Source organism: Nostoc sp., assembly GCF_036919595.1.
Taxonomy (GTDB): Bacteria; Cyanobacteriota; Cyanobacteriia; order Cyanobacteriales; family Nostocaceae; genus Nostoc.
Genome location: NZ_JBALCO010000170.1, coordinates 1 through 57,671 on the forward strand (window position 1 = coordinate 1; position 57,671 = coordinate 57,671).

Below are 57,671 nucleotides of genomic sequence, written 5' to 3' on the forward strand. Positions count from 1 at the left end.
TCTCAGTTGCACTCGGCTTAATAAATCCTCAACATTTAAGAAACTGGTTTGCTAGTTGCTGCTACTGTACCTCATAACACCCGTAAATGCTGTAACGATCGACACCATGAAAATTGGGCATTCATCAGTTTACAAGAGAAGATTTATCTAGCACCAACTTATGACCACGCCTCTTGTCTCGGTAGGATAGAGTCTGATTTTAATAGGAAAACCAGGTTAACCACAAAGGATGCTGGCTTTTCTGTCCAAGCCTATGTGCAAAAATGCAATTCTGCGTTGTATGCTAGAGTTGGTGATCAAAAAACCCTCAAGACTTTTAATGCATTTTGTAAAGCGCAACAACGGTGTCCAGATGCAGCGAAGGTATGGTTAAATAATCTAGCAAGGGTGTCAAGCAATGATACGTTAGAGCTTTTTGAGCGTATTCCATCTAATCGCATATCGCAAACAGCAATTGAATTTGCACAAAAGATATTGGAGTTAAATCAAAGTAAGCTGCTGGACACCCTACTATGAAAACACTTTTTTTAGCTTGGCAAGATCCTAAAAGTCGGGCTTGGCTTCCCATTGGTCGCTTAACATTTGACGGGAAAAAATATCAATTTGTATATACGCAAGGTGCTGTAAAGGCTCAAACCGAACATAATTTTCAGCTATTGTATTCCTTCCCATACTTAAACAAAGAATACACATCAGTTGAACTTTTTCCCTTGTTTTCTAATCGATTAATGCGACGCTCTCGCCCTGACTACAAAGCTTATATTGAATCACTAAATATTCTGGAAGGTGAAGACGATCCAGTTAGTATTCTTTCTCGGAGTGGTGGACGCAAGGTAACAGATTATTTTGAGGTTTTCCCCTGTCCAGAACCAGATGAAAATAATTTATACCATATCCATTTTTTTGCACATGGACTGCGGCATCTTCCTGCTTGTGCAACTGAGCGAATTAATCAATTACAAACGGGTGAAGTATTATATTTAGCTAACGAATTTCAAAATCCCTATGACCCGCGTGCATTACTCTTATGCACTGAGGATCATTACATCGTAGGTTATTGCCCTCGGTATATTGTAGATGATGTTTTTAAACTCAAGAACAAAAATCCCGAACTTGTAAAAGTACATGTTGAGCGCGTTAACCCAGTACCGACACCTCTCCAACTACGTTTATTGTGCAATATGACCGCAGAATGGCATGAGAATTTTCGTCCATTTTCTAGTTGGGAGTATCAGCCTTTGGTAGCTGATATCCCAGTGGCTTATGCTAGTTCCTAGAGCTGATTTGCGGCTAGAAAAGCTTCGACTTGAGCATTTGTAGGTTGGGAAGCGATCGCACCTGCTTTAATGGTAGTCAGCGCTCCAACAGCACTGGCATATGTGACAATGCGTTTTGCTGTTTCTGCATCTCGTAAGCTGTGGATGCCGTGCTGACTCAGTTGGTGGATGAATCCTGCCAAAAAGCTATCACCTGCACCAGTTGTATCAACTACGGGGATGGAAAACGCAGATAATTTGCCTTCGTTCTCACCCAGACAGTAGGTGCAACCGTTTTCACCATCTGTCACTAATACTCCTTCAATTGAACCCAGACGGTAAGTGATGGCTCCGGGATCTACGCTTTCAAATAGCCATTCAGCTTCTTCTTTGGAGAGTTTGAGGAAATCGACTCGCTTAAATAATTCTGGAATTTTTTGATGAGCAATGTTTGGCTCGTCCCAAAATACAGGACGCCAGTTGACATCTAGCACAATCTTTAAGTCGTAATGTTCTGCTAACTCTAGAGCGTGGTAAATTGCCTGTTCACTTTCAGGATAGGCTAATTCCAAAGTACCCAAAACCAGAAAATCTGCCTCTTGAAACAACGAATTTGGCAATTGTTTAGCTTGCAAACAAGTATCAGCAAATTCTGCGGTATCATACTGACCAAATCCAGCGAAGGTGCGATCGCCAGCCAGATCCCGTGTAACATAAACTTGCCGCGTTGGTGCTGTGGGATGGCGTTGTACTCCCGTCGTCCCTACACCTACATCTTGTAATAACTTGACCAGTGCATTCCCTGGTTCATCTTCGCCAATGGCTCCGATAAAGCCGGCTGATGTCCCCAGCTTGACTAAAGCACAGGCTACGTTAGCTGGTGCCCCTCCTGGGTAGGGAGTCCAAGATTTCACTTCTTCCAGCTTTAGCCCCAATTGATCGGCTAAACAATCAAACAAAATTTCACCAAGGCACAAAACACGGGGATTGCTCATCTCATTTTTAATTTTAGATTTCGATTTGGGATTAGGAATTTACAGTATAAAATCTACAATAATTTTTGCTAATCTGTCGCCAGTCCTTCATAGAATTAAATAGCAATTTTTACTACTCCATAACATCTATATGCTTCTGAGCATCGCCTAAATATCTAAATATTTTCACTAGCTTTTTAAAATAAATAAGTGTTATATAGTACTTATCTATTGTCATGATTTATATTTTTGCCAACTTGAAATCCAAAGAAAATATTGACAATGGTATTACTGCTAACACTTGAAACCCCTACCAACAAAAGAATCTTCTAGAATTAGAAAGAGCGATTAAGTACATATACCAAGCGAGGATAGAAATAGTCATGGCTGGTGGCAAGTCTGAGACCCCCGTTAGTCTGTCAGACAGAGAACTGCAAATTATCGACTTAGTGGCCACTGGCTTAACTAACCAAGAGATTGCAGGAAAACTGGAGATTAGCAAGCGTACAGTTGATAACCATATCAGTAATATTCTCACTAAGACCCAGACAGAAAATCGAGTAGCTCTTGTCCGCTGGGCTTTACAGTGGGGAAAAGTCTGTTTGAATGATGTTAATTGCTGTCTTCTGCCTAACCAGATCGAATAAACAATTTATTTAGTAGCAACGTAATTGCTCTGGTCTGGTCTGGTATACTGACAAGCCAATTTTCAGGTTTACTGATTTTTCCCCTCCTCACGCCTAAGTTTTCAGTGTGAATACTCTACCAAAAGTTCCGAGTCCTTCATTCAGCCGGAGTTTATGTTAGTGGAGCCAGCTGACCCTCGGACTCGGAAACTATAAAGATCAGAATTCCTTTCCAAATTCAGCAGAACAGATTTAGAACTTACGCACAGGGGCACAGGAGAATAATTATAGGACTTAGGCATTGACAGGAAAGACCAAATATGGATTATTTGAAAATTACATCTGTATTAGGGGCGCAGCATTGCTCATGCGTGTCAATGCCCAAACTCAACAATCACCCACAAAAATTAGCAACAATTCAGTGGTGCAAGCGTTACATTTGAAAGAAATCTATGTTGCTCCATCGGCTTGGAGAGCAGTGTTCCAATGAATACTTCTGCTTCTTTTCAGAGTGGCTCGTCTCCCTTTGAATTTTTTAAGTTTGATCTTACGACATTTGTATCTGAGAAAGTTTCGACCCCAGAATACCGATCCTTAGACTTTCCACAACCCACACAAGATGCCGACTTACTGAGGCAGCTATCGTTTATTCCAGGGTTGAAAGAAATTTTGATTATCCGGCAGGTTCACGCCTTAGAACACGCTACTGTTTGGGTTCTTAGCGAATCAAAAAGTGCCTATCCTGGCAAAAGAGAACCTAGTGACGTTCAACTAGATAACGAACTATTAGGCGGTTTATCTACTGAGCAGGGATTCTACCTCTATGGTGAAGTAAATATTAGTGATTTGCGGCGTGCGGTTACAATTGCTCGACATCGCCTCACCAGTGGAGAATGGGATTTGGCTGTACATCCCCGTTGCGGCACAAATTTATCAGTAGCAATGTTCTTAACAGCTGGACTAGCTGTCGGTGTACATCTGTTGCTACCATTTCGACCAATCGAGCAAATTATAGGTTTGGGGTTAGCAGCGACGACAGCCGCTGAACTCGCACCTGATTTAGGTTCTATAGCACAGCGTTACCTAACAACTGCCATTCCTTTTAACCTAGCAATTGAAAATATTACCCGTACACGCGACGTTTTGGGGCGTGAGGCACATTTTGTTAAAGTGGGCTGGCAAGACTGAAGAGAGCAAGAGGCAGAGGGGCAGTTCTTGCTGGGAGCAGAGAGGAAAGAAGTAATTTTTCTTCTTCCCCTTGCCCAATGCCCAATACAACTCTACCAGAGGCTGCGCCCTAAGCGTAGCTATGCCGTAGGCTTTACGGCAACGTCTCACAGTGAGCCTGTAGATCTGCTCAGTACAAGTACCCACTCCCCTAATAAAATTATGAGAAAACTTTACTTCTTGCTCCCCGGTACAGATGGCAAATTTGCTTGTGGTGGCCTTTGGGCTGAGTTAAAAGCACTTAATCTAGTTCAGCAGTTCTGTAGTGCTGATGTTGTAACTTACCGTCAACGGGAAAAAGGTAAGCTTTTTATTGATGATTTGCTAAAAGAGAAAAATTTAAGTAATGTAATTTTTGTCATCAGTTGGGGATTTGATATAGCTCAACTCGTGGCTAAACTCAAGCAATACAATGTAGTTTACCATGCACATAGTGCAGGTTATCCATTTAGACTACCTGCAAGTATTCCGATCATTACTGTTAGCCGTTATACAATGGGATATTGGGGAGAAAAATCACCCAATTCTCTCATTTATTATTTGCCCAATCAAATTTCTGATGAGTTTCAAAATTTAGGTATTGAACGGGATATTGATGTTTTAGTTCAGGCTCGGAAATCTTCTGAGTATTTAATCAAAGAATTAATTCCAGCTTTGCAAAAACGTTGTAAAGTATTGGTTGTTGACTCTTATGTAGAGGATTTACCTGGACTATTCAACCGAGTTAAGGTTTACCTTTATGATTCCGCTGAGTACTGGGCACAACAGCGTGTTAGTGAAGGATTTGGTCTGCAACCAATGGAAGCTCTTGCCTGTGGTTGTCAAGTATTTTCTAGTGTCAATGGTGGACTGGCAGATTATTTAGATCCTGGATTTAATTGCTATAAAATTGCTGGATATTCACAAGAATATGATGTCCAGCGGATTCTAGAGGTGATTGATACTTCAGTAGCTTTTAGTTTATCTGAAGAGTTTTTGGCTGAGTATCGAACTGAAAATATTATTAATCGTTTCCGAGTTATTCTAAATGAGTTAAATGAATTCTTTGATCATACTATGCAGCAGCCATCTAATATTAAGAGTTTGACGAGAATACGTATAGTAAAGTTATTTGCACAGAGGATATACGGTAAGCTGAGGAAGAAATATTTTAAGTAATAGAAACGTAGACGCGTAGCGGCTTGCCGCAGGTTACTGCTCCAGACGCTGAGAATACAGAGACCAGAGAGGCAATTGGATGAATCGGCGGTTATTAGTTACTGGGGGTGCGGGGTTTATTGGGGCGAATTTTGTGCATCACTGGTGTCGAGTTTATCCAGATGACCGGGTGGTGGTGTTGGATGCTCTTACCTATGCGGGAAATCGTCTGAATTTAGCGCTGGTTGAGGGAAGAGAGAATTTTCGGTTTGTGCAGGGGGATATTTGCGATCGCACCATTGTAGATCAGTTACTAGCATCTGAAAATATAGATACCATCGCCCATTTTGCCGCTGAATCTCATGTTGATCGTTCAATTCTGGGGCCAGCAGCTTTTGTGCAAACTAATGTGGTGGGAACTTTCACGCTACTGGAAGCTTTTCGGCAACATTGGGAGGCAAAAGCAGAGCCATCTGATTATCGTTTCCTGCACGTTTCTACGGATGAAGTCTACGGTAGTCTAGGTGCAGATGATGCGGCTTTTTGTGAAACTACACCTTACGCTCCCAATAGTCCCTATTCAGCCTCGAAAGCTGGTAGTGACCATTTAGTGCGTGCTTATTATCATACTTATAAATTTCCAACCATTATCACAAATTGCTCTAATAATTACGGTTCTTATCAATTTCCCGAAAAACTAATTCCCCTGATGTGCATCAACACTTTGATAGGGAAACAATTACCTGTTTATGGTGATGGTAAAAATGTGCGGGATTGGCTTTATGTGGGCGATCATTGTTTGGCTCTGGATGCGGTAATTAATCATGGTAAACCAGGGGAAACATATAATATTGGTGGCAATAATGAGGTAGAAAATATTAACCTCGTGCAACTTTTGTGTCAGATGATGGATGAATTAGCACCTGATTTACCAGTACGTCCAGCAGAGCAATTGATTACTTTTGTCAAAGATAGACAGGGACATGACAGAAGATATGCAATTAATGCCAACAAAATTAAAACTCAGCTTGGTTGGACACCTTCAGTAACGATTGTTGAGGGTTTACGTTTAACTGTTGAATGGTATCTCAATCATCGTAATTGGTGGGAACCTCTGCTATCTGCGGAATATCAAGCCTACTATCGCAAAAATTATCTGTAGAATAATCTAAAATTGGGCTAACTCTAACGAGTTACTTCCTCAAATTTTTATAGTGAACTAATTCATCATAATGTAAGCGACCAAGAATTATGCCTGGATATCTATTTTAATTTTGAGCAAATTCTTCAATCGCTTTCCCAGAAAAGGCTTTTCTACTACTTATTGATTAACAGGCATTATCGATGGAGTTTGTGCGATCGCAGAACTTTTTGGTGTACTAATAATGTTGAATTAAAATTTTTGCATAAAAACTTTAATTCAACATTTGAGACAGTGCTGCTTGCTTTTTTCAAAGCCTGTGCCTTACACAGTCGTATTCGATATTGGGCATGATGACCTCTTACTTAGAGGGGATAACGTAACCTGCAATACCTTCAAATACATACCCATTCTTACCACCACCTAGCTCACTAAAATTAGTAGTGTAGAAGTGGTCTGTAGCTGCGGAGCTGTAATATCGATAGACAGGAAGAGTATTTGTAATAGGTCTAGGATAAATATAACCTGCAATACCTTCAAACACATACCCATTCTTACCACCACCTAGCTCACTAAAATTAGTAGTGTAGAAGTGGTCTGTAGCTGCGGAGCTGTAATATCTATATAGAGGAAGAGTTCCAGCGGATGGTAGTTTAGAAATATAGGCGGCAATTCCTTCTGAGATATATCCGCCCTTACCATTTCCTAGTTCACCAAAATTAACCGTATAAAAGTGGTCAGCAATTGATGGATTATAGTAACGGTAAAGTGGATATGCCGTAACTACTGCACCATTAATTGTTCGAGTAATAGAAGGAACCTGAGCAATTAGTAGATTTTCTGAGCTACTTTTGCCTTTGCTAATAGTTAACTGATTGCTGTTCTGGAGTTTAGAAGAATTTGATGTCGCTAAAGCTACATGGTCACTGTTTAAGTAGTTAACTGTACTAATACTTGCAATGCCAACAGCCAAACCACCAAAAGTTTTTAAGACTTTACCCCAAGGCTCATTACTAAACATTAAGTATCTCCTTAGCTTGATATTAAACAAATGTACTTTATCATACTAGTTTTAGTAAAACAAGAGAGCAAGACCAAAAGACTGTAATGCCTATCAATTCAAGTTTTTTGGGAAACCACTAGATGAAATTGATACTTTGCTTCAAGATTTGTCTAAAACTTAAAAGAAGTACCCAAGGCTTGGGAGAGTTCGATAGCTGTTTCAGGTGTAATTTGCTTGCTTCCCTGAATAATTTCATTGATGGTTTGAACTGGACGCCCCATAATTTCTGCTAAATCTTTCTGTGTCCAGCCACGGGCTTCTATTTTTCGACTTAAAATTTTTCCTGGTGTTGGTATTATTGCTGGTACTAGCTTCTGGCTCATATTGCTGTCTCCTCTACTGACACTTTTTGGAACCCCCTTCGTGTCGTCATACTTATTTGCTCTGCTACTTGATTAATTTGCTGTACACGGACAATAATGCGCCAGAATCGTTATTTTCTGAATATTCCTGAAAAATTCTCGGTCAAATAATTGTGGATTTCTTCCGGGTGCTTGCGGAAATACTCTTCTTCAAATTCATCGAGTGTTCTAATTTTCTCACGGCTTAGGTATTCCTTTTTCAATAAATTATCTGGCTCACACAGTTTTCTTAAATAATGACTATCCTTAAATAATAAGGAAATCAGATCAGCGTAAATTGCCAGCAGGTGTCAGATGCTGCAACCAGAACAGATATTACAAGACCGTTATCAAATCCAGCGCCAACTCGGCAACAATGGAATTCGTCAAACTTGGCAAGCATTGGATTTACAAGCCTCGGATGGCGAAAATTCGACAGTTGTGGTCAAACTTTTGGCCTTTGGCGGTACTGTACAGTGGGATGACCTGAAACTTTTTGAGAGGGAAGCACAAATTCTTAAACAGCTAAATCATCCCCAGATTCCTCGATATATAGATTATTTTTGTATCGACGATCGCACACTCTGGTTTGGCTTAATCCAAGAATATATTCCTGGTGAGTCGCTTAAGGAAAAACTTGCTCTTGGCAAAAGGTTTACTGAAAAGCGAGCTAGAAAAATCGCCGATGAGATTTTAAATATTCTCATGTATCTACATGAGTTGAATCCAGGGGTTTTACATAGAGATATTAAACCGAGTAATTTAATTTGGGGTGAAGATAATCGGATTTATTTAGTTGATTTTGGCGCAGTTCAGGATAAAGCGGCAAGAGAGGGCGTTACTTTTACCGTTGTGGGTACCTATGGTTATGCCCCAATGGAACAATTTGGTGGTCGGGCGGTTCCAGCTTCAGACCTTTATGCACTGGGTGCAACTTTAATTCATTTGTTAACTGGGACTTCCCCCTCTGATTTACCCCAGCAAGATTTACGACTGCAATTTACAGACCGAGTTAACCTCAGTCCTAGTTTTGTCAGTTGGCTACAAAAGTTGATAGAACCCGCTCCCGAACAACGATTTACTAGTGCTAGTCAAGCGCTAAGTACTCTCAAATCTGGTTTAGCTGTCAAATCTGCAAATAAGAATCAGCTTTTACCGCTAAAAGAAATAATCAATAATTCTGGGTGCGGGATAAATAATCACAATGAAACAGTCCCAGAGGAAATTCTTGGTTGGAACTGGGGCGCGTTTCTCATGCCTTGGTTGTGGATGTGGCCGAATCAAGTATGGTATGGGCTATTCTGTTTTATACCCCAGATTTCGGGGTTCATGGCGATCGCACTCGGTGCCAAAGGCAATGAATGGGCTTGGAAAAGTAGACGGTGGCACAGTATTGAACAATTCAAAGCCCATCAAAGAGGGTGGGCGATCGCTGGTATACTAATTGGAGCGCCTATTAGTATTGTATTGTGGGTCGCAGCGATCGCTTTGCTCAAAGCTGCACTTTAATCAACTTAGTGAAATCAGCGGTTATAAACCGCGTTGTCTGGTAGTCTCGTTCCCAGTCTCTGACTGGGAATGCCTATTGTGAGGCTCCGCCTCCCTTACTAGCGGCAGAGCCGCAATTGAAAAGCATTTCCAGCCTTTGGCTGGAAACGAGGTTTTAAAAGGGTTTTGATTCTAGATTGACACAAATACACATCTGTAATTTACTAGTACATTTCTATCCACTCACTTGCGATTCAACTACGCCCACGGGACAAGATACGTTTGTCCCTCCTAAACCACAATACCCGTTGGGATTTTTAGCAAGGTATTGCTGATGGTAAGCTTCTGCGTAGTAGAATTCAGGTGCATCCAGGATTTCTGTAGTAATCTTGCCATAACCTGCACCGTTGAGAGCTTGTTGATAAGCTGACCGCGATGCTTCTGCTAGCTGCTTTTGACTTTCAGAATATACATAAATTCCCGAACGATACTGAGTGCCAGCATCATTACCTTGGCGCATCCCTTGGGTAGGATTGTGGCTTTCCCAGAATACTTTGAGCAGTTCAGAATAACTAATCACTTTGGGATCAAACACAACCAACACCACTTCATTGTGACCGGTTCGCCCACTACATACCTCTTCATAGGTGGGGTTGGGTGTTAACCCAGCAGCGTAACCCACTGCGGTGGTGTAAACTCCTTTAAGTTGCCAGAATTTACGTTCTGCACCCCAAAAACAACCCAAGCCAAAGATTGCTTTCTCTAATCCATCGGGAAAAGGAGGTTTCAGGGGATTCTTGTTGACATAATGAGCAGCGGGTACTGACATAGACTGTGCCCTTCCTGACAAAGCTTCCTCAGGCGTGGGCATAACTTGCTTTTTGCCAAATCCAAATAACGCCATTGATTTTGACTCTGATATACATCTTTACCTTATTTACTATTGTAAAGATTCTAGCGATCGCTTGGGGTTTTCTCAAAGTCCTCGCTGGATTGTGTTGACCCTTACAGATGCGTCTGGGTGTTTGTTTCACTAATTAATGCTATATCAAGGGGAACTTGGCGTCACAAGATGGATAAAATACCGAAAATTGACCGTCAAAGGGAGCATCAAGCGAACGAACGGACCTTTCTTGCTTGGCTACGCACTTCTATTGCATTGATTAGCTTTGGTTTTGCGATTGCGCGATTTGGCATATTTTTGCGCCAGCTTAATATTGCTCTTACTCAACAAGAACCTCCGGTAAATCCATTGTCCAACTCAGAAAATTTGGGTCTGGCTTTGGTAATTTTTGGAATTTTGGTTATTGCGTTAGCCGCGTGGCGATACAACCAAGTTTTCTGGCAAATTGAACGAGCAGATTATAGACCAAGTAGGTTAATGGTTTGGATAATGACTGGAGTAGTAATAATTTTGGGGTTTCTTAGTATTCCTTTGCTCTTAAGGCGTGATCAAGTCCCTTATCATTCTCCTGTTCCAATTCAACCACAGTCCCGAAAGTTGCAAAGATCAGCCCCAAATCTCAATATTAAAAAGGGGACAATTACTACTATATACAAACAAATATTTTTGTCTTTTAAATAGGTTATTATGCTCACTATTAGCAAATTATAGTAAATTTAGTAAAGATAATATTCAAAAAGTTTATTTATCTAATAAGGCAGTTTTTATGAAAATAGCATATGTAATTTTGGCACATAAATATCCGGAACAATTAGTACGTCTTATCTATAAACTAAACACAGATGATGTTTCATTTTTTATACATATAGATAAAAAAGCTGATGATAAATTTTATCATCAGGTACTGACTCAACTCAAGAATTTTCCAAATGTCTCTTTCATAAAGAGATACCATTTAACATGGGGAAGTTTTGATATTGTCAGAGCTAGTCTTGAAGGAATAAAATCAATAGTTGAAACAGGTACTTACTTCGATTATGTTATACACTTATCGGGTCAAGACTATTTAATTAAGTCAAATGAATAGATTAAAAAGTTTTTTAAAGAGAATAAAGGTAAAGAATTTATAACGTATTTTCCACTACCTTATGCTCTATGGTATGGGGGTTTAACAAGATTAGAATGTTGGTATATCCGTTGGAACAATAAGATTTATCGTATCCCTGAAAAGCGTGAGTTTAAATCTCGTATTAACTCTTTCTTGTATTCATTGTTGCTTTTGCTTGTACCGAAAAGACGTAAATTTCCTGAAGGTTTTGCTCTTTATGGAGGTTCAGCATTTTGGTGTTTAACAGGAGAATGCATAAAATGGATAAATGATTTTGTGAAGCAAAACCCTAAGTTTGTTAACCGTTTTAATTACACTTTTTGTCCAGATGAATTGTTTTACCAGATTCTAATTGTAAATTCACCTTTTCAGGAAAAAATTATTAACACTTCTTTAACATATTTAGAGTGGACTATTGATTATTCCGGTCACCCCAAAACTTTAGAAAAAAATGATTTTGAGAAAATTAGAGAATCCGAAAAATTATTTGCCAGGAAGTTTGATATGACTATAGACCCGGATATATTAGATATGATTGATAAAATGATATTGAGTCAATCTTAATTTGCAAATAAATTTTGAATTTTGGTCGTAGAGAAGAAATAATAAATGTTCTCGACTATTGAACTTTGGACAAAAAAGAGTGGTTCGTGTTAAATATCCGCGAACCAAAGGTTATTTAAAGAACACTCAGATGATTGCTCAACGTTGACGTTGAGCCAGCCGCCATTCTTCGGCGAACGGACAGTCCAGCAGCATCCGTGATAGGTAAAGATAAAGTGCCTTTTGTCAATCATTTGAAATACTCAAAAAAATGATAATCCCTACTTTGGAGGAGGATAGAGGGCGAGAGTCGCTCGCCCTCTATCCTCATTTTTTATTATCATTATTCAAGAATTGGACACCTAAAATAATAGTGATATTACTTATAACAATTGAGACGAAACTGCTAAAATAGCGGATGAATTATTATGCGAATTTAGAAAACTTTGGATAAGCTTTATATAACGGAATGCGTTACACAGGCATTCACTAAAGGTAACAACGGCCCTAGTTGTTCTTGTCCATTTACTGCTAAATCGCTGTGACACAAATAAACTCTCTCGGATACACGAGACAGTAAATCTGTCAAAATCTTTTGCAATCTTTGTTCTTCTGCCAATTTCTCATCTTCTGCTGTCCAAGGTTCGCCTAACCTGTCTCGCAGGAAAAACGGCGCACCAAACAAAGTCGCCGCGCCACCTTTGGCCCACAGGGGTGAACCAGCATCAAGCCAAAAATGCCAGCGGTGCGATCGCCTACTAGATCGATATTGAAATATAGTTGCTAAGGTGACAGCCCTTCTGGCTCCACCGATGGGGCGTACAGGGTAAGGATTGGCGGTAATTGTACCACGTCGCAGTAGTTGAATGAATTCGATAATAGTTGTGTGAGGCGTTGTTTCATCTGGGGCAACTTGCCGTAACCTGGTGTCAATTTCCCAGTAGTGTTGGGCGGTTTCTAATAATTCCCGTAATGCTGCTAGTTGTTCATAGGGGAGATTGCTACCATTCCACAAAAAACGCTGAATTGCCCTATCTAAAAGGGAAATGGGACTGGGAATTAAACGCAGTTCTTGTTGCGATCGCTGCTGTTCTAACCACTGTAATATCTCATTATAAGCTGTAGTAGCCGCATAGCCGATTCTATCCCAGCGCTCGAAGGTTGACACTGGTAGCAAGTTGGGACGATCAGGATGTGGTACAAAGCAGTAATCTGCAATTAAACCAGCACGTACCGGGTCAATATCAGTAGAGACGGGATTAATTGCGTCTGTTAAGAGTGAGGAGTTTTCTGGTGCTTGTTGCTTCCTACTCAATACAACCAGCATTTCTGCCACAGCATCCCGATCTACGAGGCGTCCCAAGCCGGGATAAACTAGTGCCAGCATGGTGAGTAAGGCGCGAATGACGGGTGAACTAACTAAGGGACGTTGGTCATTCAGCGATTGGATTTGGATGTTTTGCTTGATCAGGATTTCTACTAGAGTATAACGAGCGATCGCATCTAAACCTGGTGCAATAATCGCCACTTGTTCTGCTTGCACTTGCTGTGATTGGATGGTACTAGCAATTACCTCTGCTGTTTGCCGCAATAATTGGGCGCGGGAGGTGGTTTGAATTGAATGCACCATTTTTGGTAAACTCAACAGTACCATTGGTTCTGTGACTAATTCCACCATCTGTTTAGTAAGTTCCTCACCAAGGGACTCTGAAGGCGGCCCGGTTAAGATTTCTACTCGGCAACGCTCTGCTAACCCTTCTAAATAGTTGGGATCTGCTCCCAATCCCAATCGCACTGCGCCATCGGGATTGTAGCTAAAAGCCCCGACTGCACCTTGATCTAACAACAACTCAAACAAAAGACGCGCTACGCTAGGATAATCATCTACATCATCCGCCAGTACCGCCTGATAGCGTTTAGTTAGGTGCTGCTGGTAATTGCGATCGCTTAACAAATATTGACTATAAAGTTCGGTAATAATTCCATAACTTAGTAACCCCCTCTCTAAACACCAGTTACGCCAATCTAGGAGCAAAGAGGCTAGAAATTCCGGCTCTAAAGTTGTAGTATTATCCCCCAGACCCCTTGCCAAAATCTGGGCAATATCTTCGCAACGTACACCACTGTAAGCTGCTAATTGCAATAAGTCTAGAATGCGACGCACCAATCGAGACTCATTCACTCCCGCAATCCGTAAAATTTCTTCGTCTAATTGGGGACGCCAGAGTTTGGTTGCTAACTCTTGTTCCGTTTCTGGTCGCAATCTTACCGGAAACTGTGCCTTCAGGCTCAACGAGTTAATTAGCAACGGCCAAAATAAAATAACTTCATCCTGGAAAAAACCTAGCGGTGTCTTGGCACGAACTGGATATTTTCCCAAGGTAGATGTAACAATTATATCTCCCAATTCTCGACGATTATCATCATTGGCAGCTAAGACTAAAACTCCTGGCTCTGTTTGTTTAAGATATAAAAATTCCGGGATGCGTTCGGCTTTTTTTCGTCCAGGCTTTTTAGTATAAAATGATTCAATAAGCTGTTTTTCAGGTTGTACCCAATTACAAAATTGCTCTACCAAGCGAGCCGTCTTACCACTACGGCTAGTGCCAACAATCCAAACCGAATGAGAAACCACAAACTTTCTCCTTGTAGATTTGCTAGTATACCTTGTGCGTTAACTTAAGGTTAAGAATCACCAAATAATGCTGGATGATTGTCTGCAATGAAAAACTCTGTTTTTAGCCAAAAAATTTATTCCTTCTTACTTGCTGCTTATCGACGGTACTTACAAACTCCTGAACGTTCTTTACATGAAGCTTACGATGCAGCATTAAAGATTCAGGAAATAGAAAATAAGCATTTCAATGGTAATAAAATAGACACTGACTCAGCCATGTACAGTAACAGTGTGATGGATTATTTTGAGTCAGACCTCAAGAAGCTATTAAAAATTGTCAGAATGCGGCTGACAGAGTTTAGAGCAAGCCGTTGGTTCCTAAATGAAGAAAATAAAAAAGCTGCTCAAAAAGCAGGTATAGAGCATCCAAGTCCTTCTTTAATTTTAGAAAAGCTAAACTTTATCGATCAAGTTATATCCAAATACACAACAAATTCTGATCAAATAACTTCTAAAGCTTTAGTAGTCAAACCTGCAAATATACCAGTTAACTCTGTAATATCGGACAACAAGTCGTTGCTCGTCAATACTCCAACGTTACCACCAAAAATACCAATTCAAGACTTGCATAAAAAACCAAAACAGAGTAAAGTCGATACAACAGGCGTTTTACCGCGCTCTATTTTAAGTACTATCACTCGTCTACAAGTTGAATTAGATCCTAACTCTGAAAAAGAAGTAATTCAGAGTTTTCGTCAGGCTCAAAGAAGAACAATAATATCTGTCAGATTTATTTTATTATTAATTATCGTACCACTTTTGACGCATCAGATAGCAAAAACTTTCGTAGTTGGACCATCTGTTGAACGGTTTAGAAGCAGTGAGCAAATGCAGATATTCCTCAATTCAGAAATGGAAGAGGAAGCACTTGCAGAATTACAAGGATTTGAAGAAAAGCTCAAGTTTGAGAATTTTATCAGAAATGCCCCTCCACTGTCGTCTGAACAGATGGAAATTGAAATGACACATAAGGCTGTAGAGCTAGCTGAAAAATTTCGTCACGAAAGCTCTAATGCTATCAAAAATGTTTTTGCAGATATTTTCTCCGTGGGTGCTTTTATCTGGCTTTTGGTTGTCAGCAAGTCTTCTATTGCTATACTCAAAGATTTCTTTGATAATATTGTCTATGGACTTAGTGATAGTGCCAAGGCATTTATCATCATTTTGTTTACCGATATATTTGTAGGATTCCACTCTCCTCATGGGTGGGAAGTACTTCTAGAAGGTGTATCGCGTCATTGGGGATTACCAGCAAATCGAGATTTTATCTTCTTATTTATTGCTACATTTCCAGTGATTTTAGATACCATTTTCAAATACTGGATATTCCGATATTTGAACCGGATATCGCCTTCAGCAGTTGCCACTTACCGTAATATGAATGAATAAGGAATTGGGCATTGGTGAGCTAGTGGCTTGGTAATTTATCTCGCTTGTAGCAACTGGCGTCAAAAACAAACAATAAATAATATTTGATTATGTTTTGCTTTATTGCCGTTTACCTAGTAGACTGTGGCAATAGTTTACCTACCTTTAACAAGGATTTTTCCTCTAGTTAAGTCTAATTAATTGAGATGGTAACTGGATTTACGCACCCGCTGTACTAGTAGTCTGTGTGATTAATTTTCAGAGGTTCGTAATGAGTGATAAATCGCTTGAGTGCGAACTTTCACAACCCATCAACACTAATGACATAAACCACAATTTGGTGGAGTATGGGAAGGCAAAAATTTTTAATTTTGATGAAAAATACACTTACTAGGTTAAGAAAGTTCAACAAAGTTATCTGTATCAGCTTACCTGTGGTTTTGTCGATTTTGCTGGTGCGGATGCAATCTTTGGCGCATCGAGAACTCAGTCCGCTAGAATGTCGTGTGAAAAAGTGGGATATACCAGTTTCCTTGACTGCTGAAAATCAAAATGTATTTACACAAAAGCAAAAAACAGTATTAATCCAGAGATTACCAGTTACTTGTTGTCAGGGTGATACCTCTTGTTTAGATGAAGTTCTATATGGAGAAATACCAGACAAAAAGGCGCTGGTAAGTGCGATCGCTCGCAGTCTCCAATATCTGCAAACAGCTAATGCGGTGGCTGCTTATCAAAACTATAAAGTGGCTGAAATTAAACGCGTTCGCGTGTTCAAAAGCTTGGAAAGATTCCGCGAACTCCTATTAAAAACTAATTCTGCAACCGAATTACATCAAGCCATTGAGCGGGAATTTGTTCTTTACCAGTCAGTTGGTAAAGACAATAAAGGTTCCATTTTGTTTACCGCCTATTATGAACCGCTTTACGCAGCCAGTCGCGTCCCTACAGCAGAATATCGTTATCCTGTTTATCGATTACCTCCTGATTTAAACTCCTGGTCTAAGCCTCATCCTACACGCCTGGAGTTAGAAGGAGTAGATGGTTTACAAGGCGCAAAAGGGAAATTGCGAGGATTAGAGTTATTTTGGTTTCGCGATCGCCTCGAACCATATCTAGCTCAAATTGAAGGTTCAGCAAGACTTCAGCTTCCTGATGGGAGTCAAACAACAATCGGCTATGCTGGTCATATTGCTTATAACTACAAAAGCATTGGGCGAGAATTAATGAATGATGGCAAATTACCCCTAGAAGGTATAACTATGCCAATTATTCTCAATTATTTCCAAAAGCATCCCCAAGAATTAAATATTTATATTCCGCGCGATCGCAGTTTTGTTTTTTTTCAAGAAAACCACGGTGAGCCAGCCCAAGGTTCTATCAACGTCCCACTAACAGCAGAGCGTTCTATCGCTACAGATAAATCACTCATGCCTCCTGGTGCTTTAGCGTTGATTCACACTTCTATTCCCTTTGTTAATCTTACTGGAAAAATGGAGGAGCGCATCGTTAGTCGGTATGTTCTTGACCAAGATACCGGAGGTGCAATTAAAGGCGCAGGTAGGGTAGATTATTTTTTAGGTACTGGGAAATTAGCAGGCGATCGCGCTGGTGTTACAGTTAGCAATGGACAATTATTTTATCTATTACTCAAGTAGTTAACTTAACCTGAAATCGGCGATTTCTAACCACATGTACATAGTCAAAACCCGCCTGCGCGGGTTTCAAACTCTTAATTTTCCATTAGCTCAGGTCGGTGTAGCTCTCGTTTGTATAGCTACGAATTTCATTCGCCAGGGCTAGGCTTCAATATCCATATCAGCATCATCATCGTCATGATCGTAAGGGATATCGTCAAGGTCGATCATTTCTGAAATCTCTTCTACTTCATTTAGATACTCAGATTCTTGATGTTCACGCTCGATTAGACGACCAGTTGACTTTAGCCATTCCAAGAGAATAAACTCATTACTTGTACGAATTACAGGCGCTCGTTGGTTACGAGGTTCTTCACGCAAAGGACTTATAGGCATAAAAAAAACTCACTTTGAATTATGGGTGACTGTACAAAAGCAGGAAAATTGTACATTAAGGTTAAAAGGCTTGTTATACAAGACTTTTATAAATAGATGAAATATGAATTATTGAGTTTTTTATCTCTAGTCCGTCTAGTTACTTACCATTAAAATGTCTTTGTGTCAGTCCTAAATAATAAATATTTAAGTGGACGCGATATCACAAGGCATTTGGCAGCTTGGCGAGAGTTTCATACATATTAGAGGGTAATGCAGACAATCTGTTCGCGACAGCGACTGCATCAGCTAAGTTGCTAAATTGACACCGGACAATCTCTTGTCCATTTCCTGAGGGGAATCGCTTGCTAGCTTTGCTAGATACAGCACAAATAATCGCTAAAGCTTTGGCGAACCCATCTTTTGTCAATATTGTTTCTTTAGCGAACCCTTCAACAGGGATAAGGCAAACCTCAAACCGATAGCCAGGTCTGGGAGAAACAGCTATGTCAATGTACGGTTTATCTTCTTTCCTGATTCTGCGTAAATATTGGGCTGTCGAATTAGCATCGTGTAAATCAGTGCCAAGGGCATAAGTAAAGAAACAATCTTCTGTCAGGGATTCAGGACGGGTAATTATATCTGTTGCCATAAGTTGAAGTACTAACCGTATATTATTTGGGCTTGTGACACATTAAACTTGTCCGTTCTTCTTAGCACATTTTTGGAAAGTGAGATATACCAGTTTTACACAAGGTATTCCAATACAGTTTGGCTAACTAAAAATTTTAATTTTTGCAATGCTGAACACTCTTGTCTCTAAAGGATAGATTGCCAATATCAACTGACATAAAACACCTCCACAATCTAAGGGTGTAGAGATTTAGATTTGAAGAGGCGTCTACTACAGTCAGTTACATGACCTAAAATATTTCTAAACTATCTAATTATAACATTATAACATAGTTGATGGTTGAACTTTTTTCAATTACTTTGACCCATACATATCAGGCCACTAACAATAGTAAGGTTGTATTCAATTCCGACTTTTAAATAACTAAATACATCTATAGACTAACTTCATATGTTATTAAGTTTACATTAATTCAAAATAAATACTTACTATACTCGCCTCATCTCATAAACTAAACTAGGCACTGTTTCCGGTTTGCTCAAATCCTTATTTTTAGATTGTAGTCAGTGCCCAACCCCAGATTACCATGCGGGTTCTCCAAAAGAGTACAAGCCCACGCCAGTCGGGAGATTCATCCATTCGGTTATCCCAAGACTATTTTGTTCACCTTTTTTCGTGGTTATAAACTCCTAAAATTACTAGACAGCACTCAAATTAGCTCGTACAATAATATCTATCGTTAAAATTTTTGTCACCAGCACTTGCTAAATCCTCAAAGCCAAAGATGCTATTCCCTAACGGTTAGGTGGGTTAGGTTTCGAGGGTTTTGATGTTAATAACGATACTTTTAAAACATCCTTTAAGAGCGATCGCAATGACAAACTCTCTGATATTTATTTTTCCCGATTTATTGCCTTATATTTTCTAAAAATTAAGAGCATCTTTACGAGTTATTGACATAAATAATCGCCTAAATAAATCCCCAGGATTGTAAATATAATCCTGGGGCATCATCTTCATATCCTGTCTAAGATATTTATAAATCTAAAAGAGGCAAGGGCGGTTAAAACCAAAAACGGTATTCACGCAATTATGGATTCAAGGCATCATTAACGTAAGTATTGACAACGCCTTTAGACAGAGTTTTAATCGCAGCTGGAAGCGGAGCATAGCCACGAGCTGTAGCTATATTGTCTGCGGCGGTGGTTCCTAAAGCCCAGCCGATGAATCCTTTAATCCCATTTGCTACCTTAACGTCTGCGTATTTGTCATAAAATAGCATGTAAGTTGCGGTAACAATGGGATAAGCATTTGCAGCTGTTGGATCAGTAACTACGAGTTTAATCCGCCGAGGACTTGCATCTTGGTCAGTCGCACCGACAAAAGCATTTCCAATTGAAGTTGGTGAGATGGGGTTGTAAGTACCTGCCTTGTTCTGTAAGACAGCAGCTTGCAGACCATTAGCTAACCGCGTAGAATTATCCACATAACCAATTGCACCAGCAGTAGTTTTGATCTTGGTGGCTACACCTTTACTTCCTGAGGCAAATTGGAAATTGGCTGGCCAAACAACTGTATTGGCTGGTAGTGGATTGGGTATACCGCCAGCAGGTTGAGCAATACTTATCTGACCAACTCCTCTGTTCCATGTAGCACCAAATGCCGCCTTGAGATGACTGCTTAAAGTAAAAGTGTTGCCACTATTGTCACTACGACGTACTACAACGATGGGCTTATTTACTGCAATTATTGCGCCGCCATTATCTGCTTTAATTTTGGCATCATTCCAATTTGTGATGGTGCCGTTAAAAATACCAAGGTAAGTAGCTCGTGAAAGTTTAATTCCACCTGCTGGTACATTTAGACCAGTGGGGTTGTAAGCTAACGCAATTCCGAAGGTGATCACAGGCACTTGGATGGGGGTACCACTATTGGGACCGGCACTAAGTTTTTCTGTTCCTGTTATGGGGTCATCAGTATTTGCAAAAGAGACTGGACGTAAGATGGTAGCAGTATTAGTAGCTGTTAGTGGTGGTGGGGTTTGAGTGAAAAAAGCTGTTACCCCTACACTACTATTAATCGAAGCATATCTGAATGTTACGAGCGGATTGACTGCTCCTGGAGGATTGAGGGTTTTAGGATTTCCAACACCGTAAGTGTTAAACCATGAGCCTTGTGGGGCATAAGGAGAGGTAGTTCCTGTACCCACTAACAAAGTATTTATACTGCCTCCACCTGCACCATTTATGGAGGTTACTCCAGATGGTGCAGGAGTGGTGGAGGTCTGAGCTAAAGATTTCTGAGTAGCAGATTGACCTACTACTAAACCAATTGTAATGACAAATAGAGAAATTGAACTTGCAAACTGGGTCAATCGACGAGCGCGATAAAAAGCCATGTCTTGCTCCTTGAAATTAATTTCCGGTTCTACACCATATCAAATCCAAATCAAGTGTCAAACCAGCGATTATAAATAACCTTTTATCAGCACAGTAAACTTGCATAAAAAAGCTATTTATGAAACAAAGGTTTGCACAAAACTATTCATCATGTAGAGCAAATTAAAAGCAAAGCTTTAAAAATATAGAGGGTGTTAAACTATTCCTAATTTATCCTCTCATATAATTATTTGCTAGTTAAAAACTCTACATTCAATGTAAGTTTGTATAAATAAACATTCAGTGGCTTTAGTAGAAGGAAATGGTTAATAGGTACTATTAATCATGCCTAAATTACCATTTTTAGTCTCTCATTCCCTTTTCAAAAGCCATGTTTAATTTCACCTACTTAATTATTTGGTATGGCAAGTTCATCGGAATTCTAAAAATTACTTTCTTTAATGCATATATGCAGCAGTTCGCCACAAACTACCGCTAAGTGCGAAGTAAAGAAAGTCAGAATTTCACAAATCTTTTAGGACTGCTATGGTTAATAGCTAGTTAATTTTTGCCAATGAAATCAACCCTATAATGTTAAGATTAAGCTTAGATTATAAAATAGTTAAAAAACTTACATATATATTTTTTGGTAATTTAGAGGTGTTTAAAAGGTAATTTATATGGCAATTATTATTCTTTTTACAGAGAAAATAAATGCCCTTCACTTAATATAGGACTTACGCATTGACAGAATAACAAAATAGTGCGCTTGCATAATTGAAGTATGAATTAGAGCGTAGGTGTAGCCCGTCGTAGACATCGCTATGCAGTGCCCAAAGTGTGCATCAACTCATATTCCCAAGAACGGAAAAAAGGGAGTAAACTGTGGGCACATATGTGTTCATTGTGGTCGTCAGTTTATAGATAGTCAGACTGACCAAGTTTTAAAAGCCAGAGATTGTATACACGCTTAACTGCAAGTCAAGTAAGGAAACTATTAATTGAAAAGTCTAGCTATTGTGATAAACAGTTACCAACTGAAGAAACAATTCGTGTCAAATTAATTTCCAGTTAAACACCATATCAAATCCAAATCAACGAGTTGAAAACCCTAGCAAATCATTGGGTAAAATACAGTCCTTTCATAGTGGCGTAACGTCTTGCACTCCTACTGCGTGTTGTATGCAAACGAGAATCGCTATGAATAAAACCTCAGGATTGTAAATATAATCCTGAGGCAGAATTTTCATATTTTTGTCAACATCTTTTCTCTGATAGTCTGCTAGGTTAATTTATAAACCTAAGGAACAGAACCATATCCGAGAGATGGAGCTAAAGCTTTTGCAGCTGTAATGAACCCTTTAAAGTTTAAGTCTGAGTAATACAAGAAATAAGTTGCTCCGGAAATGGGATAAGCACCTGCACTCTTAGGATCGGTCAAATTATCAATTCTAGTCAGCTTCTTATTAGTACCGTATGTTACAACAGTCCCATCTTTAATAGCCGCTGTAATTGAAGCTGGTGAGACAGCAATATACTTACCTGCCTTGTTAAGTAAGAGTGCAGCAGGTAGCTTTTTAGTTAAACGGGTAGCATTATCCACATAACCAATTGCACCTTTATTACTTGTGATCGTAGTGGCTAAACCTCCGCCACCAGTAGCACCAATGAAAGCGCCTGGCCAACTAACAATTGTACCCACTCCTCTATTCCATACATCAGCTGCTGGAACACCTGGAGTTTTACATACAGTATTGAGATGACTGCTTAAAATAAAAGTGCTACCACTTGAGTCAGCACGATATACAACTTTGATGGGTACATTGAGTGCTATTTGGCTACCGTTATCTGCACTAATGCTCTTATCGTTCCAATTTTTGATGTTACCGTTCAAAATACCACAGTAACTAGCTCGTGAAAGCTTAAGTCCACTTGGTGGTACAGTAAGACCATTAGTGTTAAAAGCTAATGTGATTCCGACACCTACCAGAGGCACTTGGACGTAACCACGACCGCCAGTAACTTTTTCTGTTCCTGCTACGGGGTCGTCACTATCTGCAAAAGTGAGTGGGCGAGGAGTACCAGCTGGTGGGGTTTGAGCGAAAAAAGCTTTTAACCCTGCGCCACTACCATTTGCAGTATATGTGAATGCAAACTGCGATTTTAGAGCTGTAAATAAAGCACTTACAGTACTTGCACCTGCACCATTACCTATAGAGGGCAGAGCTAGAGATATCTGAGTAGCAGATTGACCTACTACTAAACCAGTTGCTATGGCAAATACAGAAATTGAACTTGCCAAATAGGTCAATGGACGATTAAGATAAAAAGCCATGTCTTGCTCCTTCAAATTAATTTCCGGTTCAACACCTTATCAAATCAAAATCAAGTGTCAAACTGGTGATTATAAATAACCTTGATATAAGGACAAAATATTGGCATTATAAAGGTTATCAGTAAATCAAAAGTTTTCACAAAGCTCTGAAGAATGTGAGTAAACTAAAGGTAAAGTTTTCAAAGATGTAGAGGGCACTTAGCTATTGCTAATTGACCCTATCACATTATTCTTTGCTACTTAAAAACTCTCCAGTTATAAGTAAGTTTGTAGAAATAAATCTTGACGGGCTTTCTTATCAGGAAGTGTGGTTATTAGGTACTATGAGTCATACCTCAATTCCTATTCTCAGTCTCTTATTCCCTTTTAAAAGCCATGTTTAATTCTACCTACTTACTTATTTTGGATGGCAATTTTATCTAAGATTATGAAAATCACTGTCTTTAAATGCACATGCCCAGCAGTTTGACACAAGCTACTGCTAAGGTGCTAAGTAAAGAAAGTCAGTATTTCACAAATCTTTTAGGTAGCTAATAGCTGTTAAAATTTGCCAACTAAATCAATAATATAAGCTCAAGGTAAAGTTAAAGTAATGATTGAATTATGGAATGATTAAAAAACTTAAATAATATTTCTGGAATTTAGAGGTGTTTTAAAATTGGTTTTTGTCACATTTTTTATTCTCTCCAGAGTAAAATATAAAATTTTCGCTTCTTTTATATGGTTTTCCTTAATTAAGCTTTTTTTAGAGGTATTAATAAGTATTTAATAGAGTTTACGCAGTTGATAAATTAATCAGCGCGTGTATTAACAAAAATACGTTGTTTTAGCATTTTATCAATCATCCTTTTATTAGTTGCATAGGCGTAGCCCAACCTAGACGTTGCAAAAAAATAGCTGAAAAATCTAGTTATCATACCAGAAACCTGTATTTCAGATTTAGTGTTTTATGTCAATGGGTAAATCATAGTATTAGCCCTTTGAAAGTGGATAAAAATTTTGTTCAAGAAACTCCTTTTTAAGCTCTTGATGTGGTTAAATAAGATGCTTTTGTGTCTCAGCAGTAAACAGGGCTGGATGCAATACTTTTGGGTTAAGGATTTTTGGTATTGATTTTAGCTATGTAGAGACGTTGCAAGACAACGAACGTTTCTACAAAAGATTTTGGGCTTAATACCATTTTTTTGTGAGGCTGCGCCAAACCCTTTTAACTTCTTTCTTTCTTTGCGTCCTTTGCGGTTCGTTTTTCTTTCTTATACTTAAATATGGTTTAGCGCATCTTCATACAGAATTGCTACAACCCAAGCGTATTGGGGCTGGATGAGTTGGATGTCTGTCTTAGACACCTTTAATTTGACGAGGGGTTAATTTAATAGCCAAGCGATCGCTTGGCTATTATACAAATTGGAATAATCATTAAATATCTTTCGTAAAAGTATTGTTTTAAAAGCATTTGAGATTATCCTCTCACAAAAGTAATAAAAAAGCTTTATTTTGTCAAAATTTGGGGTTTTTCCCCATTTTTTGTGTTGCTCACGACATCTAAAAAAAAAAAAGTTATTTATGCTACTAAACGAAGTCATCAACGAGGTCAATTTTACGTTATTGACTTAAGCGCTGTATCCAGTCTCATCAAATTTTTTCTAGGTTTTAAATGAACAACACTAATCTGTACAAACAACGTCAAAACAAAAATAGGGTATCAATTTTAACTTCACTAGCTGTTTTGGCTTCTCCATTGGTATTGCCTTTACATCAAGCTGTTGCTGCATCATTGACTACTGTTGCAAATTTCAACGGTGCTAATGGATCTGCGCCAAGAGCTGGTGTATTTCAGGGTAAGGATCTCAATCTTTATGGAACCACTTCTGCTGGTGGCTCATCTAACAACGGAAGTGCATTCAAGTTGAGTGGTGCCGGTTTCAGTACTCTGACCACACTGATCAACTTTACGGGAACAGCCCTACCCAATAGAGGAACTAATCCAATTGCTAGATTATTCCAGGCAAGCAATGGCAATTTATATGGGGCGACCTTTACAGGTGGCGCAAGTAACCTCGGTACATTGTTTAGCTTGGCATCACCAGCTTTTACAGGTCTGACAACTCTTGTGAATTTTACTGGCATCAGTAATGGAGCTAACCCAGCAGGCCGACTGATTGCGGATAGCACTGGCAATGTTTTGTGGGGGACAACCTCGGCAGGTGGGGCCAGTAATAAAGGAACTATATTTAATGTTCCGCTGAGTGGCAGTCCAGTCACCACTGTAATCAGCTTCACCGGTACTAATGGAGCAACCCCATTAGCAAGATTGCAACTGGTGACTACCAATGGAAGCTACTATGGCACTGCCTCTTTAGGTGGAGCAAGTAATAAGGGAGTTGTATTCAAGTACACTCCTGCTAATCCTATTGCTACTAGGTACAGCTTTTCTAGCTTTACTGGCGCTAATGGGGCAAGTCCAGAGGCTGGATTAACTGTATCTAGCGGATTCCTCTACGGCACTACTAGGTTAGGTGGAGCCAGCAATGTAGGTGCTATATTCAAAGTTCCAATTGGAACAGCCACCAATCCTATCGGTGCACCCGTTTTAGTTGCCAGTTTTAATGGCGCTAATGGGGCCAACCCGAAGGCTGCGCTTACACCAGGAGCAAGCAGTGGTATTTTCTATGGCACAGCTTCTACTGGCGGGGCAAATAACAAAGGAGTTGTCTATCGATTGAATGTTGGAACTACTTCAACTATCACCCCGTTGATTAGTTTTAATGCCACTAATGGGGCAACGCCAGAGTCCACGCTAATTTCGGTCGGTACTGATTATTACGGTACTGCCTCTGCTGGTGGCACTTCTGGAAAGGGAACTGTATTTAAATTTACACCATAACCTGAAGATAATCTGCGTATAAAATAAATAGTAAAACGTAGATTTGAAAAATGTTGATTAATTATTTTCAGATAGTTAGGAAGCGTGGCTATCTGAAAGTAATTATGGACAGTGGGAGAAACTAAATTTCCTAAAATGGAAATAAAATTGCTGTAACCAGTGCCGTTATAATAATTTATACATAATTTCTCTGAGATCATCTCCGTTTAATTGCCCTTAATTAAGAGAACCTCATCCCGCCTATAGCTAAAGCTACAGGCTCCCTGCCTCTAATCCCCACTTGGTAGGGGTACCGAGTTTTCCTACTAAGGCAAGGGCTGCTCTTGAAAAGTCACGCACGAATCACAAGTAATTTGCCAGACATTATATGAAATGTCTAATAATGCCCAATCAGCTTTAAGAGGTCATCAGTGATAGCATAGATGGTAATAATTTAATTCAACATAAATTCCTTCTAATTTTTCTCTGGAGGGAATTTTATTCATTAAATGATCTCCTTGCCTGAATCAATAACTGGCAACCTGGGTTAATAGTACATCCTATGAGGATAATATTTTACAAAGCGGTTGCTTGGAGAGAATAAAATGTTTTTCTACAGAAGCTGTAACTATCGCTATTGTGTGACTCTGGTGAAGTAATAACGAGTTTAAACGATGAAGTCAGATTTGTCAGGGAATTAACGATGCCTGGCGGCAAGCCCTAGGTGACGCTCGTACCTTCATACTTAATTAAATAAATATTAATGCTTTCTTAACTTAACTTAATACGAATTTATGTATAGTATAGAACTTTGCTAAACTTTATAAGTTGAGGAAAAATGAGTATTCAATCATGTAAAATTAGAAATAATTGTAAAATTTTAGACAACCAACACTCAAGTACATTATAGGAAAATTAGCAAATGTCTAGACAAAGTTCTCACAAGAGAAACTTTTTCAAAGCTTTAACTGGTAGCGCTGTCAAAGGATCTCAGAAGTTAAGACTGGGACTGGAATCCAGCTTGATTATTCTGGTTGAATCTATACCTTTTTTGATTGCTTGTGCTGTATTTATAAGCGTTATCAGCCTAAAAAGTCCTATCCTGCTTTTTTGTTTACTAGTTGGTAGTTTAATTGCAGTCATTACCCAGCAAATTGGGCAGCAGGTGAATTTACCAAGGCGATCGCTAATATTATTACAAATTTTAGCAGCAGCAATCATTCTGAGTTTGTATTGGTTAGACTGGTTTGCAGCCCCCGCACAAGCACAGTTTTTTGGAGAAGCTGAAAAGTTTTTCAAAAGAAACTTAGGTGGAGCAGCAACAAATGGTGGTGGTAGTGAGACAGCAATAAGTTTGATATTTAATGTGTTGCGGGCGATTTACTTACTCTATATTGCAATTTCTCTGGTTGGTGTAATTAACGCAGTACGTAAAGATGAAGATTGGCAAAGCATTGCCAGAACTCCCCTATTAGTCGTTGTTGCTGTTACCATTGCTGATGTACTCACACGCTTTGTAATTGGCCCACAAGGGCAGTAAATAATTCAGATATTTCAAATGTCTCAAGAGCGGGAACAAGAATTTCGTCCAGTCAATCAGGTTCTGGGAAGTCAACCTTCATTAGGGCCAATTCCTGCCGATCAAATTCTTCCTTGGACGGTAATTGCCTTAGCCTCCTACTTTATTATCAATGGAATTTTGGGGGGGATTTTCCAAGAAGAGTTTCAAAAATGGTTGTGGACAATACTAATGACTGGTTGGGGAATTGGAACTTGGTGGATATTAACTGGTGGTAGGAGTTGGAGTTTTTTAAGTAAATTTATTGGTGTTCCCGCTTGGACAAGAGGCTTTGCACGTTATCAAAGCTTACTGGAAGTTAACCATGAAGCAAAAAATCGGAAAACAAAGCGTCAGCGTCGCCGGAAATGAAAGTAGATTAACACCATTTGAAGATGCCTTACACTTGGCGACAATGCTGCGTGTCGCAATGAATGGACGTGATATTGGCGCTTACCTTTTGACAAAAGGCACTCAGAAAGATCGATTCTGCTTTGTTTTTGGTTTTGACTGTAAGGGAATTCATACCACTTTAAGACCTGAACAAATAGACACACTTTTTAATAACATTGAAGCAGGATTGAAAGATATCCCTAGCGGTGAAAGAATGACACTGCATTTGGGATCTTTTAGTTCCGATAAAGAGCGCCAAAAAGAATTAGCAACATTAATTAGGAATGCGCCATCACGAGATATCAAATATTTGTTGATGGCGGAAAGAGCTAGAGTCAAAGAACTTACTAGTTCTGGTGTTCGGAAGCCGAAATTTTTGCGAATTTACGTCACTTACACGATTGAATCTAACTCGCAACATGCAGACGATTGGATAGAGAAACTTTTAGTCAAAGCTGAATCATGGTGGTTGAAATTCAAAGGGGATCTCTCAGAAGTAGAAAACCAACGTATTGAAACACTGATCACAAATGCTTATAAACAGGGTTTTCTCCGCTGGGAACAAACTTTATCTAACCAAATGGGATTGGATGTCAAGCCTTTAACAGCTGTTGAACTCTGGAAGGAGATATGGAAAAGGTTTAATGATACACAGCCAATAGAGATTCCCCAGTTGATGACTTTAGATGAACAAGGACTGCATGAGCAAGTTAATTCAGATTTAGCTAGTACTAAATTGCTTATAGACAATATCCACGGCACAACTTTGCTGATGGAGTCTAGCGTACCTTGTGCCGATCGCCGCTGGGTTAATGTTAACAATCGTTATATTGGCGCACTGTCATTTCTGGAAAAACCCGGAGGTTGGCCAAATAAGTCTGCTCAACTGCGCTATTTATGGGAACTGTTGGCCAGAGAAAGAGTAGTAGATACAGAGATTTTTTGTGAGTTAACAGCGGCAAATCCAGCAGTGGTGAAAACTACTTTGCAACGAGTGCTGAAACAGTCAAACATGACGACAATCATGGCTCAAGAAAAAAGTAAAACTATTGATGTCAACGCTCAATTAAAGTTGAAGAAATCGGTAGCAGCACAAGAACAATTATTTGAAGGTGCAGTCCCGATTTATACGAGTATCGCTATTTTAGTACATCGTCCAACTGTAGAGAAATTAGATGAGGCAACAAGATATATTGAAAACTGTTTTCAACGTCCAGCAAGGGTAATTAGGGAAACTGAGTACGCCTGGAAAATTTGGCTGCAAACTCTACCGATAGTTTGGGAGGGTTTGTTAGCAACACCCTTCAATCGTCGCCAGCTATATTTAACAAGTGAAGTTCCGGGATTAATGCCTTTAGTTTTAACTAAAAAAGGTGATAGGCAAGGCTTTGAGTTGATTGCTGAAGAAGGCGGAACACCCGTACATTTAGATTTGTTTAATCAACACAAAAATTTAGCATTGTTTGCCACAACTCGTGCAGGTAAATCGGTGTTGGTATCAGGGATTTTAACTCAGGCTTTGGCGCATGGCATTCCTGTAGTGGCGTTAGATTTCCCTAAACCTGATGGTACATCTACTTTCACTGACTATACAGAGTTTATGGAGAAGAATGGAGCCTATTTTGATATCTCTAAACAATCAAATAACTTATTTGAACAGCCAGACTTACGATCGCTAGAACCAGAACAACAGCGCGATCGCTTTAACGATTATACCGCCTTCCTAGAATCAGCTTTAATGACAATGGTTTTAGGATCATCGACTGAAAGTCAAATTTTATCGCAAACCGTGCGATCGCTGCTCAACTTAGCATTAGAAGCCTTCTTTGCTGATCAGGGCATAAAAGAGCGATATATACAGGCGATGGCAGGGGGATTTGGCACTCAGGCTTGGCTGAAAACTCCTACCTTAAAAGATTTTCTGTTTTTCTGTTCATCAGAACACTTGCAGCTAAGTTCTTTAACTGGCAGAGTAGAAGACGCCCTCAGTCAAATTCAGCTGCGCTTGCGGTTTTGGCTTTCTAGCCGCGTGGGACAAGCTATTTCTGCACCATCTAGCTTTCCTACCGATGCCCAACTTTTAGTTTTTGCTCTCAGAAACCTATCAGATAGTGAAGATGCAGCCGTACTATCCTTGAGTGCCTATTCAGCAGCACTACGACGCGCATTAAGTAGTCCAGCTTCCATATTCTTTATCGATGAAGCGCCAATTTTATTTGAATTTGAGCAAATTTCTGACTTAGTTGGCAGAATTTGTGCTAACGGTGCTAAAGCCGGTATTAGAGTCATTTTATCAGGACAAGATCCTGATACTATTGCCAAATCTAAAGCTGCATCTAAAATTTTGCAAAACCTGACAACACGATTGATTGGACGCATTCAGCCAGTTGCAGTGGATAGTTTTGCAGACATCTTAAAATATCCCCGCCAAATTATTTCTCGTAATGCGTCGGAAAGCTTTTTTCCCCGTAAAGAAGGCGTTTATAGCCAATGGCTGCTAGATGATAACGGTATTTATACATTCTGCCGTTACTATCCAGGTTACGAACAATTGGCAGCAGTTGCTAATAACCCCTCAGAACAAACTGCACGCAGTAAAATGATGCAACTTCACAGTAATAAATATGAAGCAATTTCTGCATTTGCACGTCAGTTAGTGGCTACTCTACGTAGTAGTTAATCGGGTTCTGTAAGCAGTTAACAGCGATTCAAAAGTTAGAAATCATAGTTAAAAAGTTAACTTTTTAACTTATTGCTTAATTTTGTCTACCTTTTTCAGGCACAGATGTATGCGGAAAACTACCATTTTTACTTTTACGTTGCTATCCCTGGCAATCTTACCAGCAATGGCACAAGTTCAACTTGGATCGGGATTAGGCGAGGTTTGGACTAATTTTAAATTATATTCCACAGATATGGGAAAATACTTTCAAAATAATCTGAGCGAAAACTTAAACCCTGTAGAAACACAGAGTCGAAATGCTCTTGATAGTGCCAAGGGAAATACAGAATTGAAGATACCTAACCCCGTCGATGCAGGACAAAATGTTCGTGATAACATTATCAACGAATCTTATCGTTCAGAATCTAAAGCAAGCCGCTTTGAAAATAATGCAGCGGTACGGGCAAATTTAGTTAGTAATGAACTCAATCGTTTTATTACTCGTGGAGCAGCGGAAGCTATTCTTGGTAAAGATGGACAAAATCGGACACAAGTAAAGTTAGAAAATACTGAAAACACACTGAAAAGTATTGCAGATTCTACCGACGAGGCGGATGTAGGGAGCAAAGCATTTATTGATAAAGCTCGCAGTTTTATTCCTACATCTCTTGCTAAGACTGTAGCTGCTACTGCTGGAGATATCGCAACTACTGGTGCTATTTCGGCTTTATCACAATTAATAGGTGCTACTCAATTGCAAAGTATTAAGATTCAACAGGCACAATCACAAATTGTAGGTGAAACATTTGCTCAAACAATACAAACGAATCAGTCTTTACAATATTCTAATTTAAATTTAGCGAATATTTCTCAGCAGGTAGAAGAGGCAAATCGCGCTCGGAGATTAGATACATCTACAGAAGCGGCGCGACTTTTACGAGCTACTTCTCAACTAGATTTGTTTAGAAGTCCTAGTAAAAAAGAAGTTAATAAGTCTGATTTTAGGATAAAAAAACTCTAATTTTCCATCCAATCAATTTTTAAAATCCTTAAACTTTTTACAAACCAACAGCAAATCTAAAAAAACGGTTTGGTAGGGTGCGTTAGGCTGTCGCTAACGCACCGAAAGCATCTTGGATGGTGCGTTACGTTTCTAACGCTCCCTACGAAATCTAAAAAAACAGCCCATCAACTCAAAATGCAACTTGCTATTCAACTAATTTTTGCCCAAGTAGGTGCCCAAGTAGGCATTGATGAGGTTCTTAATAATGGTGCCGCAACTTCTCAAAGTATTGCCGATGGTTGGAATCAACAATGGCTGGATTTATTACAAAATAATACCAGTAATAACTTGTATGGAGCGCTGACAAATCTGGGTATTTTTTTTGCGGTAGGAACCCTGTTATTTTTTATGATACAATTCCTCAAAGACTTAATATCCTACGAATATAGTCGTCCAATATCAGCTTTAATCTGGCCTTTTCTGGTGGTGATTCTCTTAAGTAATTCAGGGAATGGAAGTATGCTTTCTAATCTGACACTGGGAGTAAGGTATGTTTTAAACAATGTGAATCAGGGAGTGGTGGACTCAGCAGATAAGGATAAAATATACCAACAAGCGCTGAATATGAGTGTTGCTGAAGAAGTAACTGGTTCTTTTCTGCGTCCTTGCCAATCGCTAACTGGCGCTCAACAAAATCAGTGCTTTGTCAGCGCTGCCGATAAAATCAATATTATATTGCAGAAATATAGAAATACATACGGAAGGAAAATTTGGATAAATAGGCTACAAACTAAGTTAGATAATATTAGATATAACAAAGGCTTTGTATCAGAAACCTCATTTAATTCTTTGTTAGGTTCTACAGTCCAAACAAGCATCAAAAACTTTTTAGTTTCCTTACAATATGCCTTCCAGAATTTGATAGAAGCTACTATGTTGCTGATAGCGGTTTTAGGGCCAATAGCCGTAGGTGGGTCTTTACTACCTGTAGCTGGTAAACCAATTTTTGCATGGGTGACCGGATTTTTATCTATTGGAATTGCCAAGATTTCATTCAATATTATTGCTGTGCTGACTGCCGCAGTTATTGTAAATGGGCCAGGCCAAAATGCTAATGCTGATCCAGACTTAATGTGGTTCATAATTTTTCTGGGAGTTTTAGCACCAATTTTATCGTTAGTTGTGGCTGCTGCTGGCGGTTTTGCGGTTTTCAGTGCTATCAGCAATACGGCTTCTTTAGTAAAGGAGAGGATATAGGAAACTCCAAATTCCAGATGAATAAAATTTTGGCAAGTGTCGTAATTGCTGAATTATATGCAAATGATAATTTATATAGAATAGCTGAAGTTTTTTGCATAAGAGGTGAGTAAATGGTGCGTTTACTAGAAAAAAGACAATCAATAGCAAGTGTTTTGACACTTTTTGCGATCGCAACCTTCAGTTTACATATATTAGTTTTGTTTTTATTCTTATTACAAGGGCTAAATATTCGCCAACTTAGTCTGCGAAAACCTCCAAACTTTGTGCAATTAATAGATGGGAAACCAGTAGGTAATATCGATGATTTAGCAAGAGAACCAGAAGCAATTCGCCAATTCATCAGCAAAACGATGATATCAATGTTTACCTGGTCTGGAACCTTACCACCACAAAATATTGAAGAAGTTGCAAACCCCAAACCTGATTTAGGAATTCTTATTCAAACACCTCAAGGTGGTAGCCAAAAGGTTAGTACCAGTAGTTGGATAGCAAGTTTCGCCTTATCCGAAGACTTTCGCAAAGGTTTTTTAAGCACAGTTGCAGAAATGACACCAGCAGAAGTTTTCTCTGAGAATCCCAGCCTAATGATGACATCACAATTAGTTATTAAGCGGGTTTATCCGCCAAAACAAATTGCACCAGGAAAGTGGCGAGTAGGTATGGTAGCCGACTTAATTCAAAAAAACCGAGTTGGTGGTGCAAGACTCATAACTCCTTTTAACAAAGATTTACTTGTACGTGCAGCAGATTATTTTGGTAATCCTCAAGGCGACAATGGCACAGACTTACAAAAAGCAATTTATAGTGTCCGCGCTGATAGATTAGAAATTTATGAAGTTCGTAACTTATGTTTGCTAGATGGCAACAACAGCGTTAACAATGATAAATTTACACAATGCAGGGCTGGACAAACATCTGATAGCTTTATCAGATGAGTAGGTAGAGAGAGACGTGATTAATCGCGTACTGGGGAGTAGGGAATTAGCCTTTTCGAGTTTTACAGAGTTTTTTAAACAATCAAATAAGACGTATAGATTTATAATTCACTAATTTTATATAAATATAAATGCAAATACTCAAACCAGAAAATAGGAAAAATAACCCATTGCCACTGTTGGCAGTAGGAACATTTGGGTTAAATGTATTTACCCTGCTTTTACTACTATTTAACGGGTCTATGTTACAGCAGTTAGGTCGTAAACTCACACCTCAAAGTTTAGTGCAGCTTGTTGATGGTCGCACTATAACCGTAGACCCCGAACCAAATTTAGAGCGACAGCCAGAGGCTATTCGGCGGTTTGTGGGTGAAACCATGAGCCTAATGCTTACCTGGTCAGATCAACAGCCGCCAACGCAAGTCTGGGAAATTACCTCCCAATTGATAGCTGATAATTTTAAACAAAAACTGAAGTCAGAACTTACTAATTTAAATCCAGATAGCCAATTTGAAAATGTTAACAGAGGAGCAGAGAATGTATTAGTAATCCAAAAAATCTCTCAACCTACAGAAATAGGTAATGGACAGTGGAAAGTGGAGATGTTTGCTAATCAACTAGTTTTTAGCGGTTATGATAGGTTGGGAAAATCAACTTCATTTAATAAACAAATTTTAGTTAGAGCAATAGATGAACCCGCAACTTCCCTACCAAATGCAGCACTACCATTGCAGTCCGCAGCTTACCGCCTTGGTGAAGCCAGACTAGAAATTTATAATGTATGTGATATCAAAGATAAAAATTGTTCTGGAAATCCCAATCAAGCTTTACCATGACTAAATACTCAATTCCTGCGGAAACACCTGCTCAAAATGGATTTACTCTAACCACCGATGCTCACCAACAAGATGTAGAATCTTTTGATTGGGAATCGCGGATGTCAAGGTTAGTCGGCTTTGAAGAAGAATCTTCTACCGATGCCCAAGAATCAGAAGACTCTGCAACGCCGCAAGAGTCGCTATCTCTTCCACAAGAAGTTCAGACTAAGCAACCCCTCTCATCTAATCCCTTTGCAAAGTTAGGCTTGGTAGGGGCTGCTACCTTAGCGATCGTTTTGGTGGGTGGTGTGTTTTTGTCGCAGTTGATGAGTAGCAATCCCAAGCCAAAAAATATTGTTCCTCCACAAGTGCCTGAGCAGCCAACTGATGAATCTACCTCTCAACAGCTAGCAGGCGAAGTAGATACTCTAAAAACGAAATTAGCTCTGACTGAACAAGCGGAGATGGTGAAAGCCGCCCAACAACAGCTTAGAACTGCCAAATCAACGCCGACAGTAGTCTTAAAAGCAGAACCGTCAGTTTCTTCCAGAGGTACAGAAAGAGTGATCCCAATACCCCCACCATCAACAGCTTACGTACCTCGGACAGTGACAATTGAGCGCATCGTTAAAGTACCTGCTTCTCAACCTTTGCCATCGCCCCAAATACCAGTTGTACAGCCAAACACTCAACCCGTAGTCAGTATAACTCCACCACCTCCACCAAGCCCATTACAAGAGTGGGCAAGGTTAGCAAAGTTAGGTAGCTACGGTCAAGTAAGTCTCACTGATCAACCTAATAACATCGCAGCTGCTCCTGAACCTGCAAACAATCCGCAGCCACAGCAACAACAGACACCAAAACCGGAAACTCCTACTCCTGAGGTGAGTCAAGCGCAACCCGTGGGACAGAAATCTTTAGCAATAGGGACTAGTGCTAAAGCTGTGTTAGCAACAGCGATATTTGGGGAAACTACTACTAAATCAGGCGGTGGTGATGAAACAGGCGAAGGGAAAAACGTATTTGTGATCAAATCACAAGAAGCACTAAAATCTAAGGATGGTACTACCGTTATACCTGCAAACACTGAGTTCCTAGCTGAAATTAGTTCCATTAACGAACAAGGTCTTATGCAGATGAACGTAACTAAACTTATCTCGCAAAATAATGGCAACTCTACCGAACAAAGCTTACCCAGCAATGCAATTACTCTTCGCGGTGCCCAAGGTAAACCTTTAGTCGCAAATAAATTTCCCAGTCAAGGTTCGTCCATAGCATCAATGGATGCAGGACTATTCGTTTTGGGAGGTCTTGCTAAAGCAGCAGAGTTAGTAAATCTCCCTGATACTCATCTCCAAGCAGTTTCTCCAGTTACCGATGCCAACGGTACCACCACCAACACCACCACTAACAGCGGCTACATTACTACTATCACTGAGCCCAGACGCAACCTTGCCGCTGGAGTTGTGGAAGGTGGTTTGAACTCTGTAGTACCCCAAATTGCCCAACGTAATCAACAAGCGATCGCCCAAATGTCACAACAAACTAATGTTTGGTTTATGAAAGCCGGCACAACTGTTGAATTATACGTTAATCAACCAATCTAGTTTTAGGAGATAGGATTTATACCAATTTTAGATTTTTGATTGGGTAATGGTAATTGGTAATTAGTTTTCTTTGTATCTTTTCCATATTATTTTGTTCTATCTACCAATCTTCCCATTTGCAACCATGAAAAGTAATTCTAACTTGTCAGGAAATACCCCAGGTAATTCTTATTTCCTACCTATAGCTTCCTTAATTTTCTCGGTTGCTATGTTCTTGTTAGTAGGCCGCGCTGGTGCTAATAACGCTGTTTTGCGTTCCATATTTTCATGTCAAGCACAGGGTTTAGGGGGAGCAATACCTACGATCGACGTTTGGTATCAACAAGGAACAAACTTAAGCTTTATTCCGGCTGGAGAAGTAATTAAAAAAGTTTGGTTAAACGATCCATCACAGGTAACTATAGACTTTGATGGGCCAGTATGTATGCAGTTTGGTCAAGACTCTAATAGTAGTGGAGGAGATTGTAAAAACTCCGCAGCGAATGTAATTCAACTCAGACGGATTAAAAAACTGAATATTCCTGGGCTTCCTCCCACTAGCAATACACTTTTAACAGTTGTTACCGAAGGGCAAGGTAGAAATAGGTTGTATACTTTTCGAGTAATATATAAAACAGATAACCCGGAATATCACACTTTAGCAGTTTTTGCCGATCCTTCTGGTCAGGAAGGAGCTTGTGCTAGAGTTTCACAATAAATTTCTAGCAAAAGTACCAGACGACAACGACTGAAGTTTTCCTCCACAAAAAGCGCCAATGCTTACGTATATCTGCATTGTGGCTTTTCAAAAGCCTTGCTCTAATTCCCTCCTTAGAAAGGAGGGTTAGGGAGGATCTAAGTCTTTTAGCAGTTTTTTTATTTATAGGTACGGTTTAAGATAGATAATAGACAGTAGTATAGTTCAATCAATTAAAAAATGCTATAACTTAACCCTCTTAACTGACTCAGGCGTTTTCAGCATACATCTTTATAAATCTTTAGATAAAAACTAACTACAAATTCTAAATCCGTGCAAATATAAAGAAAAGCTTAAGAGGATACAGACTCATGGTGACTGCTAAAATGATGCAACAGCTCTGGGCTGTAATCGAATCTACCCAGGTCAGCACCCTGCTCCAGTTTGACGATGCTGCTTTAGTACAATTGCTCCTCCAGCAGTTAAAAGTTAAGCAGGGGATTGATGTCCAGGCAGATAGCACCCTCAATACTTATATAAAATCTAAACTGCCCCTGATTCGTGATACAGCCGAAGGTCGATTATCCTTCGGGCAAGGCGGCAATGATTAGCACGAGAAATCAAATAATTCCTCACTGCCAAGTATACGCTCATAGTTCAAACAGTGGAATATTATGAATCACTGGCTAGTAATTGCCCTTGTAGCTTATCTAATTGGAGCAGCGATTGAAGGGGTGAGTACAGCCAGTCAGTTATCTCATTCAGTGCCAGAACTAGCTAAAAGTACACAAGCTCATCCTTCAGATTCTGCCACTCCGTCTAGTTCGAGTTGGCGAGTTGTGGCCGCCATTGCCTCAGTAAGTATCTGTGGAGCTTTTTTGTGGCCTTGCCGTCTTTTCCACCGTTTAATTAAAGGCAAAGTTCATTCATAAGCTTAATCCGGCTGAAGTATGGGGCAAAAAATATATCTATTTGCAGTTGGTTAATTATGCAGTTTGTTCTGGTATCTCTACATTTTGCCCAATTTTTGGCTCCGTTCCCGCAAGCAGTCGTTCAATATTAGTGCGATGGCGCAAAATCACATACAATCCACCGGCAATCCCAAATAGAACATAGGGTAACGGTTGATGCCAAAGTATCATGAAAATGGAAACAGCGATCGCACCTGCAATTGAACTCAAAGAGACAAGCCGCGATATTGCCACAACGACGGCAAACACACCCGCTGTTGCTAAACCTACCTGCCAACTCATTGCCAACAAAATCCCCAAGCTGATAGCAACAGATTTACCACCGGTAAAGCCCAAAAAAATTGATTTACTATGTCCCAGGATGGCAGCTAACCCTACTATTGTTATTAACCAGGGTTGCCACGCTTGTGCATCTACCGTTGGGGGGATAAAATTTTGACTGGATGCAAAATGGAACAACCAGTAAACTATAGCGATCGCTAATACTCCCTTTAACGAATCAAGTATTAAAACCAATGCTCCTGGCCCTTTCCCCAAGGTTCTTAGTACATTAGTTGCACCAGTGGAACCTGAACCAACTTCCCGAATATCAATACCTTTTAACTGCTTCACAGCAATGTACCCAGTGGGAAAAGAACCCAGCAGGTAGGCTATGACCACAATTGCCCCACATCCGGTTAACCAAATAGCCATAATAAAATTTAAAATTCACTCATGCAAAATTCAAACAAGTCCAGAGAAATAGCTTTTAACTCTGGACTATTGACTAATTAAAAGTCATCATCATAGTTTCTCACGGTTTTGGGGTCAGGAGCAAAGGCTAACCACAGGGGAAATTGCAGCAGTGACAAACTGATTTGCTCCTCTGAATCGTCAATCATAATTAAGGGCAGTTGATTGGCCTTCGTCAATCGGTCTGCTTTCTGAGCCAGAGCATCAGACGCCTCAAATAATACTACACCTCGGTCTGGGCCAAAATCCGGACGACCGATTCCCAGACAGTCTTGCAAGCCGCGCCGCCATTCACCTAATCGCTCCGGTGTATTAGCTAAAACTAAAGTACGGACGCGATCGCCATACAGCTTGTGTAATATCGAAATTGCGGCTGAGGCAATTAAGATATTCTGTAAGCGGCTACCCATTGTCCGCAAACCACCCCGTCCCCCTTGAGTAAAAAACCAGTTGGAGACTCGTTCTGCGTGGATTGGTTCAAAGGTACGGCGTAGTTGCCACGCTGGTCCGTAGTAATCTGGTTTATTGCGGTATTGGTCAATTAGGCGGCGAATTTGCTTTGTAGTATCTTGAAATTGCTGTTGGGCAAATTGGGGTATTCCAGGTTGGGGTTCAACTGGTTTAGCCTCTTTTACAGATGGTTTTTCTCGTTCCACCACACTTGGTGTCAGTTGCAACTGTTCAGCGGCTGCGGCCAAATCCTGTAAGCTACCTGTGAGATAGTCTTTAAAACCCTGCACCCGAATTGCTAAGTCTTGGGATGCTCCGGCAAAAGTGGTTCGCATCTCGTTGCGGATACGTTCTTGACGGCGTTCTAGCTGTTCTACAGAAATTTGCAGCGCTTGTTTGCGTTGTTCTAATTGCACCAGTGACTCTTGCACGAGCCGTCCCAGTGAGCTTTGAGTTTCAGTCACTTGTAACTGAAGGTTTTTGTAAGAAGCTTGCAGCTTGGCTATTTCTTCCTTAAGGGCAGCTTCAGCGCTTTGCAACTCTGCCACTCGCTGCTCTGCCTCTGCATATAATGAATTATTTCCTGAGCCGATTTTTGACCCCAGTCCGACATTTCCGGCTTCTAACTGCGTTACAAACTCGCCATTTGAATTTTCTGTTAGCTCTACTGTAGAATCTACCACTTCTGCATTGGAGATGAGTGGCTCAAAAGTTGCGTAGTCTGGTGATGAGCTAATGGCTGCTGTTTCTACCACTAACTCAACAGATGGATTTACTGGATGTTCTACTGTATTGTTCTGTTCTTGTTTTTCTGCCAACCGCTCATCAATTGGTTCTGGGGTTTGAGATTCCTCTGGGTTCATAAACAATAGTGTAATTCCTATGACGCGAATAAATAGCTTTCAGAAATATTACAATTGACCTGCTATAAAAGTCCTGAGTCATTAGTGCTGAGTTATGAGTCTAGAGCAAAACGACTCAGCACAGATAGTACTCATACCAATTATTTGTGAAACTGCACAAAATCAAGCTTGGTCAGACTTGGGGATTTTGCCCCAGAGCTTGGGGCAACCTTATCGGTAATTAATGTCAGTACTAAATACGTGGACAACGTTGTTCTAAGCAATTTTTCAAGGTATTGGGGTCAAATAAAATCGGCAAAAAGTGAATGCTTTTAATTTCTTTAAAGTAAAACAGAATGGGGACTCCACTCCAAAATATCCGCCAGTTTTGCCATTCCTGGTAGGGAAAGCGCCGAATCAATTTTTCGCCTCTGTAAATATCTAAGTCGGTGGCGGTAAATTGTAAACGCAGCGTTAACGCCTGAAACATGAGAAACAAACCAAACAGTGTGAAAACGGAACCTACCAACGGTTGTACCAACAGTAGTGGAATGGCGGCAATCACCAATACTATAGGTATATTGTAACTAGGCTTGAGTTCCACAGTTGATGTGGAGTTAGGAGCAAATGAACTGGTCACAGTCTTAAATCCTGCTTTATTGCTAGGCATCTCTCCTATTTTAAGAGTTAGGAGTAAGGAGTTTTAACTCATAATTCCTAACCGGAGGCAGAGCGTCTCCGGCTTTACTCCTTACTTTTATAGGCCTTGCAAGAATGCACTGCCAGTCCCCTGAAACATTAACCAAGAAAGAAAGAAGTTGCTAACAAATATAATTAGTAAGGCAGTCACAACAGCAGTTGTGGTTGACTGTCCTACACCTTTGGCTCCTCCTGTTGTCGTCAACCCCCAACTGCAACCAATTACGGCGATTAAAATGCCAAAGCAACACGCCTTAATCATGGCGCTCAAAATATCCCAGATACCAAGAAAGTTACGGGCTGAGTCTAGAAATACCGTATCAGACAGGCTGTAGATATTTGTCGCAATAATTAATCCCCCGAACATCCCTGTTACCAAAGACAAGAGGGTTAAAATTGGTAGCATTAAACAGCAAGCAAGGACACGGGGAATAACTAGGTAATCGATTGGATCTGTTCTTAACATCAACATGGCATCGATTTGTTCTGTGACCCGCATGGTACCGATTTCGGCTGCAAAGGCAGAACCAACTCGCCCGGCCAAAACCACTGCTGTCAACACAGGAGCGAGTTCTCGTGTCAACGCGACAGAAAGCACTCCGCCGATAATGTTTCCTGCGCCAAAGTTGATAAATTCCCGCGCCACCTGAATGGTAAACACTGCGCCAACGAAAATAGCCGTCAATAGAGCAATAAATAGGGAATCAGGCCCAACTGCTGCCATTTGTTGCAAGGTGTTGCGCCGATGGATTTTGCCCCTCAATAGGTGAACTAGCACTTGCCCACCCAGAAAAATCGCTGCCAGCAGCCGCTGACTCCATTCTCCTAAACTGGATTTGGATGTAGTCTGGTTCAATGTTCTGTAGCTAACTCGGTAACTGCCTTAAGAATAGCGGAAGTGGTTGAGAATAGGGAATGGGGACTGGCGACTAGGGCATTGGTTATTTCCCCCATCTCCCCATACCCCCAACGGGGCTGAATATTAACTTAGATTAAAAATGCTCTCAGAAAATGAAGCTGTTGTTAAACATACTGCAAACCAATAAATAGGTACTAGCCTTGGCTATATACCTTGATTTTACAAGGTTTTCGTAGATTTAAGTCATTTTTTCTATCCCCAGCATGTGCTGTAACTGGTAGCAATTTCTTTTAATGAAAACTTAAGATTTTTGACAGATTGTCTGCTCTGAAGCGATCGCACGTATTGTAGAAAATGACAAACCGCTATCGAGCTATTGTCATCTCTACTCACGGAGTTTGTCCTAAATGACTATTTTCATTAACTTTCTCCGCTCTTTACTACTTACGATCATTTTTAGTTTTGTCGCTCCCATGTTACTCGTTGGCGGCGGACTGTTCCTTTTATCCCTCATCGGTCACTTACCCGGTTTACAAGAATTTACTGAGGCGATCGCTACTCAGATTATGCATTTTCTCGCTACCTTTGGCAGTGGAACTCCCCTGCGGGGATTATTTGTGATTAGCTTGACCTGGAGTTTCGTCGGGGCACTATTTGATATGTACGCTTATTATCGGTGTCAAATTTTACGAATTGATTCATAAGTAGTGTAAATACCTTTGTCAGGTGTTCATAGGCTGTACAACGAAGGAAAAAGTGATATTTCCAAAAGTGAAAGTACTACTGGTCTTAACCTAGATAGGGATTAGTGTTGCTGAATGAATTTTTCCTAATTAAATTTAGTACCGAAATTATTGATTAAATACTTATTATTCATTAGTTATTAGTTATTAATTACTGACGACTAGTACAGGTGCGCGACCGTAGCAAATCAATTATCAAGAGGTCAAAAAGATTAATTATCAAGGATTTTAAAATTTTGAATTCTACAAAACCGCTAAAATAGTCTGTGCTAAATCACTACGTTTGACGTTAAACTAGAGTTTGGCATTTTGTGTTAGCTGCAATCTTTAAGGACTTGATTAGCATTTCTTGAGAATATCAAAAAAAACTCACTGCCAAATATAAAAATTTCCTTAAAATCCTGATTAGCACAGTGTCTGCTTATGTTTCTTAACAGAGTAAACCAAGTCGTGTGACCTCTGGGCATCTATATTGAATTATATTACGAGGTATGTTGACAACTCATGATTTGGCCGTTTAAGCCCAAGTTTAGAAAACAAATTGCGCGGATTGAAATTACTGGTGCGATCGCCGGTGCTACTCGCAAACGCGTCCTAGAAGCCCTGAAAACTATAGAAGAAAAAAAGTTTCCGGCATTATTGCTACGTATTGATAGTCCTGGCGGTACAGTCGGAGATTCCCAAGAAATCTACAGCGCCCTGAAGCGTTTGCGCGAAAAAATTAAAATCGTCGCTAGCTTTGGCAATATTTCGGCTTCTGGAGGAGTCTACATCGGCATGGGAGCCGAACACATCGTAGCTAACCCAGGTACGATTACTGGTAGTATTGGTGTGATTTTGCGTGGGAATAACTTGGAACGCTTGCTAGAAAAAATTGGTGTTTCCTTCCAGGTAATTAAGTCTGGCCCTTACAAAGACATCTTGGCTTTTGACCGGGAACTAACTCAACCAGAAGCAAACATCCTGCAAGAGTTGATTGACACAAGTTATCAGCAGTTTGTCCAAACGGTAGCTGATGGCCGTTCTTTAGCAGTAGAAACTGTGAAAAGTTTCGCTGATGGTCGGATTTTTACTGGACAGCAAGCCCTAGAGTTGGGTGTTGTAGACCGCCTGGGTACAGAAGAAGATGCCCGTCGCTGGACAGCAGAACTGGTCGGTCTTGATCCGGAAAAAACTCTCTGCTATACCCTAGAGGAACGTAAACCTTTATTGAGTCGCCTTTTACCAGGAAGTCGTCAGGTTTCATCAGGAATTGGGGCTGGTATTGATTGGCTCGAATTTGAAATGTCTACCAGTGGTTTACCGTTGTGGTTATATCGTCCCTAGTATGAGTTAGGAGCGGAGCCAAAGACGCTCCGCCTCCAGTTATGAGTGAGCACTGAGGAGTTATGAGTTAAAAATCTTACTTCTCATTCTTAACTCCTCACTTTTGTGTTTTAAGGAGGATTTTGACGTGGACTGGCAAATGCGGGCTATTCGCGGAGCAACAACTGCTTCAGAAAATACTGTTGAGGCAATCCGAGAGGTGGTGACAGAACTACTAGATGAGCTGGAAAACCGGAATCAATTCCAGCCGAGGGACATGATTAGTGTGACTTTCTCTGTGACACGTGATTTAGACGTAATTTTTCCAGCTGCGATCGCCAGAGCGCGTCCTGGTTGGGATAATGTGGCCATGTTGGATGTGCAGCAAATGCATGTCGAAGGCAGCTTACAGCGCTGCATTCGGTTCCTAATCCACACCTATCTGCCAGCCTCCGCCTCAATTCATCATATCTATTTACGCAACGCCGCTAGCTTGCGTCCCGACTGGAGTTTGCCCCAATCATTACAAGCATCACAGCAAGCTGTTAAATCAAAAGTATAAATTACTTAAGAAGATTCATGTAAAAAAAGCACGAAATAAACTATTGATGTTGATTTGTGAGGTAGTTTGAAATGAATCATCAAAAACAACTCACTGCAATACTTGTTCCATTCTACTTAGGGGAGCAACGAGATTCCGAAGGTCGGACAATTCAAGAGATGTGGACTTGGAATTTTGAAAAATTGGAGTGCGCCCATGATTACATTCAGTGGTTGTTCCCTTTGCCTGAGCGAAGTGCATTCAACCGTGATGCACCCATCGTTGATGAGGAAGTAATTCAAGCATTTCAAAGCAACCCACACCTACGTCAAAATTTGCTGCGCTCCTTCACAATCATGCTTCAGTTTTATGGGTTGCAACACCATGAGAGTAATGATGGAAAAATAGTTGTCAGCCAGTCAGAAGACTATCCGAATCGGAAACTCGAGTGGGTCTGTATATTTGACCACAATTATCTTCGCATCACCCGGATCTTAAAGTGCTTAATGACATTTGGATTGGAGAATGAAGCCCAAGCGTTTTATGAATGCTTGCGGCAAATCTACCGTGAGGATAGTGATCAGATTGGAGGTAAAACATTTCAGTATTGGACAATTGCAGTTAAACCCAATGCGACAATGTAATAATCTCGTTGGCTGCCGATGGGATTGAGATGGTTAGTTGAAACTGAGAGCCTGATGTGCTTTGAGGCTATCTGTAGGCATCCCTTTATGCAACAACTCTATTCTTTGTGGTGATCAAACCGAATTCCTAAAAAAATGTCATAAACAAACTCAAAAAAGTCCTTTTTTTGTAACAATCCTGAAGTTTGATAACATCCTTTTTTATCTAAAAGTGGCTTCATCACATAGTATGCAGGCTGGTAATTATACCAAGGAATAGAAGGCCACAGATGATGAATTAAGTGGTAATTCTGTCCCATAATCAGGATATTCAGAATTGGGTTAGGATAAACGCGAGCATTTTTCCAGCGATCGCGCTCCGCAAAAGGACGATGGGGCAAATAGTCAAAAAATAATCCCAGTGCTATCCCTACCACGAAAGCCGGTATAAACCAAAAATTGAGAATATAACCCAAAAAGTGGTACTGCACTGATATATAAACGATTACACCAACAATCAAGCGGCTGATGAACCATTCTAGTAACTCATATTTACGCCACAGTCGCCGTTGAAAGAAAAACACCTCGTGGTACAAAAACCGCACCGCAATCAGCCACAGCGGACCACCCGTAGAGACATAATGATCTGGGTCGTCCTTGGGATGGTTGACATGGCCATGATGCTGCAAATGCACCCGCGTAAACACTGGAAAAGCAAAAGCTAGCATCAATGCACTGCCATGCCCTAACATCGCATTCATTACCCGGTTGCGATGGGCAGATTGGTGACAAGCGTCGTGAATTACAGTCCCAGCACAATGCAAGGCAATAGTGTTAACACAAAAGCACAACCAGTGCGGCCATTCCCAAAGCCAATAACCAAAGCTAGATAACACTAGCATTGCCACAGCTATGAAAAACAGCAGTAGCGTACGATTGAAATCACCAGGAGGCGCTAAAAATTCCTTGGGTGGGATTGTCAGTGGCTTTTGTGCCTCCGATGCGATCTTCTCTAACATTGACTCCTTCTTAACCAAACATTACAAATATACGATAAAGATGAGGGAAGAATAAATTTTTGTAAAGTTTTATATAGTAAGATTTATCTACAGCTTTGCATATCAGTAGATGAATAACGCTATGATTCCAGACAAAGCCTAGTCTTTACTGACAAGTAAGGGATGATTCGCAAGAAGTTGATCGGATAAACTCCTTTGTTGGGAGGATGGATACAAGATTGATGTACTATATCTAGTCTATCCCACAGCCCCCACTCTTCCATAAACCCTCTCTAACTGCTTATATCTATTGATATAGCAGTAACTGAAAAGGAGATGCCACTCAAGTTACGATGACTTCCCAGATAGCTCCCTAACTTCAGCCCCTATGCAATTAAGAGATTCTCTGCGCCGGACAAAAATTGTCGCTACTATCGGCCCCGCCACTAGCAGTCCTGAAATGCTCAAGGCAATTATTGAAGCGGGAGCCACGACGCTGCGGCTAAACTTCTCCCACGGAACTCATGCCGACCATCAGCGTAGTATTCGCTTAATTCGGCAAACCGCCTTTGAGCTAAATCAGCCAGTGGCTATTCTCCAAGACTTGCAGGGTCCAAAAATTCGCTTGGGGAAGTTTGACAACGGGTCTATAGTTGTGGCAAAAGGCGATCGCTTCACCTTGACAAATCGTCCGGTGGTCGGTACGCACGAAATTAGCTGCGTCACTTATGATTATTTAGCCGAAGAAGTCCCAGTTGGTGCCAAAATCCTCCTCGATGATGGACGTGTAGAAATGGTTGTAGAGGAGATTAACCGTGACAAAGGTGATTTGCATTGTCGCATTACCGTGCCTGGTAAACTTTCTAACAATAAAGGCGTAAACTTTCCCGGCGTTTACCTGTCAATTAAAGCAATGACCGACAAAGACCGAGAGGATCTGATGTTTGGTCTAGATCAGGGTGTAGATTGGGTGGCACTTTCCTTTGTCCGCAATCCACAGGACATGATCGAAATTAAAGAGCTAATTTCGAGTACAGGCAAGCAAGTGCCAGTGGTTGCCAAAATTGAAAAGCATGAAGCCATCGAACAAATGGAGGCAGTTCTGGCTTTGTGTGATGGCGTCATGGTTGCCAGAGGCGATTTGGGCGTGGAATTGCCAGCGGAAGATGTCCCTGTACTCCAAAAGCGGCTAATTGCTACAGCAAATCGCTTAGGGATTCCCATCATCACCGCCACCCAGATGTTAGACAGCATGGTGAGCAATCCCCGTCCCACTCGTGCGGAAGTGTCGGATGTGGCAAATGCAATTCTAGATGGCACAGATGCTGTAATGCTCTCCAATGAAACTGCTGTCGGCGACTATCCAGTAGAAGCCGTGGCGACTATGGCGCGGATTGCCGAGCGCATGGAGCAGGAGGAAGCCCAACACTCAAACCTACGTTCTTTGAAAGATACCCGGCGCTCCATTCCCAACGCTATTAGTCAAGCTGTAAGTCAAATTGCCGAACAATTAGGTGCAGCGGCAATCATGACGCTAACGCAAACTGGGGCAACAGCTCGCAATGTCTCTAAGTTCCGCCCCCAGACACCGATTTTGGCAGTGACACCCCATGTGAATGTGGCGCGGCAGCTACAGATGGTGTGGGGAGTAAAACCGCTGTTGGTGCTAGGATTACCTTCCACTGGTCAGACATTTCAAGCTGCGATCAATGTGGCTCAGGAGCTTAAGTTACTGTCTGAGGGAGATTTAGTAGTGATGACCGCTGGCACACTCCAGGGAATTTCCGGCTCCACAGATTTGATTAAGGTAGAGGTGGTGACGGCAATACTAGGCCACGGAATTGGACTGGGACAAGGTTCAGTGAGTGGTCGTGCCCGGGTGGCTAATACTGGCATGGATGTAAGTAACTTTAATCCCGGAGACATATTGGTTGCACCCCGTACTAGCGCCGATTTTGTCGAGGCAATTCGGAAAGCTGCCGGGATTATTACCGAAGATGAAAGTCTCACAAGTCACGCAGCAGTCATTGGCTTGCGTCTCGGTGTGCCAGTGATTGTCGGCGTGAAGCAAGCAGCGCAGGTGATTCGGGATGGGGCTATTATAACGTTGGATCTGCAACGGGGTTTGATTTACTCTGGGGCGGTGAGAACGCCTTAGCACTGGGGATTGGGGACTGGGAAAAATTTTCCTAATCCCTAATCCTTGATCAAACAGTTGCGATCGCTACCCCAAGCCATCCAGCAAAGTTTTGCTGCTGCATGGAGTCAGGATGCTCAACAGGTTTTACCTGATATCGAGTCGGACGTGGTAAGGCGAGGGTGATGGAATAGGTACGCAGTTCGTCTTGATGGAAAACTGTGACTTCAATTGTATCGCTTGGTTGGTAATCTTTGAGGCGATCGCTTAAACCATTCCCCGTTACCTTAATCCCATCAATTGCTAACAACTCATCACCTGCATCAATTCCCCCTGCTTGTGCAGGTGAACCAGTCTCCACAAATTTAATGATCTCCCGCCCATTCTCTGTATTTATTCTCACACCCAGGTAAGGTTCTTCTTGCTGTTCAGCTACCAACTGCAAGCCAAAGGGTTCTAAATACTCATTAAAAGGCAAATCGTCAGTGCCATCAATGTAGCGTTTAAAGAAATCAGTCAAATCGATACCTGCAACAGATTCTATAACTTCCTGCAACTGTTCTGGAGTATAGCCAATTTCAGCTTGCCCAAATTGCTGCCACATTTTCAGCATCACGTCATCGAGGGAGCGCTGATTATCGTGAGTAGAGCGAATCAGTAAATCCAGCAACAGGGATACCATTTCTCCTTTTAAATAGTAAGAAATTTGGGAATTACCGCTATTGGCATCGGGGCGATAGAGTTTTATCCATGCATCAAAACTCGACTCAGAAACGGGTTGTACCTTGCGCCCCGGTGTCGTTTCATATCTGGTAATTTCCTTGCCTAAATTATTCAAATACGACTGAACATCAAAAATTCCTGCCCGCAAAGGAATTAACAAGTCGTAGTAACTAGTAGTACCCTCACAAAACCACAATGATGGTGTGTAGTTTTCCTGGTCGTAATCAAAAATCTCTAATGCTTTAGGGCGAATTCGCTTGACATTCCACAAGTGAAAGAACTCGTGTGCAACTAATTGGATAAAGCGATCGTACTTATCCTGAGCGCGAAACCCAAAACGTTGGTAAATTAAGGAGCAAGAGTTTTTATGCTCCAAACCGCCAAAAGCTTGGCTAAATAAATGTACGAGAAACACGTATCGTTCATAGGGCAAACCGCCGAACATCTGCGCTTCTACCTGGACAATGTTTTGGATATCAGCAATCATCTGCTGGGCTTGGAAATTACCTTGTCCCCAGATTGCCAGTTCATGGGGTTTTCCCAAAACCTCAAATTTATACAATTGGTGGCAACCAATCTCAAAGGGAGTATCAACAAGAGTATCAAAATCGCCAGCCAAGAAAGTATTCGTTTCTTCAGCAACGGGTGGCAGGGCAGTAGTTACCTGCCATTCCAGGCGTGGCGGTACGATAGTGACGCGAATGGGTTGCTTCTCACAGTCCGGTATTCTAAAAAATAGTGCCGCACCGTTGAAATAACCGTGGGTGGCATCTAAGTGATTTGTCCGCACCGATAGCTCATTCGCAAAAATGCGGTAACGTACAGTTAATTCTGAAACACCCGTTTTGTTTACCTGCCAGTGATTTTTACTGATCTTGTGCCAAGGTAAAGGCTTATCCTCTGCAAAAGCCATAAAATCCTGTAAATTCTTAGCATATTCCCGAACTAAGTAGGAACCAGGTGTCCACACTGGTAGCTTTAAATCGAGAATCGGCGAGGGGTAATTGACAAGGTGTAAAGTCACCTCAAACAGATGGGTTTCTGGTTGAGACATTGCCACCAGGTAATGAATCGTTGGCCTGGTTTCCTGAACATAGATATTGGGACGAGTTGCTGTTGCTTCAGTCATCTTGTGTTCTGAGTTAATATTCAATAGTTAATCGGATTGGTGATTTCTCCTATGATGACAAATTCGCCTCTTAACTTTTAACTTCAAATTGAAACAGCGGCTATTTGCTGTGGTTGGTAGTCAGAACCAAGTTTGCTGGCACAAAACCCAGTATCCCGTACTTGATTTGGTTCAATTGTTTTTCCCCAGTCCAAAGGAGCCACTAGATACTGTATTGCTCTTTGCTGCTTAAAATCTGCGTTCCAAGAGTTATTAATCTTAGCTTGATTCATCTGAAACGCCAGTTGCCAGTTGTTAACCTTGATATTGCCCTGATTTGCAATTTTGAACTTGACACAAAATCCGGTTTCCCAGTTGGAATAGATGTCAGTAGTAACTTTTAGTTGACCAGCATCAGTAGGAGATGAAGAGACAGAAGGAGTAGGAGTTGGGGAAACAGGAGGATTACTTGGTTGGTCTGGCTGTTGAAGTTGTACAGATGGAAGCAGTTGGGACAGTAATTGCTGCTTGGGTAGATCAACACTTTGCCAATCATCTAGTAAAATTCCACCTGTATCACTACTATTAGGATTCCAACTCCAGTAAGTAAAGCTCAAGTTATTTTTTTGAATGTATTTCACCAACTCATTTTGCCAAATTCCTTCTTGGGAATTTAAATCTACTTTCCGTCCACCAAACTCCCCAATCAAGATGGGAGCAATATTCTCACTAGCGATATAGTTAAATCCTATTTGCCAGCGATCAATTAGATTTTGAGGGAAGTTAGAGGCAGAAAAGTAAGGCTGATTGTATACCCCAGCGCCGTACTCATGAGGAGAATAGACTAGCTTATGAGAACGAGATAAACGTACTGGGTAGCGTTTCACACCTTCTAAATTTCCACCATGCCAATGCTGTGGCAGTTTTTGACCGGGGACATTCTTTTCCACTCCTTCAACGACAATCAGCCAATTAGGATTGACACTGAGAATCGCATTGCCTGCGCGTTCTGCTGCTAATCGCCAGTCAGTATTGATGTTGTTATCACCCCAGCTAGCTTTGCCGTGAGGTTCATTTTTTAAGTCTGCGCCAATAACGTTATCTTGATTTTTGTATCTGATGGCTAACATTTTCCAAGTATCGATCCAGTCTGCTTCCGTAAAGCCGTCTCCATACCACAACTCTGGAATTTGCTGGTCGTTAAGACGGTGGCTATCGAGCAGAATTAGCAATCCTTGACGTTCCGCTTCCTGAATAAGTAAGTCCATTATCTCCAAGGGTGTTTTACCTTGAAGTTCTTTGTTGCTGCCAATTCCAAAGTCAATGCCACTTACATTAAGCGATCGCAATCCTGCCACAGAATAAGGTAACCGGATGAGGTTATATCCCAAACTTTTAATCTGCGCCAGCATTTCTTTATAATCTCGTTTCCATAAACCGTCAGGGGCGTGCGTATCAGTCTCCATACCAAACCAGTTAACACCTCTGGGCAATACAACCTTGCCTTTCGCATCCACAATTGTTCTACCAATTGTTGAAAGTGGTAGAACAATTGGCGTCGCAGCCCTAGAAGCATCTAGCTGAATATTAGCAGGTGCCTTAGTCAAAATAATTACTAAAAATACTACTAAACTTAAGGAGAATATTAGCAATTGCTTATGTAACCTCAATATTCTTGGTTTATTTTTATGGATAACTTGCATACTATTACTTTTATTGAAGGACAATATCTAAGTCAAATTAACAGAGAAATATCTAATGGTTTCTACAGCATAATAATTTTTACAGTATCTTTACGTAAAAATTATTTTTGTCAATCTAATTTTTAGCTGACGATAAATATTCGTCGTTTGATTACAATGCATTTATTTTCCAGCTTTTTGTATTACTTAATTAACCTTCCATACGTTTAACCATCTTAATAGTATTAGATCAATATTTAGCTACTATTGTTTCTGCATCCGCAAAAATTGGATAGTAGAAGTCAAGAACGCCAAAATCTTTGACTGGTAATACGTATAATTTTCTATCTATATTTTGCATTTCTCTTTATATAATCTGTGGTAGTTACTTAATTTACAAAAAATTTACGTAATTTACTGACTTCTTCATGAGTTGTCTATTGAAAACATCTCGTATCGAGAATAACTTAGATATTAAGGCAGTACAGATGTTGACTGACCGTAAAAACTCCAAGTTAGATGTTACAAGCGGTAATTAAATCTGCTGCAATCTATCCACAGCCTTTTATTTAACAAAAGTTTCCTAAATATGACACTTTCTGCACTGCAAAAATTCTTAGTACTACCTGCGATCGCTTCTCTAAGTGTATTTTCTTTAATGTCATTTCCCCTTGCTACATTAGGTGATAAGCAAATAGCCATCAAATTTCAGGAGGAACCTATTTTTGACGGAAAACTTAGAGATATTGCTATTCCTTACGTAGTTTTTGCAACTGCACTTAGTATAGGGTCTGGAATTTCAGCACTTGCTTTCTGTGGTTGGCGAAATTCTTCTTCAAAATCAGCAAAAATTCAGCAGGAATTATCTAATCTAGATTTGCACTTACAGCAAAAGGAAGCATTACTAAAAGAATGGCAAGTTTCCGAGCCTCGGTTGCAAGTTTCTGGATTGAGCGCTTTTTTAGATGACGAGATGCCTTTTGATCAAGCTTTCAGTTCAAAAAGCGCAATAATTGGATCTCAACCTGTTGAAGCGCAAATGCCGATGCACACACAGCTGATAAATCCTGTACCAGAGGTTGCAACTAAAGAAAATAGTACCACCATGACAAATGTTGCTGCTACTTCTACGTTTGCATCTGCCCAAACTTTCCTTGGCTATGCTCAAGAAAATCCGAACAGCACCAAAGAAGTTGCTGCTGCTCGTGAAGTAAATCAAATAGCAATCATACCATCAGAATTTGAAGAGTTGCAAAAACAAATTAAAGATATGATGTTACAGATGCAGGTAATGCAGGACAATTTACAAATAACGCCTCAAGCAACAAATGCTGAAGTAGAATCCACAGCTAAATTTCAGATCTACTATAATACTGTTCTTTAAAATCTGCTCAAACCTGTTTATCAAACGACAAAAACTGAAGATAAATAGGTTTAATGTTCATTACTACATCTTTGCGTCATAGACAAATAAAAAGCAAGGGATTAGAGAAGCAGAGGAGAAGATTTAAACCACTCAAGAGCATAGAAGTATAGAGCAAGTGCCTTTAGATATGAATTTACTTTCTATCTCTTTTGCGAAGCTTCCGAAATTTCCACAACTCTCTTAATGAGGACAAGCACTTTTATTTACAGACAATGCCCACTCAATTGGTGGTTATTGGGCAATTAATATCTGGATGCCAGCGCTCATATTGAGGCTGGTATTCCAGTTTTCATTTATCAAAAAGAGAGTAATGGATGGCTATAGTACCCCGTCCTCAATCAAGTAGGAAGTAAGGTAGGGGTACATAGATATAAACAGGATTATTTTATAGATTTGATGCCCATTTTAATTCTTACCTGAGAAACTCTGAAGGAGTCACATAGGCATTCGTTTGCCTATTTTTAACTGATGGAAGTAGGGTAGTTTTAGAAGCTATAGATTGCGGTGGGATTTGATATCGGTTTCCCCAACCACCATTCAAGTCTTCCGGTTGCAGACGAGGTGGCATTGTTTTCCCCATAGGTAGGGGTATTGTTAAGGTTTGGCTAACTTGTAAATATTTTTCCCCTTCGTTAGTAAAACGAATCAACTTGCTTTCAATCTTTTCAAGCTGTTGATTTTCTGACTTTAACTTTTGAGAGTTTTGATTATCTGGCTGTTCCCACTGACTAGCAGGATCGAAAATAGCTACAAATGTAACGCCACCTTCTGGAAACAGTCGTATTTGTGCTGGATTTGCTTGCCAGACTTCTTGGAAACTACCATCGGGTGAAACTTGCCACAGATTCAACGCAGCCTCCCATTGCCCCTGTTTCACTTCCACAATTTGACGAGCCAGAATTGAACGGTTAGTATTCGTATCTGAGTTCAGCAAAGCTTCTGCTTGTCCTAATACTGGACGCAAGTAACGCACAGCAACCACTGTAATCTTGCTAGACTCAGGCAGATTGGTACTACCAACGACGTTGTATACACCTTTACTTGATATAGGTTGTATATTTCCAATTTCCATCACCACCTTTTCTTGTGCTTTTTGAACACAGCCATAACTGGCAGCTAAAAGCATAAGGCAAATGGCGACCTGGAGATTAGCAGTAAATAAAACTTTAAATCTAAGAAAAATAGTCTCTAAATCAAGTTTTTTCATGAATTAGGCATTTTTTTGGGCTTATTTCCCAATAAATCAGGTTTTTACCTATTATGCCCAATTTATTTTGATAAATAACAAGTTTTATCGACTCATAATCGAATTAATCGAAAATTACAAAATTTATTGTATATAGTGGTTACTACTCATTTAATTTGCTAAAGTTGCGACATTCAATAACCTAAATATGTAGTTGTTACCCAACTAAGCTGATGAGGCAAACAGTATTCGATTGTTATAAATTTACTTTTTCAATTCAGTACTACAAGGTTTATCCACTGCTTTGCACTTTCGCTGTCTCGATTTGCTGGGTACTGGCAGTGAGCGAAAAGTCTTCAGCTCAGGTCAACCCATCTCAGCTACAGAGTAGCGACTACCAATTGGGCTTAACAGAACCGCTACCAGTGCCTAAATTACCTGTAAAGAAGAGTCAATCGCAGTCAGGGTCGCAAACATTGACTCCTCCACCCGTAACGACTGGTGTCGCAGTTGCACCGATCGCCAATCCAGTGGACAAAGTTGTGCAACCCAAACCAGTCAACGATCTCCAACAATTGGAGAGTGTCTTCATCCAGCAGCAGGTAACTGGAAAAGCCCCAGCAGCACATAGTTCTGTTGCACCACGAGTGGCAGGTGGGGACACTTCTGACGCATTGCAGGGACAGATGAACAACTCAGAGCCACCAATTAGCTCAGTTGTAACTCCACTGCCACCACTCGCCAACTCGTCTGCAACGCAAGAATTCACTGCACCAGCAGCACCAACTTTTAATCAACTACTCAGTTCCCAAACAGCCCCCCTGCCGCCACTTCCTAACTTGCCTGCAACGCAAGAATTCACTGCACCAACAGCACCAACAGCACCAACTTTTAATCAACAATTACTCAATCCACAGACAACACCATCAGTCCCTAGTCCAACTCCCACACCAAGCACAGCAGTATCAGTAACTACTCAACAACGCCGCAAGCTCACTAGCAGTAGTTTAAGGGAACCCTCTTTACAATTCCAAGGAGTTTATATCACCCAAGGCAGCGACACCTCAGCCCGGGCGAGAGTCACAGGAGTCTACCCACTTTCTCCCCAAGCTTTGGTTGGGGCAACCCTGGACTTAACCAGCCAAGGCAGCAGCTTGGATGACTCCCGAAACGAGGGTTTGAACATCAACGAGCTTTATTTGGCGACTTCACTAGCAGGAGTACCTAATCTGCGATTAGTGATCGGTCAAATAGATTTAACGTCTTATTTTGATAACAATAGTTTTGCTAAAGATGGGGCTAGTCAATTCTTTAATCCGGTGTTTCAAACTAACCCAGCACTGGCAGCGACAGGGATTAGTTCACGCACTGGTTTGTTAGCCGATTGGAGTGTCACCGACAATATTGAAGCGAAAGCAGCAGTCTTTTCATCAGCAAACAAAATCGGTGATTTTTCTTTAGATGGATTTGCTGGAGAAATCGGTATCCGTTATGGCAATGCAATTATTCGTGGTACTTATGCCAGCGATCGCGACGCTGGTGTTCGTGATAGCTTCCTCGAAAGCTTTAGCATTCCCAGAGGTAACAATCAATTTGGCCCGGAAGCAAACGATCGCGAAGAAGCATATGGCCTCAACGCCGAAGTCTTTATTCCCAATTTGAAATTAGGTTTGTTTGGGCGCTATGGTCGTTACGAAAATCGCACTTTAGGAGAGGGTGCAAATACTTACGTTTTTGGAGCTAGTTTTTTGGATCTGTTTACCCCAGATGACAAACTAGGAATAGCTTATGGACTTCCTCTCTCTAACGATCGTCTCCGTCGGGGAGACCGTCCAGATGTATTAGAAATGTTCTATGATTTTAAATTTATTTCCAATTTCCGGCTAGGCTTTACGGTTCAGGCACGTGATGATTTCTCGGAAACAGTCTTCGGGATCAGGGTGAAATCAGATTTTGATGTCACTCCCAGAGGGAGAATTGCTCAATGAGTCAAAACAATATAGATAAAAGGCAAAAAGTAAAAGCTAAAAAAATTAAATATTGTTCTCTTTTTACTTGTTCATTCTTCCTTTTTACTTACTTATTAACTGTGCCGCCTTTGGGCAGCATTGCCCCTGCTCAAGCACAAAACTTATCAGCATCGGCACAAAAAGGTTTTGCATTATTAAAAAAAGGCTGGATTAATGATGCGATCGCAGCCTTCCAGCAAGCCCTCAAAAGTCAACCGCAATCTTCGCCAGTTAGATTAGGACTAGCGATCGCTTATCGCAAGGCCGGACGTATTCCTGAAGCTTGGAGTGCTTATCAACAAGTACTGGCTGTAGATCCCAACAACCAACTAGCTTTAAAGACAGTTGGTCTACTGGCTACTTATCGTTCTGAGTGGAACTTAAAAGGAATTGAGGCTCTAACAACTTTATTAGAGTTAAATCCTAATGACTCAGAAGGTCGTGGTTACCGTGCTCTACTCTACTCCTATCAAGGACGATTAACCGAATCCCTGGCAGACTACCAAATCGCGCTGAACAACAACCCCACACCAGAGGCAGTCGTTGGTGCGGCTCAAACTTATAGTTACAGTGGGGATTTTCCGAAAGCACTGGAGTTATTTAACCGCTATCGCTCCACTGGCAAAACTATTACAGGGTATGCAGCAGTAGCCTACGGTCGCACCTTACGAGAAACAGGCAATCCTGGAGGAGCAGTACAGGTGTTAGAAGCGCAGTTACAGCGCTCCAATAAACTTGACTCAATGGGGATTGAAACTCGTAAAGAACTGGCTGTAGCATACCTTGTCAATCAACAACAAGCCCAAGCGTTGGCAGTCTTAGATGTATTACAGGGAAGGCCAGATGCGATTTTGCCCTTAGCGCGATCGCTCAATGAAATTCGCAAGTACACCAATAACCCCACCCTCACTCAGCAAGTTTTTAATCTCTACAGTCAAGCCCTCCAAACCGATCCCAACCCTTCCCCCAAACTACTGCGCGAAGTCGCTGATGTCTTTAGTGGGTTTCCTGAAGGACGACAAACGGCGCTGCAATTGTATCAACGGGTGGCGTCAGAATTTCCCAACGATCAAAGTTTGTTAGTCCAGCAATTAGCTTTGGAAAATCAGTTAGGTTTACTCGGTAAAAATGACTTGAGACAGCGTTTGGCGACTGTAATGCAATCACTGCCGAGCGATCGTGTCCAGTTGCAACAGCTAGCTAATGCCTTAGTGAACATTGATCTTCCCGATCCGGAATTTTTACCTGTATACCAAAATCTTTTACAAATGGGGGTTAACGTACCGTTTTTGAATTTTCGGGTGGCGCAAATGTATGTGCAGCGCCAAGACTTGAATGGCGCAAGGCTTGCCTTGGCAGCTTACACAGCTACCCCCGCAGGTGCTAAAGACCTCGCACCCCAGTTGCTAGCAGCAGAAATTGAGCGTCGTGAGGGTAGTCTGGAAGCTAGTGCCCAGCGTTACCAAGCTGTGCTTGCTAGCAAGCCAAATAGTAGCGATATTATTAATGCTGCTTTGGGCGGACTGGCTGGAGTACGACTGCAACAAAAGCGTTTTGATGAGGCTGTGACAGTTTATGACCAATTGATAGCTCGCAATCCTCAAAATTTGTCGATTCAACTAGGGCGTGCTAGTATCGCCTATCAAGCCA

49 protein-coding genes and 3 pseudogenes (1 of these 52 running past the window's edge) are annotated in these 57,671 nt (G+C 40.7%); 35 read left to right on the forward strand and 17 right to left on the reverse strand.

Annotated elements, in window-relative coordinates; all coding sequences use genetic code 11:
* Nucleotides 1–48: 48 nt before the first annotated feature.
* Together V7K21_RS26155 and V7K21_RS26160 are read left to right on the forward strand one after the other, a co-directional pair.
* The gene (locus tag V7K21_RS26155; RefSeq protein WP_335178386.1) at nt 49–516 is read left to right on the forward strand and encodes a hypothetical protein; all 468 of its coding nucleotides are present in this window, start codon (nt 49–51) and stop codon (nt 514–516) included.
* Complete coding sequence (locus tag V7K21_RS26160) at nt 513–1,277, forward strand: HIRAN domain-containing protein (protein WP_335178388.1); 765 nt, start codon at nt 513–515, stop codon at nt 1,275–1,277. The genes V7K21_RS26155 and V7K21_RS26160 overlap by 4 nt, the downstream gene beginning before the upstream one ends.
* On the opposite strand, the gene V7K21_RS26165 is transcribed toward V7K21_RS26160, so the two are convergent.
* Nucleotides 1,274–2,251 carry a carbohydrate kinase family protein gene (locus tag V7K21_RS26165; protein WP_335178390.1) on the reverse strand — a complete coding sequence of 326 codons (978 nt, stop codon included), beginning with the start codon at nt 2,249–2,251 and terminating at the stop codon, nt 1,274–1,276. The genes V7K21_RS26160 and V7K21_RS26165 overlap by 4 nt on opposite strands.
* A gap of 362 nt (nt 2,252–2,613) precedes the next feature.
* Between V7K21_RS26165 and V7K21_RS26170 the strand changes: the two genes are divergently transcribed.
* From V7K21_RS26170 to rfbB, 5 genes are all read left to right on the forward strand, one after another.
* Nucleotides 2,614–2,877 (forward strand): helix-turn-helix domain-containing protein, encoded by a 264-nt coding sequence (locus V7K21_RS26170; protein ID WP_273766227.1) that lies wholly within the window; start codon nt 2,614–2,616, stop codon nt 2,875–2,877.
* A gap of 280 nt (nt 2,878–3,157) precedes the next feature.
* Entirely contained in the window at nt 3,158–3,346 is a 189-nt protein-coding gene (locus tag V7K21_RS26175) for a hypothetical protein (RefSeq protein ID WP_335178392.1), read from the forward strand.
* The gene (locus V7K21_RS26180) at nt 3,343–4,044 is read left to right on the forward strand and encodes a DUF6391 domain-containing protein (protein ID WP_335178394.1); all 702 of its coding nucleotides are present in this window, start codon (nt 3,343–3,345) and stop codon (nt 4,042–4,044) included. Before V7K21_RS26175 ends, V7K21_RS26180 begins: the two co-directional genes overlap by 4 nt.
* Before the next feature lie 201 nt (nt 4,045–4,245).
* Nucleotides 4,246–5,241: a glycosyltransferase gene (locus V7K21_RS26185; protein WP_335178396.1), complete on the forward strand. Its 996-nt coding sequence runs from the start codon at nt 4,246–4,248 to the stop codon at nt 5,239–5,241.
* A 79-nt stretch (nt 5,242–5,320) separates the two neighbouring features.
* Entirely contained in the window at nt 5,321–6,382 is a 1,062-nt protein-coding gene (gene rfbB / locus V7K21_RS26190) for a dTDP-glucose 4,6-dehydratase (RefSeq protein ID WP_335178398.1), read from the forward strand.
* Nucleotides 6,383–6,722: 340 nt separating this feature from the next.
* Here rfbB and V7K21_RS26195 read toward each other — a convergent pair whose 3' ends face one another.
* Complete coding sequence (locus V7K21_RS26195) at nt 6,723–7,382, reverse strand: hypothetical protein (RefSeq protein WP_335178401.1); 660 nt, start codon at nt 7,380–7,382, stop codon at nt 6,723–6,725.
* A gap of 152 nt (nt 7,383–7,534) precedes the next feature.
* Nucleotides 7,535–7,747 (reverse strand): helix-turn-helix transcriptional regulator, encoded by a 213-nt coding sequence (locus V7K21_RS26200; protein WP_335178404.1) that lies wholly within the window; start codon nt 7,745–7,747, stop codon nt 7,535–7,537.
* A gap of 333 nt (nt 7,748–8,080) precedes the next feature.
* Here V7K21_RS26200 and V7K21_RS26205 point away from each other — a divergent pair, with 333 nt between their 5' ends.
* Entirely contained in the window at nt 8,081–9,274 is a 1,194-nt protein-coding gene (locus V7K21_RS26205) for a serine/threonine protein kinase (RefSeq protein WP_335178406.1), read from the forward strand.
* A 214-nt stretch (nt 9,275–9,488) separates the two neighbouring features.
* On the opposite strand, the gene msrA is transcribed toward V7K21_RS26205, so the two are convergent.
* Nucleotides 9,489–10,157, reverse strand: a complete 669-nt coding sequence (gene msrA / locus V7K21_RS26210; protein ID WP_335178408.1) for a peptide-methionine (S)-S-oxide reductase MsrA — start codon at nt 10,155–10,157, stop codon at nt 9,489–9,491.
* Between the two features lie 168 nt (nt 10,158–10,325).
* Between msrA and V7K21_RS26215 the strand changes: the two genes are divergently transcribed.
* Both V7K21_RS26215 and V7K21_RS26220 read left to right on the forward strand, forming a co-directional pair.
* Nucleotides 10,326–10,838 (forward strand): YidH family protein, encoded by a 513-nt coding sequence (locus tag V7K21_RS26215; protein WP_442948924.1) that lies wholly within the window; start codon nt 10,326–10,328, stop codon nt 10,836–10,838.
* 85 nt (nt 10,839–10,923) lie between these two features.
* Nucleotides 10,924–11,829, forward strand: a pseudogene (locus tag V7K21_RS26220) (beta-1,6-N-acetylglucosaminyltransferase).
* 436 nt (nt 11,830–12,265) lie between these two features.
* On the opposite strand, the gene V7K21_RS26225 reads toward V7K21_RS26220, so the two are convergent.
* Nucleotides 12,266–14,443, reverse strand: a complete 2,178-nt coding sequence (locus V7K21_RS26225; RefSeq protein WP_335178410.1) for a recombinase family protein — start codon at nt 14,441–14,443, stop codon at nt 12,266–12,268.
* A 78-nt stretch (nt 14,444–14,521) separates the two neighbouring features.
* Here V7K21_RS26225 and V7K21_RS26230 point away from each other — a divergent pair, with 78 nt between their 5' ends.
* Both V7K21_RS26230 and mltA read left to right on the forward strand, forming a co-directional pair.
* Nucleotides 14,522–15,874: a proton extrusion protein PcxA gene (locus tag V7K21_RS26230; RefSeq protein WP_335178412.1), complete on the forward strand. Its 1,353-nt coding sequence runs from the start codon at nt 14,522–14,524 to the stop codon at nt 15,872–15,874.
* 353 nt (nt 15,875–16,227) lie between these two features.
* Nucleotides 16,228–17,511 carry a murein transglycosylase A gene (gene mltA, locus V7K21_RS26235; protein ID WP_335178414.1) on the forward strand — a complete coding sequence of 428 codons (1,284 nt, stop codon included), beginning with the start codon at nt 16,228–16,230 and terminating at the stop codon, nt 17,509–17,511.
* A gap of 141 nt (nt 17,512–17,652) precedes the next feature.
* Here the strand turns inward: mltA and V7K21_RS26240 are convergent, their stop codons facing one another.
* The 3 genes from V7K21_RS26240 to V7K21_RS26250 form a co-directional block, all read right to left on the reverse strand.
* Entirely contained in the window at nt 17,653–17,886 is a 234-nt protein-coding gene (locus tag V7K21_RS26240; RefSeq protein WP_179074150.1) for a DUF3134 domain-containing protein, read from the reverse strand.
* A 202-nt stretch (nt 17,887–18,088) separates the two neighbouring features.
* A complete protein-coding gene (locus tag V7K21_RS26245; protein WP_335178416.1) occupies nt 18,089–18,517 on the reverse strand; it encodes a hypothetical protein in 429 nt (142 codons plus the stop codon).
* Nucleotides 18,518–19,589: 1,072 nt separating this feature from the next.
* Nucleotides 19,590–20,897 (reverse strand): substrate-binding domain-containing protein, encoded by a 1,308-nt coding sequence (locus tag V7K21_RS26250; protein ID WP_335178418.1) that lies wholly within the window; start codon nt 20,895–20,897, stop codon nt 19,590–19,592.
* 804 nt (nt 20,898–21,701) lie between these two features.
* On the opposite strand from V7K21_RS26250, the pseudogene V7K21_RS26255 reads away from it, so the two are divergent.
* A pseudogene (locus V7K21_RS26255) lies at nt 21,702–21,803 on the forward strand (IS1/IS1595 family N-terminal zinc-binding domain-containing protein); the annotation flags it as partial.
* Nucleotides 21,804–21,814: 11 nt separating this feature from the next.
* Nucleotides 21,815–21,940, forward strand: a pseudogene (locus tag V7K21_RS26260) (ISAzo13 family transposase); the annotation flags it as partial.
* A 237-nt stretch (nt 21,941–22,177) separates the two neighbouring features.
* On the opposite strand, the gene V7K21_RS26265 reads toward V7K21_RS26260, so the two are convergent.
* Nucleotides 22,178–23,212, reverse strand: a complete 1,035-nt coding sequence (locus tag V7K21_RS26265) for a PstS family phosphate ABC transporter substrate-binding protein (RefSeq protein ID WP_335178420.1) — start codon at nt 23,210–23,212, stop codon at nt 22,178–22,180.
* A gap of 1,654 nt (nt 23,213–24,866) precedes the next feature.
* Between V7K21_RS26265 and V7K21_RS26270 the strand changes: the two genes are divergently transcribed.
* The 12 genes from V7K21_RS26270 (at nt 24,867) to V7K21_RS26325 (ending at nt 37,919) form a co-directional block, all read left to right on the forward strand.
* Nucleotides 24,867–26,096: a choice-of-anchor tandem repeat GloVer-containing protein gene (locus tag V7K21_RS26270; RefSeq protein ID WP_335178422.1), complete on the forward strand. Its 1,230-nt coding sequence runs from the start codon at nt 24,867–24,869 to the stop codon at nt 26,094–26,096.
* A 901-nt stretch (nt 26,097–26,997) separates the two neighbouring features.
* On the forward strand, nt 26,998–27,615 hold the full coding sequence (locus V7K21_RS26275; protein ID WP_334725221.1) for a hypothetical protein: 618 nt from the start codon (nt 26,998–27,000) through the stop codon (nt 27,613–27,615).
* An 18-nt stretch (nt 27,616–27,633) separates the two neighbouring features.
* On the forward strand, nt 27,634–28,005 hold the full coding sequence (locus V7K21_RS26280) for a hypothetical protein (protein WP_335178424.1): 372 nt from the start codon (nt 27,634–27,636) through the stop codon (nt 28,003–28,005).
* Nucleotides 27,959–30,706, forward strand: a complete 2,748-nt coding sequence (locus V7K21_RS26285) for a hypothetical protein (RefSeq protein WP_335178426.1) — start codon at nt 27,959–27,961, stop codon at nt 30,704–30,706. The genes V7K21_RS26280 and V7K21_RS26285 overlap by 47 nt, the downstream gene beginning before the upstream one ends.
* A gap of 166 nt (nt 30,707–30,872) precedes the next feature.
* Nucleotides 30,873–31,709, forward strand: coding sequence for a hypothetical protein (locus tag V7K21_RS26290; protein ID WP_442948921.1), 837 nt, complete (start codon nt 30,873–30,875; stop codon nt 31,707–31,709).
* 177 nt (nt 31,710–31,886) lie between these two features.
* Nucleotides 31,887–32,948: a hypothetical protein gene (locus tag V7K21_RS26295; protein WP_335178430.1), complete on the forward strand. Its 1,062-nt coding sequence runs from the start codon at nt 31,887–31,889 to the stop codon at nt 32,946–32,948.
* Between the two features lie 113 nt (nt 32,949–33,061).
* Complete coding sequence (locus tag V7K21_RS26300; RefSeq protein ID WP_335178432.1) at nt 33,062–33,886, forward strand: hypothetical protein; 825 nt, start codon at nt 33,062–33,064, stop codon at nt 33,884–33,886.
* A 131-nt stretch (nt 33,887–34,017) separates the two neighbouring features.
* Nucleotides 34,018–34,722, forward strand: a complete 705-nt coding sequence (locus V7K21_RS26305) for a hypothetical protein (protein ID WP_335178433.1) — start codon at nt 34,018–34,020, stop codon at nt 34,720–34,722.
* Nucleotides 34,719–36,311, forward strand: coding sequence for a hypothetical protein (locus tag V7K21_RS26310; protein ID WP_335178435.1), 1,593 nt, complete (start codon nt 34,719–34,721; stop codon nt 36,309–36,311). Before V7K21_RS26305 ends, V7K21_RS26310 begins: the two co-directional genes overlap by 4 nt.
* A 124-nt stretch (nt 36,312–36,435) precedes the next feature.
* Nucleotides 36,436–37,008 (forward strand): hypothetical protein, encoded by a 573-nt coding sequence (locus V7K21_RS26315; RefSeq protein ID WP_335178437.1) that lies wholly within the window; start codon nt 36,436–36,438, stop codon nt 37,006–37,008.
* Between the two features lie 350 nt (nt 37,009–37,358).
* Nucleotides 37,359–37,598 (forward strand): hypothetical protein, encoded by a 240-nt coding sequence (locus V7K21_RS26320; RefSeq protein ID WP_335178439.1) that lies wholly within the window; start codon nt 37,359–37,361, stop codon nt 37,596–37,598.
* 63 nt (nt 37,599–37,661) lie between these two features.
* Entirely contained in the window at nt 37,662–37,919 is a 258-nt protein-coding gene (locus V7K21_RS26325; RefSeq protein ID WP_335178441.1) for a hypothetical protein, read from the forward strand.
* Nucleotides 37,920–37,973: 54 nt separating this feature from the next.
* Here the strand turns inward: V7K21_RS26325 and plsY are convergent, their stop codons facing one another.
* Together plsY and V7K21_RS26335 are read right to left on the reverse strand one after the other, a co-directional pair.
* Nucleotides 37,974–38,651, reverse strand: a complete 678-nt coding sequence (plsY, locus tag V7K21_RS26330) for a glycerol-3-phosphate 1-O-acyltransferase PlsY (protein WP_335178443.1) — start codon at nt 38,649–38,651, stop codon at nt 37,974–37,976.
* Between the two features lie 77 nt (nt 38,652–38,728).
* Nucleotides 38,729–40,003, reverse strand: coding sequence for a DUF3086 domain-containing protein (locus tag V7K21_RS26335; protein ID WP_335178445.1), 1,275 nt, complete (start codon nt 40,001–40,003; stop codon nt 38,729–38,731).
* A 94-nt stretch (nt 40,004–40,097) separates the two neighbouring features.
* On the opposite strand from V7K21_RS26335, the gene V7K21_RS26340 reads away from it, so the two are divergent.
* Nucleotides 40,098–40,223, forward strand: coding sequence for a hypothetical protein (locus tag V7K21_RS26340; protein ID WP_335178447.1), 126 nt, complete (start codon nt 40,098–40,100; stop codon nt 40,221–40,223).
* 12 nt (nt 40,224–40,235) lie between these two features.
* Here the strand turns inward: V7K21_RS26340 and V7K21_RS26345 are convergent, their stop codons facing one another.
* Both V7K21_RS26345 and V7K21_RS26350 read right to left on the reverse strand, forming a co-directional pair.
* Complete coding sequence (locus tag V7K21_RS26345) at nt 40,236–40,652, reverse strand: DUF3119 family protein (RefSeq protein WP_334792739.1); 417 nt, start codon at nt 40,650–40,652, stop codon at nt 40,236–40,238.
* Nucleotides 40,653–40,739: 87 nt separating this feature from the next.
* A complete protein-coding gene (locus V7K21_RS26350; protein ID WP_335178449.1) occupies nt 40,740–41,537 on the reverse strand; it encodes an MlaE family lipid ABC transporter permease subunit in 798 nt (265 codons plus the stop codon).
* 410 nt (nt 41,538–41,947) lie between these two features.
* On the opposite strand from V7K21_RS26350, the gene V7K21_RS26355 reads away from it, so the two are divergent.
* From V7K21_RS26355 to V7K21_RS26370, 4 genes are all read left to right on the forward strand, one after another.
* Nucleotides 41,948–42,244, forward strand: coding sequence for a hypothetical protein (locus tag V7K21_RS26355; protein WP_335178450.1), 297 nt, complete (start codon nt 41,948–41,950; stop codon nt 42,242–42,244).
* A gap of 543 nt (nt 42,245–42,787) precedes the next feature.
* Nucleotides 42,788–43,609: a signal peptide peptidase SppA gene (gene sppA / locus V7K21_RS26360; protein WP_335022554.1), complete on the forward strand. Its 822-nt coding sequence runs from the start codon at nt 42,788–42,790 to the stop codon at nt 43,607–43,609.
* Between the two features lie 127 nt (nt 43,610–43,736).
* Entirely contained in the window at nt 43,737–44,150 is a 414-nt protein-coding gene (gene aroH, locus V7K21_RS26365; RefSeq protein ID WP_335178451.1) for a chorismate mutase, read from the forward strand.
* A 71-nt stretch (nt 44,151–44,221) separates the two neighbouring features.
* Nucleotides 44,222–44,773 (forward strand): opioid growth factor receptor-related protein, encoded by a 552-nt coding sequence (locus tag V7K21_RS26370; protein ID WP_335178453.1) that lies wholly within the window; start codon nt 44,222–44,224, stop codon nt 44,771–44,773.
* A gap of 98 nt (nt 44,774–44,871) precedes the next feature.
* Here the strand turns inward: V7K21_RS26370 and crtR are convergent, their stop codons facing one another.
* A complete protein-coding gene (gene crtR / locus V7K21_RS26375) occupies nt 44,872–45,771 on the reverse strand; it encodes a beta-carotene hydroxylase (protein ID WP_335178455.1) in 900 nt (299 codons plus the stop codon).
* A gap of 367 nt (nt 45,772–46,138) precedes the next feature.
* On the opposite strand from crtR, the gene pyk reads away from it, so the two are divergent.
* Nucleotides 46,139–47,908 (forward strand): pyruvate kinase, encoded by a 1,770-nt coding sequence (pyk, locus tag V7K21_RS26380; RefSeq protein ID WP_335178457.1) that lies wholly within the window; start codon nt 46,139–46,141, stop codon nt 47,906–47,908.
* A 49-nt stretch (nt 47,909–47,957) separates the two neighbouring features.
* On the opposite strand, the gene V7K21_RS26385 is transcribed toward pyk, so the two are convergent.
* Nucleotides 47,958–49,739: a M61 family metallopeptidase gene (locus tag V7K21_RS26385; RefSeq protein WP_335178459.1), complete on the reverse strand. Its 1,782-nt coding sequence runs from the start codon at nt 49,737–49,739 to the stop codon at nt 47,958–47,960.
* An 83-nt stretch (nt 49,740–49,822) separates the two neighbouring features.
* Entirely contained in the window at nt 49,823–51,421 is a 1,599-nt protein-coding gene (locus V7K21_RS26390) for a cellulase family glycosylhydrolase (protein ID WP_335178461.1), read from the reverse strand.
* Nucleotides 51,422–52,058: 637 nt separating this feature from the next.
* Here V7K21_RS26390 and V7K21_RS26395 point away from each other — a divergent pair.
* The gene (locus V7K21_RS26395; RefSeq protein WP_335178463.1) at nt 52,059–52,784 is read left to right on the forward strand and encodes a hypothetical protein; all 726 of its coding nucleotides are present in this window, start codon (nt 52,059–52,061) and stop codon (nt 52,782–52,784) included.
* Nucleotides 52,785–53,238: 454 nt separating this feature from the next.
* Here V7K21_RS26395 and V7K21_RS26400 read toward each other — a convergent pair whose 3' ends face one another.
* Nucleotides 53,239–54,033, reverse strand: a complete 795-nt coding sequence (locus tag V7K21_RS26400) for a hypothetical protein (RefSeq protein ID WP_335178465.1) — start codon at nt 54,031–54,033, stop codon at nt 53,239–53,241.
* A gap of 212 nt (nt 54,034–54,245) precedes the next feature.
* On the opposite strand from V7K21_RS26400, the gene V7K21_RS26405 reads away from it, so the two are divergent.
* Complete coding sequence (locus V7K21_RS26405) at nt 54,246–56,000, forward strand: carbohydrate porin (RefSeq protein ID WP_442948922.1); 1,755 nt, start codon at nt 54,246–54,248, stop codon at nt 55,998–56,000.
* A 101-nt stretch (nt 56,001–56,101) separates the two neighbouring features.
* Nucleotides 56,102–57,671, forward strand: partial view of a tetratricopeptide repeat protein gene (locus V7K21_RS26410; protein WP_442948923.1) — the 5' portion only. 683 nt of this gene lie beyond the right edge of the window; only the first 1,570 of its 2,253 coding nucleotides appear in the window; its start codon is at nt 56,102–56,104; the stop codon falls past the right edge of the window.

Excerpts from the sequence above, each read along its gene's own strand:
- V7K21_RS26290 (WP_442948921.1), top strand. The coding sequence starts at position 30,873 with ATGGCACAAGTTCAACTTGGATCGGGATTAGGCGAGGTTTGGACTAAT.
- V7K21_RS26280 (WP_335178424.1), top strand. The coding sequence starts at position 27,634 with ATGTCTCAAGAGCGGGAACAAGAATTTCGTCCAGTCAATCAGGTTCTG.
- V7K21_RS26180 (WP_335178394.1), top strand. The coding sequence starts at position 3,343 with ATGAATACTTCTGCTTCTTTTCAGAGTGGCTCGTCTCCCTTTGAATTT.
- V7K21_RS26370 (WP_335178453.1), top strand. The coding sequence starts at position 44,222 with ATGAATCATCAAAAACAACTCACTGCAATACTTGTTCCATTCTACTTA.
- crtR (WP_335178455.1), bottom strand. The coding sequence starts at position 45,771 with ATGTTAGAGAAGATCGCATCGGAGGCACAAAAGCCACTGACAATCCCA.
- V7K21_RS26205 (WP_335178406.1), top strand. The coding sequence starts at position 8,081 with ATGCTGCAACCAGAACAGATATTACAAGACCGTTATCAAATCCAGCGC.
- V7K21_RS26215 (WP_442948924.1), top strand. The coding sequence starts at position 10,326 with ATGGATAAAATACCGAAAATTGACCGTCAAAGGGAGCATCAAGCGAAC.
- V7K21_RS26160 (WP_335178388.1), top strand. The coding sequence starts at position 513 with ATGAAAACACTTTTTTTAGCTTGGCAAGATCCTAAAAGTCGGGCTTGG.
- V7K21_RS26185 (WP_335178396.1), top strand. The coding sequence starts at position 4,246 with ATGAGAAAACTTTACTTCTTGCTCCCCGGTACAGATGGCAAATTTGCT.
- V7K21_RS26395 (WP_335178463.1), top strand. The coding sequence starts at position 52,059 with ATGTCATTTCCCCTTGCTACATTAGGTGATAAGCAAATAGCCATCAAA.
- pyk (WP_335178457.1), top strand. The coding sequence starts at position 46,139 with ATGCAATTAAGAGATTCTCTGCGCCGGACAAAAATTGTCGCTACTATC.
- msrA (WP_335178408.1), bottom strand. The coding sequence starts at position 10,157 with ATGGCGTTATTTGGATTTGGCAAAAAGCAAGTTATGCCCACGCCTGAG.
- V7K21_RS26305 (WP_335178433.1), top strand. The coding sequence starts at position 34,018 with ATGCAAATACTCAAACCAGAAAATAGGAAAAATAACCCATTGCCACTG.
- V7K21_RS26405 (WP_442948922.1), top strand. The coding sequence starts at position 54,246 with ATGAGGCAAACAGTATTCGATTGTTATAAATTTACTTTTTCAATTCAG.
- V7K21_RS26400 (WP_335178465.1), bottom strand. The coding sequence starts at position 54,033 with ATGAAAAAACTTGATTTAGAGACTATTTTTCTTAGATTTAAAGTTTTA.
- V7K21_RS26240 (WP_179074150.1), bottom strand. The coding sequence starts at position 17,886 with ATGCCTATAAGTCCTTTGCGTGAAGAACCTCGTAACCAACGAGCGCCT.
- V7K21_RS26265 (WP_335178420.1), bottom strand. The coding sequence starts at position 23,212 with ATGGCTTTTTATCTTAATCGTCCATTGACCTATTTGGCAAGTTCAATT.
- V7K21_RS26355 (WP_335178450.1), top strand. The coding sequence starts at position 41,948 with ATGACTATTTTCATTAACTTTCTCCGCTCTTTACTACTTACGATCATT.
- V7K21_RS26310 (WP_335178435.1), top strand. The coding sequence starts at position 34,719 with ATGACTAAATACTCAATTCCTGCGGAAACACCTGCTCAAAATGGATTT.
- sppA (WP_335022554.1), top strand. The coding sequence starts at position 42,788 with ATGATTTGGCCGTTTAAGCCCAAGTTTAGAAAACAAATTGCGCGGATT.
- V7K21_RS26315 (WP_335178437.1), top strand. The coding sequence starts at position 36,436 with ATGAAAAGTAATTCTAACTTGTCAGGAAATACCCCAGGTAATTCTTAT.
- V7K21_RS26325 (WP_335178441.1), top strand. The coding sequence starts at position 37,662 with ATGAATCACTGGCTAGTAATTGCCCTTGTAGCTTATCTAATTGGAGCA.
- V7K21_RS26275 (WP_334725221.1), top strand. The coding sequence starts at position 26,998 with ATGTCTAGACAAAGTTCTCACAAGAGAAACTTTTTCAAAGCTTTAACT.
- V7K21_RS26335 (WP_335178445.1), bottom strand. The coding sequence starts at position 40,003 with ATGAACCCAGAGGAATCTCAAACCCCAGAACCAATTGATGAGCGGTTG.
- mltA (WP_335178414.1), top strand. The coding sequence starts at position 16,228 with ATGAAAAATACACTTACTAGGTTAAGAAAGTTCAACAAAGTTATCTGT.
- V7K21_RS26320 (WP_335178439.1), top strand. The coding sequence starts at position 37,359 with ATGGTGACTGCTAAAATGATGCAACAGCTCTGGGCTGTAATCGAATCT.
- plsY (WP_335178443.1), bottom strand. The coding sequence starts at position 38,651 with ATGGCTATTTGGTTAACCGGATGTGGGGCAATTGTGGTCATAGCCTAC.
- V7K21_RS26300 (WP_335178432.1), top strand. The coding sequence starts at position 33,062 with ATGGTGCGTTTACTAGAAAAAAGACAATCAATAGCAAGTGTTTTGACA.
- V7K21_RS26285 (WP_335178426.1), top strand. The coding sequence starts at position 27,959 with ATGAAGCAAAAAATCGGAAAACAAAGCGTCAGCGTCGCCGGAAATGAA.
- V7K21_RS26270 (WP_335178422.1), top strand. The coding sequence starts at position 24,867 with ATGAACAACACTAATCTGTACAAACAACGTCAAAACAAAAATAGGGTA.
- V7K21_RS26170 (WP_273766227.1), top strand. The coding sequence starts at position 2,614 with ATGGCTGGTGGCAAGTCTGAGACCCCCGTTAGTCTGTCAGACAGAGAA.
- V7K21_RS26200 (WP_335178404.1), bottom strand. The coding sequence starts at position 7,747 with ATGAGCCAGAAGCTAGTACCAGCAATAATACCAACACCAGGAAAAATT.
- V7K21_RS26245 (WP_335178416.1), bottom strand. The coding sequence starts at position 18,517 with ATGGCAACAGATATAATTACCCGTCCTGAATCCCTGACAGAAGATTGT.
- V7K21_RS26165 (WP_335178390.1), bottom strand. The coding sequence starts at position 2,251 with ATGAGCAATCCCCGTGTTTTGTGCCTTGGTGAAATTTTGTTTGATTGT.
- V7K21_RS26295 (WP_335178430.1), top strand. The coding sequence starts at position 31,887 with ATGCAACTTGCTATTCAACTAATTTTTGCCCAAGTAGGTGCCCAAGTA.
- V7K21_RS26385 (WP_335178459.1), bottom strand. The coding sequence starts at position 49,739 with ATGACTGAAGCAACAGCAACTCGTCCCAATATCTATGTTCAGGAAACC.
- V7K21_RS26345 (WP_334792739.1), bottom strand. The coding sequence starts at position 40,652 with ATGCCTAGCAATAAAGCAGGATTTAAGACTGTGACCAGTTCATTTGCT.
- V7K21_RS26340 (WP_335178447.1), top strand. The coding sequence starts at position 40,098 with ATGAGTCTAGAGCAAAACGACTCAGCACAGATAGTACTCATACCAATT.
- V7K21_RS26390 (WP_335178461.1), bottom strand. The coding sequence starts at position 51,421 with ATGCAAGTTATCCATAAAAATAAACCAAGAATATTGAGGTTACATAAG.
- rfbB (WP_335178398.1), top strand. The coding sequence starts at position 5,321 with ATGAATCGGCGGTTATTAGTTACTGGGGGTGCGGGGTTTATTGGGGCG.
- V7K21_RS26195 (WP_335178401.1), bottom strand. The coding sequence starts at position 7,382 with ATGTTTAGTAATGAGCCTTGGGGTAAAGTCTTAAAAACTTTTGGTGGT.
- V7K21_RS26250 (WP_335178418.1), bottom strand. The coding sequence starts at position 20,897 with ATGGCTTTTTATCGCGCTCGTCGATTGACCCAGTTTGCAAGTTCAATT.